Raw genomic sequence first — 57671 nt, forward strand, 5'->3', positions numbered from 1 at the left:
CCACGGCGAGCGGCGGCCGGACCAGCGCCGCGACCAGGCGGCGGTCGGGCAGGCCCAGCTCGTGGCGCGCGGCCTCCAGCGGCATGCCGGGCTCCAGGGGATCGCGGGCGGCGTGCCGCCGGACCACCTCGGGCAGGCGCGCCTCCAGCTCGGCCCAGTATCCGGGGTCGGCGTGCCAGTCACCCAGGACCGGCCGTCCCGAAGGGGGACAGCCCATCGCGACGAGGTCGGCCGTCCGCAGCAGCCGGTGGGCGCGCAGCAGGGACGCGGCGTCCGGGGCCGCCTGCGACAACGCCTCCGCCCGGTCCCGCGCCGCGCCGCGCCTGGCCAGCCCCGGCGGCCGTACGTCGAGGACGGCGGCGCCCGCGAGCACCCGCAGCACGGAGCGGTCGCGCCCGGGATCCCTCCCCGGGTCGCGCAGCAGCAGCACGTCGCCCAGGTGCAGGGGCAGCGGCCGGGCCAGCCGGAGCCGGGCGGCGTCCGGGCCGAGCGGGCGCACCTCGCACGGCACGGCGGCCGAGCCGATGTGGACCGTCAGCCGGGGCGGCAGCGCCCCCGCGGCCCCTCCGGCCCCCTCGGGTCCCCCGGCGCCCTCGGCCGGGGTCAGCCGGACGTCGACCAGGTCCGTGCGCGTCCAGGCACCCGGCGTCACAAGGGCGTGGCCGCGCTCGGCCGCGACCCGGCCGCGGAGGTTGACGGCCACCCGGGCGACGCCGGTGACCGCCTCGACGTGCTCCTTCAGGGACTCCAGGCCGCGCACCCGCACCGGCTCGCCGTCCAGCTCCAGCTCGTCGCCGGTCCGGATCCGTCCGGCGGGCAGCGTGCCGGTGACGACCGTCCCGCTGCCCCGGACGCTGAACGCCCGATCGATCCACAGCCGCACCGGCGCGCCTGGGTCCGGCGCGGGCAGCGCCGCCACCAGCCGGTCGAGCGCCGCGCGCAGCCGGTCGAGCCCCATGCCGGTGCGCCCGCTCACCGCCACGGCCTCGGCGTCGCCCAGCCCGGCCTTGGCCAGCCGGGCCTGGGCCTCGGCCATCGCCGGGCCCGGGTCGGCCAGGTCGGCCCGGGTCACGGCGAGCAGGCCCAGCCGTACGCCGAGGGTCCGCAGCGCGACCAGGTGCTCCTCCGACTGCGGCATCCAGCCCTCGTCGGCCGCGACGACGAACATCACCGCCGGGACCGGCCCGACTCCGGCGAGCATGGTGCCGAGGAACCGCTCGTGCCCCGGGACGTCCACGAACGCCACCCGCTCCCCGGAGGGGAGGGCCGTCCAGGCGTACCCGAGCTCGATCGTCAGCCCGCGGCGCCGCTCCTCCTCGAGCCGGTCGGGCTCCATCCCGGTCAGCGCCCGCACCAGCGTGGACTTGCCGTGGTCCACGTGCCCGGCCGTCGCGACGACGTGCATCAGCCGCTCACCGCGATCACGGTCTTGACCACCTCGCCGTCCCGATCGGGGGGAAGGGTGCGCAGGTCGAGCAGCAGGCGCCCGCCCTCCACCCGCCCCACGACCGGGAGGTCCCCGGTGCGCAGCGGCGCGGCGAGGCCCTCCGGCAGGCTCACCGCCGCGCTGGGCAGCGTCACGCCCGGCGCTCCCCCGCCGCCCACGGTCGCCTCGGACGGCACCGCCTTCGCCTCGATCCCGGCGGCCGTCATCGCCTCGGCCATGGCCCGCGCCCGCCGGTGGAGCACGGCGGGGTCGGCGTGCAGCGCCCTGTGGACGGGCGTGGCGGGTCCGCGCAGCGTCGCCTCCAACGCCGCCAGCGTCAGCTTGTCCACCCGCAGCGCCCGGGCGAGCGGATGCCTCCGGCACCGTTCGACGAGGTCGCGGCGGCCGAGGAGCAGGCCCGCCTGCGGCCCGCCCAGCAGCTTGTCGCCGCTCGCGGTGACCAGGTCGGCGCCGGCCCTGAGCGCGCTCGCCGCGTCGGGCTCGTCCGGGAGCAACGGCTCACGCTCCAGCAGGCCCGAGCCGATGTCGGACACCACCGGGACGCCGAGCCCGGTCAGCTCCCCCACCTCCGCAGAGCCGGTGAACCCCTCGACACGGAAGTTCGAGGGGTGGACCTTGAGCACGAACCCGGTGTCCGGGCCCACGGCGTCGCGGTAGTCGGCGAGCGAGGTGCGGTTCGTCGTGCCCACCTCGCGGAGGCGGGCCCCCGTGGAGACGAGCAGGTCCGGGATGCGGAAGCCGTCCCCGATCTCGACGAGCTCGCCGCGGCTGATCACGATCTCCCGCCCGGCCGCCAGGGCGGTGGCCACCAGCACGAGGACGGCCGCGTTGTTGTTCACCACATGGACGGCCTCGGCCGCCGGCACCGCCCGCGCCAGCGCCTCCATGGCGCCGCGGCCGCGCCGCGCCCGTACACCGGTCTCCAGGTCGAACTCCACGTCGGTGGCGCCGGCCGCGGCGACGGCCGCATCGACGGCGGCCGCGGACAGCGGCGCGCGGCCCAGGTTGGTGTGGAGCAGCACGCCCGTCATGTTGATCACCGGGCGGATGGTCGCCGCGTGCGCGGGGAGCGCCGCGAGGGCGGCGTCCGCCACGTCCTCCGGCTCGATCTCGCCGCGCCGTACGCGCTCCTGGGCCCGCCCGACCGCGTCCTTCACCACCCCGCGCCCGAGCCGCTCCGCCATCCCCTCCAGCCGGGGATCGGCCAGCACGGCGTCCGTGCGCGGCACGCGCCTTCGTCGGTCCACACTTCAACTTATAGTGCCGCCCCGCCCGCCCACCGTCCGGCGCGGGCCGAACCCCCTCCAGCGGCACCACCCAGGGCACGGCAGATCCACCACGAGACCTTCGGCAGATCCACCACGATCCCTCCGGCAGATCCACCACGAACCCTTCGGCAGATCCGCCACTGATCGTCCCGGGAGAGCACTGAATCAGCAGCCGGCCGGGCCTAGGATCTATGCGTGGACGTGGACGATCTGGCGCTGATTCCCCGACGCGCTTTGAACATGACAAGAGAGGCGCTCGCCGACACGCGCGTGGTCGTGATCAATGGGGCCCGTCAGGTCGGCAAGAGCACTCTGGCGCAGTCCATCGCCCGGGAGCGGGCCGACTCGTCGGAGCTGTACCTCGACCAGGCGGCCGTGCGCGCGGCGGCGCGGCAGGACCCGGACGGCCTCGTCCACCGAGAGGGGCTGCTGCTCATCGACGAGATCCAGCGCGTGCCCGAGTTGCTCCTGTCCATCAAACGGGAGGTGGACGCCGACCCCCGCCCGGGACGCTTCCTCCTGACCGGCTCCGCTCGTCTGCTGGGTCTCCGCGATCTGCCCGACGCCCTTCCCGGACGGACCGAGACGATCGAGCTGTGGCCGCTGTCCCAGGGCGAGATCGAGCGGAGCCCGGACGCGTTCGTCGACGCCGTCTTCGCGCACGGTGCCGACGCCGTGTTCCCGACGTCCGATCTCCGTAGGTCCGACTACCTCGACCGGGCTCTGCGGGGCGGCTACCCGGAGGCGGTCCACCGTGCCACCCATCGGAGAAGAGCGCGCTTCTTCGAGTCCTACATCTCCGACCTCATCAACCGGGACGTGAAGCAGGTCTCCGACATCGAGTATCCCTCGGACATGCGCCGCCTGCTGAACGTCCTGGCCGGCCGCATGGGAGGTCTGGCGGTGCTCGACAACGTCAGCGCCGATCTGGGCCTGCCCCGGACGACGGTCAAGAGGTATGTGGACCTGCTCGACCTCGTCTACGTCATCAGGCGCATCCCGGCCTGGTCGTCCAACGCCACCACGCGCGCGATCGCGACGCCGAAGCTGATCCTGGTCGACTCCGGTCTTGGGGCCCACCTCGCGGGTCTGACCCCGAGCCGGATGACCGACGTCACGGCACCCGTCGGGCCCCTGCTGGAGAACTTCGCTCTCGGAGAGCTCGCCCGTCAGCTCACGTGGTCGGAGGAACCGGTCCGGCTCTATCACTATCGAGACCGGGACAGGATCGAGGTGGACGCGGTTCTCGAGCGAGCCTCGGGCGAGGTCGTCGGCATCGAGGTCAAGGCGTCCGAGACCGTCCGCGCCGAGGACTTCAGAGGCCTGCGCCACCTTCGGCGGAGGCTGGGTGATCGCCTGATCGCGGGGTTCGTCCTCTACACGGGCCGGCAGGCGCTGCCCTTCGGCGACGGGATGCGGGCCGTGCCGCTGTCGGCGCTCTGGGAGGCGTCGCCGGGCTGACGGGGAAGCGGAGGCGGACGGGAATCGAACCCGCCAGGCCGAGGACCTCGGCCTCGTCGGTTTTGAAGACCGCGGGGGCCACCAGGCGCCCACACGCCTCCGGGAGAAACCTAGCCTGTACGGAGTAATGCTGAGACGCCGGGCCCCATGGGCGGCGCGGCGTGCCCGGGACGGCGGAGAGGCGAGGCGCGATGACCGAGACGAGCGAGCGGACCGCGATACGGCTGACGCAGTACGCCCACGGGGGCGGCTGCGCCTGCAAGATCCCACCGGGCGAGCTGGAGGGCATCGTGGCCGGGCTGATCATGCCGGACACCGCCCGGGACGACCTGGTCATCGGCCTCGACGACGGCGACGACGCGGCCGTGGTGCGGATCGAGGGCGGCCGGGCGGTCGTCGCGACGGCCGACTTCTTCACCCCCGTCGTCGACGACCCGTACGACTGGGGGCGCATCGCGGCCACGAACGCCCTGTCCGACGTCTACGCCGTCGGCGGCGAGCCGGTCGTGGCGGTCAACCTGCTCGGCTGGCCCCGGGACACGCTGCCGATGGACCTGGTCACGGAGGTGCTCCGGGGCGGCCTGGACGTCGCGCGGGCCGCGGCCTGCCACCTCGCCGGAGGGCACAGCGTGGACGACCCCGAGCCCAAGTACGGCATGGCCGTCACCGGGCTGGCCGACCCCGAGCGGCTGCTGCGCATCGACGGCGGCCGGGCCGGGACGCCGATCTCCCTCACCAAGCCGCTGGGCGTGGGCGTGCTCAACACCCGGCATAAGGCGACCGGCGAGGTGTTCCCCCAGGCCGTCGCGGCGATGACGACGCTCAACCGGGACGCCTCCCGGGCCGCCCTGGCCGCCGGGATCTCCTGCGCCACCGACGTCACCGGCTTCGGTCTGCTCGGCCACCTGTACAAGCTCGCCCGCGCGAGCGGCGTCACCGCGGTGGTCGACGTCGCGGCCGTGCCGTACCTGGACGGGGCCCGGGAGGCGGTCAGGGACGGCTACGTGAGCGGCGGCAGCCGGCGCAACCTCGCCTGGGTGGAGGCCCACCTGGACCCGGGCCGGTTCGGCGAGGAGGACCTGCTCCTGCTGGCCGACGCCCAGACGTCGGGCGGCCTGCTGGTCGCGGGCGAGGTCCCCGGCGCACCGGTCGTCGGCGAGCTCGTCCCGCGCGAGGCGGCGGCCCTCCGCCTCGCCTGAGGCCTCGGTACCGGCCGCCGCGAGGTGGTAGACCCGGGACATGCGACCTGAGCCCGGCGAGGTGCTGCATTTCTCCGAGGACCCCGGCATCACCCGATTCGTTCCGCATGTGGCGGCCACCGCGCGGCAGCCGGAGGCGTATGTCTGGGCGGTGACGGCCGAGCGCTGCCCCGACTACTGGTTCCCCCGTCAGTGTCCGCGCGCCATGGCGTGGACGACTCCGGCGACCACGAACGGCGACCGGGAACGGATCATCGGATCGGGCTGCGGCGAGCGGGTCCACGCCATCGAGTACCGCTGGCTGGAGGCCTTCCTGACCGTCCGCCTGTACGCCTACCGCTTCCCGGCGGAGAAGTTCGTCCCGTTCGGAGAGCCGGTGCCGAACGCGGTGGTCGCGACCGAGTCGGTCGAACCCCTCGGGCCGCCCACCCCTGTCGGCGACCTGCTGCGACTGCACGAGGAGGCCGGCATCCAGCTCAGGCTGCTGGACGACCTCTGGCCGTTCTGGGACGCGGTGACCGCGAGTTCCCTGGGCTGGAGCGGCATCCGCCTCCGCAACGCCCGCCCCCGGCCGACTTGAAGGAGCACGTCAGGGGCCTCAGCGGCCGGGGACGGAGGCGGGGCGGCCGGCGTCGAGACGCTCGCGCTGGGGGACGACCGTGTACTTGGGGTCGGCGGCCGAGACCCGGCCGGCCTCCAGGACGGCGAACCGGGTGCACAGGGCGCCGGCCGTGACCGCCAGCCCGGACAGGGCGGTGAGCGCGCGGCTGCGGCCCGCGACCGCGGCGAGCAGGCCGCCGCCCGCCGTGAGGACGCGCGAGGCCCGCATCAGCCGGCCCGCCTTCCCGGAGTGGTACGGCTCGCTCAGCATGCCGAGCCGCCGTTCCATGATCGCGCCGGCCGCCGTCTCCACGGCCGCGCCGAGCACGGTGGCGGCCCGCGCGGGGCCGGCCTGGGCGCGCGGCGTGGTGAGCATGGCCATCCCGCCCGCCGACGCCATCGCGCTGCCGGCGAACAGGAACGGCAGCTCGCGCCGCCCCTCGTGCCAGACGGGCACGGCGGTGTCGGCGAGCAGGACGGCCGTGTAGGTGGCCATGAGCGTGCCGGTCACGCCGCTCGCCAGGGACGCGGCGTCGCCCACGAGGGGCAGCACCCCGGTGACGGCCGAGGCGGCGCCGACCGCGGTCAGCCCGCCCTGCGCGGCCAGCGTCCACGAGCCGACGCTCATCGGGGAGCTGGTCTTGAACACCCGCAGCATGTTGAGGAACCGCTCGGGCCGGCCGAGCTCGGCGACGAGGAACGCGGCCCCGGCCGTCCCCCCGGCGAACGCGATCAGCCGCGAGGAGAACTCCAGCCGGCGGTCGCCGCTCAGCCGGGCGACGGCGGCCATCGTGGACGCCGCGCCCGACAGGCCGCCGAGGTAGAGGTACGTCGGCATGTGCGGCTCGTGCCAGATGGGCGGCTTGATGACGGGCTGGCCGTAGTACGACCGGAACTCGGCGTCCGGCACCATCTCGTCCCGGCGCCTCGGCATCAGGACCTCCTCAGGAAGCAGGCGGCCAGCGCGCCGGCCATGCCGAACGCGGCGACGCCGGCCCAGCGCCACATCTCGCCCAGGTCCCGGGTCGTCACGACCGGGTCCGGGGGCAGGCCGTACGTCTCGGGCTCGTCGAGCAGCAGGAAGAACGCGCCCGTGCCGCCGACCCCGTTGCCCGGGTCCTCGCCGTACAGGCGGGCCTCGGTCATGCCCTCGGCGTGCAGCCGCTCGACCCGCTCCTCGGCCCGGACGCGCAGCTCCTCCAGCGGGCCGAACTGGATCGACTTCGTCGGGCACGCCTTGGCGCAGGCCGGCTCCAGCCCGCCGCGCAGCCGGTCGTAGCACATCGTGCACTTCCAGGCGCGGCCGTCCCGCTCCCGGCGGTCGATCACGCCGTACGGGCAGGCGGGCACGCAGTAGCCGCAGCCGTTGCACACGTCGGACTGCACGACGACGGTGTCGAACTCGGTGCGGAACAGCGCGCCGGTCGGGCAGACGTCGAGGCAGGCGGCGTGGGTGCAGTGCTTGCACACGTCGGACGACATGAGCCAGCGGCCGTCCTGCTCGATGAACGCGACGTGCCGCCAGGTGTCGGCCCCGAGCGCGCCGGTGTTGTCGTAGGAGGTGGCCCGGAAGACGAACCCGTCGTCGGGCACGTCGTTCCACTCCTTGCAGGCGACCTCGCAGGCCTTGCACCCGATGCAGAGCGTGGTGTCGGTGAAGAAGCCCATCCGCTCAGCCATGGCGGTACCTCTCGATCAGCGCGAGCAGCGCCTGCCCCTTCGGGCGGCGGCCCGGCAGGATGTCGCACGTGCCGGCCTTGCTCTCCTGGATGTAGACGTTCGGGTCGAGCACGATCGGCGACAGGTCGTTCACCACGTCGCCGGTGACCAGCCCGCCGCCACCGTAGCCCCAGTGGTACGGCATGACGATCTGGTGGACGGTGGTGCCGCCGAGGCGCAGCGGCCTGACCCTGCCGGTCACCAGCACCCGCATCTCGATGGCCGTGCGCTCGGTCACGACCGTCGCCCAGCCGCCGTTCTCCAGGCCGACGTCGGCGGCGAGCTCCGGTGAGACCTCGCAGAAGAGCGCGGGCTGCAGCTCCGCCAGGTACGGCAGGGGCCTGCTCATGCCGCCCGCCGTGTGGTGCTCGGTGAGCCGGCTCGTGGTGAACACGTACGGGAAGCGCGACGACAGCGGCGGGTTGTACGGGTTCTCCGGCCGGTCGATCGTCCTGCGCGCCGGGTTCGACTGCCGGCCGTACAGGGTGTTGCGGATGGGCGACTCGTGCGGCTCGTAGTGGGCGGGCAGCGGGCCGTCGGCCAGGCCGCTCGGCACGTACAGCCAGCCCTTGCCGTCCGACTGCATGATGAACGGGTCGGTGCCGGCCAGCGCGTCCTGCGCCTTGGCCCCCTCGGGCGGCCGGTACGACGGGGGCTTGTCCTCCTCGAAGTCGGGCACGTCGGGGCCGGTCCACCGGCCCTTCTCCTCGTCCCAGTAGACGTACTTCTTCCGCTCGCTCCAGGGCCGGCCCTCGGGGTCGGCGGAGGCGCGGTTGTAGAGGATGCGCCGGTTGGCGGGCCACGCCCAGCCCCACTCCGGCGCCACCGGCCCCTGCTCGCCGCGGGGCTTGCGCCGCGCCGCCTGGTTGACGCCGTCGGCGTAGACGCCGCAGTAGATCCAGCAGCCGCAGCTCGTCGAGCCGTCCGGCTTCAGCTCGCGCAGCGACGCCAGCGGGCGGCCGTCGGCGTCCACGCCGCCGATCTCCCGCAGGACGGCCTCGGCCGACGGGTCCCGGTGCCTGCCCTCCTCGGGATAGTCCCAGGTCAGCTCCATCACGGGACGGTCGATGCCGTCGCCGCCCAGGCGCTGCCTGATCCGCTTGCCGAGGTGATAGTAGAACCACAGGTCGCTGCGGCAGTCGTCCGGCGGGTCGAGGGCCTTCTCCCGCCACTGCAGCAGCCGCTGCGTGTTGGTGAACGTGCCGTCCTTCTCCACGTGGCTCGCGGCCGGCATGAAGAACACCTCGGTGGCGATGTCCTCGGTGCGGAGCTCTCCGGTCTCGAGCTCGGGGGCGTCCTTCCAGAACGACGCCGTCTCGATCACCATCAGGTCGCGGACGACGAGCCAGTCGAGGTTCGCCAGGCCGAGCCGCTGCGCCTTGCCGTTGGCGGAGCCGACGGCCGGGTTCTCCCCGACGACGAAGTAGCCCTTGACCTTCCCGTCGATCTGCCCCATCACCGTGGAGTAGTGGCCGTGGTCGCCGGTCAGCCGAGGGAGGTAGTCGAACCGGTAGTCGTTCTCCTCGGTCGCGCCGTCGCCCCACCACGCCTTGAGGAGGCTGACCACGTAGGCCCTGCGGTTGCCCCACCAGCCGGTGTCGCCGCCCTCGCGCTCCAGGTAATGGTCGAGCCCGTCGTGCCGGTGGGCGTGCGGCATCGCGATGTAGCCGGGCAGCAGGTTGAACAGCGTCGGGATGTCCGTGGAGCCCTGGATGCTCGCGTGGCCGCGCAGCGCCATGATGCCGCCGCCCGGCCGGCCCATGTTGCCGAGCAGGAGCTGGAGGATCGCGGCCGACCGGATGTACTGCACGCCGACCGAGTGCTGCGTCCAGCCCACCGAGTAGACCCAGGCCGTCGTCCGCTCGCGCCCCGAGTTGGCCGTGACCGCCTCGGCCAGCTCGGCGAACTGCTCCGGGGAGATCCCGCACAGCTCGGCCACCCGTTCCGGCGTGTACCGCGAGAAGTGCCGCTTGAGGATCTGGTAGACGCAGCGGGGATGGCTGAGCGTCGGGTCGGTCGGCGGCGTGGCCGTGCTCCCCGCGCCCCGGGCGCCGTACGAGTCGGACCCGGCCGCCTCGGCGTGGCGGGGGTCGCCCTCGCTCATCTCGTCGGTCTTGCCCGTGTCCCCCTCGTACGCCCAGCTCGTGGTGTCGTACCGGCCGCTCTCCGGGTCGTACCCCGAGAACAGGCCGTCGAGGTCCTCGGTGTCGCGGAACTCCTCCGACACGATCGTGGCCGCGTTCGTGTACGCCAGGACGTACTCGCGGAAGTCGAGCCCGTTGGTCAGCACGTGGTTGATCAGCGCGCCGATCAGGACGATGTCCGTACCCGCGCGGATCTGCAGGTAGCGGTCGACGGTCGCACTGGTGCGGCTGAAGCGCGGGTCGATGTGGAAGACCTTCGCGCCGCGCTCGCGCGCCTCCATCACCCACTGGTACCCCACCGGGTGGCACTCGGCCATGTTGGAGCCCTGGATGACGATGCAGTCAGCGTTGGCGAGATCCTGCTGGTACTGCGTCGCACCGCCGCGACCGAAGCTGGTCCCCAGACCGGGGACGGTGGAGGAGTGTCATATGCGCGCCTGGTTCTCGACCTGGATCGCGCCGAGGGCGGTGTACAGCTTCTTCATCAGGTAGTTCTCTTCGTTGTCGAGCGTCGCCCCGCCCAGGCTGGCGATGCCCAACGTGCGCCTGACCTCCTTGCCCTCGTGCGTCTGCTCCCAGGTCTCCCTGCGCGTGCGCACGACGCGGTCGGCGATCATGTCCATGGCGGTCTCGAGGTCGAGCCGCTCCCACTCGGTGCCGTACGGCCGCCGGTAGAGGACGTGCGTCTGGCGGCCGGGATGGGTGACCAGCTGCTTGCTCGCCGAGCCCTTGGGGCACAGACGCCCGCGGGAGATCGGGGAGTCGGGGTCGCCCTCGATCTGGCTGACCTTGCCGTCCTTGACGTAGACGAGCTGGCCGCAGCCGACCGCGCAGTAGGGGCAGACGGACCGGGCGACCGTGTCGGCCTCCTCGACGCGCGGCCGCAGGGCGTCGGTGCGCCGCGAGCGCGCCGCCTCCCGCCTGCCGTCCTCCCCCTGGAGCTGGCGCACCACCGGCCAGCGGGAGATCCATCCACCTGCCACGACGGCGTTCCTGCCCCCATATCCGCGCGGTAACCACCCGTTTCGGACCATTGTTACCGCGCCTTCGGGCCGCGCCGCAAGGAGGGCGGGCTCCCGGGGCCGCCCTCCGTGCCGTGGAATCGGCCGCCGAAACGAGACCCGCGGCAGGTGTAGGCCGCTCACGGCGGGCACTAACCCCGGATCGGACACACGTCGTACGGGGACGTGCACACCATCCACCACCACCGCGATCGGGGCCGCCGGGAGCGCGCCCGAACGCGCACGCAGAGGAATGCCATGAGCGACGAGCAGACCGATTGGGCGAAGAACCTGGAGAGGGCGGCGGAACTGGCGGCGCGGGAGTTCGGCGCGGCCGTTGAGAAGGCGGGCCGCGCCCTCGGGAAGGCGGTGCAGCAGGCCGGCCGCACGGCCAAGGCGCAGGCGGCGATGGGGGCGGCCTTCCAGGCGGATCTTGAGGGGCTGGAGCGGGTGCTGCGGGGCCTGCCGGCCGAGCATCTGCGGGAGATCTCGGCAGCCGCGGCCGTGGTCACCGCGACGGCCGACCGCATCCTCGCCCAGACCCCGACGACGGACGACGACCTGTGAGACGGTGACCGGCCCCGGCTCGTGACGACGGCGTGCCCGGCGCGACGATCGCGCCGGGCACGCCGTCGTGCCGGTCAGGGCTCGGAGACGGCGCCCGCCGGGAGCACCAGCCCGGCACGGCGCCGGGCGAGCCGGACGTACACGAGCGCGGCGACGGTCACCAGCAGCGGCCAGACGAGGTAGACCCCCGAGGCCGCCACCAGCAGGACGACCGCCGCGAGCGCCAGCAGGGCGGCCGTCCTGGCCCGCCCGCGCGGCAGCAGGCGGATGGCCGCCGCCACGCCGACCGCGTAGACCGCGACGAACGAGCCGTTCGTCATCAGCACGAGCGGGCGGATGCCGGTCCCGACGACGTAGACGACGGCCAGGGCGAGGAACGACAGGACCGCGACCACCGCGAGGCTGCGCCGCGGGACCTCGCCCGCGACGCTGCCCCGGGTGAGCCACGCGGGGAGCGCGCCGTCCCGGCCGAGGGCGGCGCCGAGCTTGGCCGCCCCCGCCCAGTAGGCGTTCATCGCGCCGAGCGTGAGCAGCAGCGCGGCCACGGCGGCGAGCAGCCGCGCGCTGCCGCCGATCCCCAGGGCGAGCAGGTCGCCGAGGGGCGCCCGGGCGTCCGCGGCGGCCGGGCCGAGGACCGCGACCGTCGCGAACGCGACCGACAGGTAGAGCACGCCGACCAGGACGACCGCGGCCGCGGTGGCCCGGGGAAGATCCCTGGCCGGCCGGCGGAACTCGCCGGCGAGGTGGGTGATGGCCTCCCATCCCGCGAAGCTCCACACGAGCAGCGCCGCCGCCGACCCGACCGCCCCCAGCCCGTGGGGGGCGAACGGGCGGAGGTTGTCGAGCCGCGCGTGCGGGAGCGACAGGGCGACCGCGACGACCAGTAGCGCGACCAGCAGACCGGCCAGGGCGAGCTGCACCCGCCCGGTGACCCGCAGCCCCGACGCGTTCGAGACGGTCACGATCACCATGAGCCCGGCCGCCGTCAGCGTGGCGACGCCGGTGCCCCCGCCGAGGGCCGAGGCCGCGTACTCGCCCCCGAACAGCGCCGCCGCGGCGGCGCTGGGCGGGACGGCGAAGTAGAAGCACCAGCCGACGACGGTCGCGGCCCGGTCCCCGAACGCGAGGCGGGCGTAGGTGGAGACGCCGCCCGCGTCCGGGTGGCGGGCGCCGAGCGCCGCGAACGCGGCGGCCAGCGGGGCGGACAGGACCACCAGGCCCAGCCAGGCCAGCAGCGACGCCGGCCCGGCGGCCTGGGCGGCGAGTGCCGGCAGGGCGATGACGCCCGTGCCGAGCACCGCACCGACGTACATGGCGGTGCCCTGGGCCACCGTGAGGCGACCGGCGGGGGTGACGTGCGTCCGTGCCATGTGCGTTCACCTTCCGGAAGGTGTGGGGGGAACGTGCCTGACAGAGGTCGACCGCGCCGCCCGGTCAGCCGGAGACGCTGAACTCCAGCCCGGCGGGCAGATCGGAACGGCGGGTGACGTTGAGCTTGCGGTAGATCCGGGTCAGGTGCTGCTCGACCGTGCTGACGGTGATGTACAGCTTGTCGGCGATCTCGCGGTTGGTGTAGCCGACGGCCGCCAGCGCCGCGACCCGGCGCTCCGCCTCGCTGAGCGCGGCGCCGGCCTCTGCCGTCGTCCGCGCCGGCTGGGCGGGCTCGGCCTGCTCGTCCGGGGACAGCGCCCGGACCAGCGGGACGGCCTCGCACTCCTCGGCGATCCGCTGGGCCTGGCGGGCCACCGTACGGGCCCGGCGCAGCTCGCCGACCGCCTGGTAGGCGTCGGCCAGGTCGACCAGCGCACGGGCCAGCTCGTACTGGTCGCCGCTCGCCTGCAGCATGTCCGCGGCGCGGCGCAGCAGCGGGGGACGCTGCCGGGGTTCGCTCGCCGCCGCCATCAGACGGGTGCCGATGCCACGGCTCCGGGACGGCCCGGGGGTCGCCTTGGCCAGGTGCTCCTCCAGCAGCGGCCGGGCGCGCTCGGGACGGCCCAGCGCGACGAGGGCCTCGGCCGCGCCCGTCCGCCAGGACACGAGCCCGGGGCTGTCGAGGCTCCAGGAGCCCATGAGCTCGCCGCAGGTCTGGAAGTCCCGCAGCGCCATGACGTGGTCGCCGGTCGCCAGGTGGTACCGCCCCCGGGCGTTGAGGTAGTGGAGGCCGTACCGGGTCTGGAGCATCGACTCGGGCACCGGGTGGCCCACCACCTGGACCGCCTCGTCGAGCCGGCCCATCGCGACGACGGCGGACAGCAGCACCGACAGCGGGCCGCCGACGGCCACCCCCCAGCTCGACGCGGGGATCAGCCGCAGGGCCATCTGGGCCAGGCTCTCGGCGCCCTCGAGGTCGCCCTGCCGCAGGCTGATCTCCGCGCGCAGCGCGGCGAGGCGGGCCTGCCGGCTGGGGGCGCGGCGGGTGCCGGCCTCCTCGATGAACAGGTCGCACCAGGGCGCCGCCTTGTCCGGGCGCTCGGCGTAGATCAGGGCGAGCAGCGCGCACTCGACCGCGTCCATCGACATGTCGTCCAGCCGCGAGGAGCGCAGGATCCGCTCCACGTCGGCCAGCGTCTCCGGGCGCGGGCCCTTGGTGAGCACCCCGGCGAGCGCGGTGGCGGCCTCCAGCCGGCCGATCACGGCCGACGACGGAGGGGACTGGATGCTCACGTCGGTCACCCGGGGGATGTGCGCGAGGAACGGCGTGTAGGAGCAGCGCAGCCACGGACGGGCGGCCCGGATCTCGGCCACGGTCTCGGCGTCCATGATCGAGCCGATCCTGCCGATGTGGTCGAGCACGTCGCGGGCGTCGTCGAAGCGGCCGTGCCAGAGCAGCGCCTTGGCCAGCACCACGGCGTCGGAGCCGCGCAGGTGTCCCTTGTGCATGGCGTCGGTCAGCGCGTCGAGGTGCGCCGCCGGGGCGCTCGGGTTGAGCCGCCACTCGGCCCGCACGAGAGTGGTCTTGATCGTGGCCCGCCGCTGGTCGTCGGTGCAGGCCCGGTCGGCCAGCCGCAGGTAGTCGACGGCCGGCTCCACCCGGCCCTCGCTGAGCGCCTGGCGGGCGGCCTCCTCCAGCACCGACACGGCCCAGGGGCCGCCGTTGTGGGAGGCGGTCAGCAGGTGCTCGGCGACGACGGAGGCCGCCGCCCCCTGGCCGTACGCGATCTCGGCGGCCCTGCGGTGCAGGTCCACCCGGTCGGGGACGTCGAGGTCGGCGAGGACGGCCGCCCGGGCCTCCTCGTGCCGGAACCGCAGGTCGGTCCCGACCAGCCCGGCCACCTGGAGCGAGTGGAGGGCCTGGACGACGAAGCCGGCCTCGAGGTCGAGCAGCCGGTCGAGGAAGTCGGGCTCCCCCAGCACGGCGAGCCCGCGGGCGACCCGCGACAGCCGGGGGTGCGCCCGGCGCAGGCACGACAGCACGGCCTGGCGGTAGCCGTCGCCGACCGCGATCTCGTCGGGCTCCTGATCGGGCCTCGCGGCGGCGGTGTGGTCCTCCAGCAGGGCGTTCACCAGCAGCGGGTTGCCGCCGCTGGCCGCGTGCCAGTCGGAGGCCAGCCGGCGGGCCAGGCCGTCGCCCACGACGTCGGAGGTCATGATCTCGACGCCCTCGCGGGACAGCGGCGACAGCTGGAACCGGCGGCAGTGCGGCTGGCGCAGCAGCTCGGTCTGGAACAGCGTCGGGGCGTTCCAGGTCTCCTCCGACTGGCTGAAGATCGCCAGGATGTGGGCGAAGCGCAGCCGGCGGGCGAGGTAGGCCAGGCAGAGCAGCGAGGCGCGGTCGGCGTGCTGGACGTCGTCCACCACGATCATCAGCGGGTGCCGCTCGGCGAGTTCGAGCAGGACCATGCACAGGGCGTGGACGATGTGGGCGTCCACCTGGTCCACGTGGTCGGCCAGCGGGTCGGCCGACATGGCGCAGCGGGCGCCCTCGTGGAGCAGGTTGCGGGTGCGCTCCTCCTCGTCCGGGGTGAGCGGCGCGTTGTGCAGGATCTGGGAGAGCACGGCCAGGGCCAGGCCCGTCTCCGACTGGGAGCACGACGCGGTCAGCGCCAGCGCCCCGTGTTCGAGTGCGTCCTCGACCAGAGTGTTCAGCAGGGCCGTCTTGCCGCTCGCGACCGCGCCGCTGACGATCGCGATCTTCCCTCTGCCTGTCACGGCGTCGGCCAGCAGGTCCTCCAGGGAGGCCAACACCTCTTCTCGCTCGACCAGGGCCATAATGAGCCTCCCGTGAATTCGATGGGGCATTCCGACCGGCGGTGGCGGGATTCGGCCCGGCCGCCCGTCCGGTCCTGTCTCACAATTGCGCTTGACTTGCAGTAAGTAAGTCGGATAAGTCAGAGGGTCAGCCCGCGAGCGCCATTTCCCGAACGGAGCTCTGGCCGGCGCGGGCCAGGGCCGACCGCACGGCGGCGAAGGACGCGGCCACCACGTCGGCGTCGAGCCCGGCGCCCCAGACGGTCCGCCCCTCGATGGAGCACTCGGCGTAGACGGCCACCTCGGCGCCCGCGGGCTCCTCGGCCCCCGTCTCGACACCGGTGCGGTGGACCACCTGGACGTCGACGTTCCAGACCGCGAGCCGCGCGCCGAGCGTGCGGATCGCGTCGGCCCGGGAGCCGGTGACGCGGAAGCGCGCCCCGTCGACGTACAGGGTGGTGGCGATGGGACGGCCGCCGATGCCGAGGGGGACGGTCGGCTCGGTCCTGGACAGGTACTCGTCGTCGAACATCGCGCGGACCTCGGAGGGGGTGATCTCCCCGCCGGAGCCGTCGGCCCGGCCCTGCACCACCTGCGCGAAGTCGGCCTGCAGGCCCTTCGGCAGGTTGAGCCCGTGCCAGGCGCTCAGGATGTACGCGACGCCCCCCTTGCCCGACTGGCTGTTGATGCGGACGACGGCCTCATACGTGCGGCCCACGTCCTTGGGGTCGATCGGCAGGTACGGCATGCGCCAGGGCATGTCGTCGATGTCGACGCCCGCCTCGGCCGCCTCGACGGCCAGGGCGTCGAAGCCCTTCTTGATGGCGTCCTGGTGGGAGCCGGAGAAGGCCGTGTAGACGAGGTCGCCGCCGTACGGGTGGCGGGGGGCGACCTGCATCTCGTTGCAGTACTCGACGGTCCGCCGGATCTCGGTGATGTCGGAGAAGTCGATCTTCGGGTCCACGCCGTGGGTGAGCATGTTCAGCCCGAGCGTGACGAGGCAGACGTTGCCGGCCCGCTCGCCGTTGCCGAACAGGCAGCCCTCGATGCGCTGGGCGCCGGCCAGCAGCGCGAGCTCCGAGGCCGCCACGCCGGTCCCGCGGTCGTTGTGGGGGTGGATGGACAGGCACACGTTCTCGCGGTGGGACAGGTTCCGGTCGAGCCACTCGATCTGGTCGGCGAAGACGTGCGGAAGCGAGCGCTCGACGGTGGTCGGGAAGTTGAGGATGATCTCCCTGCCGGGCTCGGGCTGCCAGACGTCCATGACGGCCTCGCAGACCTCGAGCGCGAACTCGGGCTCGGTCTCGTTGAACAGCTCCGGTGAGTACTGGAAGCCGAGGTCGCAGCCGGCCAGCGTCGCCTCGGCGTACTTCATCATCAGCCGGGTGCCCTCGACGGCGAGGTCCTTGCACTCCTCGCGGGTCATGCCGAACACCACGCGGCGGAACAGCGGGGCGGTCGCGTTGTAGAGGTGGATCGTGGCCCGCGGCGCGCCGGCGAGGCTCTCGACCGTGCGCCGGATCAGCTCGTCCCTGGCCTGCACGAGGACGGAGATCCGGACGTCGTCGGGGATGCGGTCCTCCTCGATGAGCATCCGGACGAAGTCGTGGTCGTCCTGGCTGGCCACCGGGAAGCCGACCTCGATCTCCTTGTAGCCCATGCGGACCAGCAGCTCGAACATGGCGAGCTTGCGGGCGGGGCTCATCGGGTTGACCAGGGACTGGTTCCCGTCGCGCAGATCCGTGGACAGCCAGCGCGGGGCGGCCTCGATGGTGCGGTCCGGCCAGGTGCGGTCAGGCAGCCGGACGGGGGTGAAGGCCGAGTAACGCTGAACGGAAGGAGTGGCACCCATGATGACGAATTCCTTTCTCGGCGGTGACGCGGCATGGCCCGTCCGGATTTGCAACCGGCCATTTTCGGAGCCGCCCCACGATCCCCGCCAATTCCTGAGAACCGCCCCTCACTGGCTGTTCCAAAAACTGGTGATTCGTTGACCGGCACGTCGCTGAAGCTACAACTGTGCTGGTCAGGGGGCAAGGAAGAAGCAACTAGAGTGCTGCCCGGATGACCCGGACGATCGGTAGGGGTATCGAAAGTTGTATTACCGCTACAACCTCCCGTTGGGCCCCCTTACCGACCCCTGAAAACCGGCACATACTCCGGATCATGATGAGAAGCCGAGCCACCGCGGGACGAATTTCCATTGGGCCCCTCCGAATCCTCGGAATGTGCGTGACCGAGGCCCGGCCGAGCGTTCTGGCCATCTTTTTCCTGCGTTTCGTCGCGGGCGCCGCCCTCGACGCCGGGCCCGACCCCGCCGACCCGCTCCGGCTGGCCTTCGGGGCCCTGGTCTGGCAGTGCGCGATCTTCTTCGTCTACCTGTTCAACGGCGTCATGGACGTGCGCGAGGACCGCGTGAACGGGTCACGCCGGCCGATCGCGCGGGGAGACCTCGACCCCGACGTGGCGCTGATCGTCTCCGTCATCGCGGCCGCCCTCGCCCTGCTCGGCGCCCTGCTCCTCGGGGGGCCGATGATCTGGCTGGTCACAGCCGTGCTCGTGCTCGGCTACCTGTATTCGGGGCCGCCGCTGTACCTCAAGCGGTGGTCGAGCGCGACGGTCGTCGTAGGAGGCGTCGCGGGACTGCTCACCTACTACGCCGGCTTCGCCGTCCACGGAGACGGCCTGCCGCCGCGCGGCAGCGTCGCCCTGCCCGCGTTCGCCGTCGCCGCCGCGCTGTGGATGGGTCTCGTCGGCACACTGACCAAGGATCTGCCGGACATCGCGGGCGACACGGCCGCCGGGCGCGCCACTCTGGCCGTCAGCCATGGGGAATTCGCCGTACGGGTGATGATGTCGGGCGTCGCCGCGACTCTGGCACTCACGTTCGCCGTGCTCACGTGGATATTCGAGCTGCCTGTGGGCGGGGCGCCGCTCGCCATGCTGGCAGGTGCCGTCATCGTGGTCGTTCTCACCCATACGTCGCTTTCGCGGGGGACCCGGGCCCGCCGGCGCCGTCCCTACAGAGCGTTCATGGTCACGCAATACGCCCTACATTTAGCTGTGCTTCTTCCGGTAGTATCACAATTCTTATTGTCTGGGCGTGCACCTTAGTCCAGGATGGAGGCACTCGTCCGCTTCCTCCCGGAGGGTCCATTGGCGGGAGATGTAGAACAGGGGTGGACAGCCCCGGTGGACTTCGAGGGTTTCCTCGAAGCACATCGCACCGAGATTTTGGAAGCGTACGCGACGAACCTCACGGCTCTGGACAGCCCGATCACGCACGACCCCGAAGCCCTCCGTCAAGCGATGGACAACGCGGGTCAGATTCTCGACGACGTGGCCGAGACGCTCCGGGCAGGGAACATTCGAGTGGGGGAGTCGCACAAGCTGATCGCCTGGGAGGTGGGCGCCTCCCGGGCCGCGAGCGGGGTCCACCCGGACGAGTCGCTCCGCGCGGCCTCCGTGTGGTTCCAGGCCGTGGTGACCTGCCTGATGGAACGGATGCCGGGAGACCCCGAGTCGGTCCGCCTGCTCACGCTCGTCGTGCTGGGCCTGGAGCGCAGCATCACGGCGCGGATCCGGGAGTCGGCCGCCAGCTACTCGAGCTTCCTGCTCAACAAGGTCCACGAGGCCCAGATCGAGGAGCGCCGGCGCATCGCCCGCGAGCTGCACGACCGGATCGGGCACGGCCTCAGCGTCGCCCACCGCCAGCTCGAGCTGTACGACCTGCACCGCACCGGCAAGCCCGCCACCGCGACCGCCAAGGTCGAGACGGCCCACCAGGCCATCCAGGAGACGATGCTCAACCTCCGGGCGGTGACCTCGGAGCTGCACCCGCACGAGCCGCTCAACAGCCTGGAGAAGGCGCTCGTCTACTACCTGGAGACCGTCGACATGGACCACGTCGACATCCGGCTCCGGGTGAGCGGCGACGAGACGTGGGCGGCGCCCGCGGTGCGCGACGAGTCGTTCCTGATCCTGCGGGAGGCGACGCGGAACGCGCTCAGCCACGGCCTGCCGAGCAAGGTGCTGATCCGGGTCGACTTCGCGCCGCACGAGCTGCGGGCGTCCGTGGACGACGACGGCCGCGGCTTCGACCAGACGACGGGCGGCGGAAGCCGGCCCAGGTCCGACGGCGTGGGGTTGCTGTCGATGCGCGAGCGGGCGGCGATCATCGGCGGCACGACGACGATCACGAGCAGGCCCGGCCACGGCACCCGGGTGGACTTGTACGTGCCGTTCGGGCGCATCACATGAGTCGTCGGGACGGCGGCGAGGGCCGTTCCGGTGGACGGACGAGGGGCTGAGCGATGACGAGAGGCGAGGCATGAGCGCGGCGGGCGGGGGAATCAGCATCGCCATCGTCGACGATCACGCGCTCTTCCGCGAGGGGCTGCGCGAGATCCTGGAGGCCCAGGACGACTTCCAGGTGGTGGGCGAAGCCGGCGACTCCGAGGGGGCGGTGTCCCTGGTCGAGCGGGAGCGCCCCGACGTGGTGCTGCTCGACGTCGAGATCCCCGGCGACGACGCCACCCAGACCGTGACGAGGATGCGGGCCATCTCGCCCGAGTCGCAGATCATCATCCTGAGCATGTACGACGGACCCCAGCTGCTGAGCCGCCTGCTGTCGGCGGGCATCCGCGGCTACCTGCTGAAGAGCGTCCACCGGCAGGAGCTGGTCTCGGCCGTGCGGAGCGTCCGCACCGAGCCCGACCGGCTCGTGCTGGCCGTCTCACGCGACTCGTTCGCGCAGGTGCAGGGCGGGTCGTCGGTCGTGCTGAGCGACCGCGAGCGGGAGATCCTGGAGCTGGCCGCGCAGGCGCTCAGCAACTACCAGATCGCCACCCGGCTCACGCTCACCGAGGCGACGATCAAGCGGCACCTGCACAACATCTTCACCAAGCTCGGGGCGGTCTCCCGGATCGACGCGGTCAACAAGGCGCTGGCGGCCTCGCTGATCACGCCCCGGCGCGACCATCCGACGCCCCGCTCCCGTCCGGGCGGGTCAGTCGCCAAGGGCCAGCGGACCCTCCCCTAGCGGGAACGTCTCGGCCAGGCGGGCCCTGACCCCCTCGGAAAGGACGATGCCGGCCGCGGCCAGGTTCATCTCCAGGTGGACCAGGTCGCGCGTGCTGGGCACCGGCACCACGTCGTCGCCCTGCGTGAGCAGCCAGGCGATGGCCAGCCGGCCCACGCCGACGTCGAGGTCCGCCGCCGCGCGCTGGGCCTCGCGCAGCCGGCCCAGCTCGAGCGCCAGGCTCTCCGGGGCGAACCGGGGGTCCCGCAGCCGCACGTCGCCGGGCGCGAGCTGGGCGGAGGTGGTGATCCTGCCGGTCAGGAAGCCCCGCCCGAGGGGGCGGCAGGCCACCACGCCGACGCCCAGCTCCCGGGCGGCCGGCAGGTGCTCGCGTTCCGCCTCCCTGCGCCACAGCGAGTACTCGACAGCGAGAGCGGTCACGGGCACGGCCTCGTGAGCGCGGCGGAGCTGGCCCGCCGTCACGCCGCGGACCCCGACGTGGCGGATCTTCCCGGCGGCCAGGAGCTCGCCGGCGACCCCCATCGTCTCCTCGACGGAGGCGCAGCCGGCCGCCGGGTTGACGTAGAACAGGTCGATCCGGTCGACGCCGAGCCGCGACAGCGCGGTGTCGCAGCACCTCACGAGGTCGCCGGGGCGCGAGCCCGGCCGCTGACGCGCCGAGGTCGCGATCACCGCCTCCTCCCGCCGGTGCGCGACCGCCTTCCCCACCAGGCGCTCGACCTCACCGTCCCCGTGGATGTCGGTCGCGTCGATGAGCGACACCCCCGCGTCCAGGGCCCTGCGCACCACCCGCAGCGACTCGTCGGGGTCGGCGTCGCCGTACACCCCGGCGACCGACAGGCAGCCGAACCCGAGGCCCGCGATCTCGGGCCCCCGGGAGCCCAGTGTCACGCGCCGCATGTCGTCGCCCCCGCGGCGGAGGGGCGCCCGGGCGGCAGACCGGTGATTACGTGTTCCTCAATCACTTCACAACACCAGGGAGGGGAATGGGTGTACGGGAATCGCGGCCGGTCCACGAGGTGGTCGCAGCGGTTCGCCCCAATACCAGTCGCATATTGGGCCAGTCGTATTTTTCTACCCCTATATTCCCCTATCTCTAGGACCGTTCGCGCTGCAAATCCGGCAAACCGGGAGAGATATAAGGGCTGATTCTCGACGGCGAGCGGGAGAAGGGCGGGCGTCCTCCGGGCCGCCGGACGGCCAGGTCGGCCGGACGCTCCGCGGGCGGGAAGACGCCGTCGGGCGGCCCGAAGGTCTCCATCCCGGCGTCCCATATCACCTGGCCGCGGCGCAGCGTCAGCACGGGACGCCCGCTGACCGGCCGGTCGTCCCCGGCCGTCGGGCGGCACCTGCCGTACGCCTCGGCAGAACCGGATGTCCATTGTTCCTCCGTGTCGAAGACGACCAGGTCGGCGTCCATGCCGGGGGCGATCCGCCCCTTGCGGCCGGCCAGCCCGAACAGCCGGGCGGGATTGTCCGCGCACAGCCGGGCGATCAGCCGGAGCAGCTCCCCCGGGCCGGCGTCCGGCCGCCGGGCGCGCATGCCGGCGTAGACGGCCGGCAGCAGCTCACGCACGCCGGGCGGACCGCAAGGCACGCCGGCGGGGGCGCCCGACTCCCCCGGGACGTGCGGGGCGTCGCCGCCCCCGATGGTCGCGGCCTCCCCCCGCCACACGGCCTCCCACAGCCGCTCCCGGTCCCGTTCCGACCGGACGGCCCGGCACGGTCGCGCCCGCGAGCCGGGCCGGCCGGCGTCGGCCTCCGTGGACGACAGGTGGTGCGGCGTGACCTCGAAGGTCACCGGGAGTCCCTGGCCGGCGGCCGCCGCGAGCAGGCCCGCCTCCCCGGCCGTGGCGACGTGGACGACGTGGACGGCCGTGCCGTGCCGGCGGACCAGCTCGACGATCCGCCCCACCGCGTCGACGTCGCCGTGCCGCCGGTCGCGCACGTCCGGACGTGACGACGGGGGCGCGCCGCGCCGGCCGGCCGGGTCGTCCTCCAGGTGAAGCAGCAGCCGCAGCCCGGCCCTCGCGGCGGCGGCGAAGACCTCCGCGGCGCGGGTGGCGTCCGAGCCGCCGGCGGCGGGCAACGCGGTGACGCTCACAGCGGCGGCCGGGACCACGTCCGCGAGCAGGTCCACCCGGTCCGGCCGCACCCCGAGGTGGAAGCGGAAGTCGACGAGCGACTCCCCGCGGACCAGCTCGGCCCGGGCCGCCACGCCCGGCGGGTCGAGCAGCGGGGGCACGGTGTCCGGCATGTCGATCACCGTGGTCACGCCCCCGGCGGCGGCGGCGCGGCCGGCGCGCCGCCAGTCCTCGTGGCCGGCCTCGGAGCCGCCGATGTGCACGTGGGAGTCGACCAGGCCGGGCAGCACGTACCGGCCGCGGGCGTGGAGCACCGACCGCGTGGGCGGCAGCGAGCCGTCCCGCAGCGCCTCCGGCGGCACGAGGCGGGCGATCCGGCCGTCGCGCACGAGGACGCCGCCCGGCGTCACACCGTCCGGCGTGACGATCAGGGCGTCCCTGATCAGCAGGTCCGCCAGGTGCGGGGTGGCGAGGCAGGTCAGCCGGCCCACTGCGCGCCCACGAGATCGCGGCACAGGTCGTTCGACGGCCCCATGAGGGCGACGGCCCTGGCGTCCCGCTGGAGCCGGTTGACCGGGTGCGACCGGAGGAAGGCGCCGCCGCCGAGCAGCCGCGCGGCCTCCGCCAGCACGCTCTCGGACACCTCCGAGGCGAACAGCTTGCTGTGCAGGGCGGCCGTCCCCGGGTCGGGGGCGTCCCGCCGGCCGGCCCGCTCGACGATCGCCAAGACCGCCTCGACGCGGGTGGCCAGGTCGGCCAGCCGCCGGCGGACGGCCGGGTCGCCGAGCCCGCCGGACGCGCGCAGCCCGGCAACGAGATGGGCGTAGCCGGCCTCGGCGATCCCCGCGCTGACCGCGCCGAGCGTGGCGCCGCATTCCCGGACCGCCGCGATGACGCCGCCGGCCCTCCCGACCTCGCCGAGCCGGTCCCGGTCGTCCACCCGGCAGCGCCGCAGCGCGATGCCGCCGGTCGCCGAGCTGCGCACGCCGACCAGGTCCATCGGCGGGGTGCTCGCCAGCCCCGGGTTACCGGCCTCGACCAGGAAGAACGTCGGGCCGGCCTCCGGCTCGCCGTCCGCGCCGCCGGCCTGGGCGAGGACCAGGTAGAGGTCGGCCAGGCCGGCCCCCGTCACGTACGCCTGCAGGCCGTCGAGCTCCCACACGCCGCCGTCCCCGAGGACGGCCCACATGGACGGGTCGTCCTCGTCGGCGCAGTCCTCGCTCCACGCGGACGCGGCGAGCCAGCGGCCCGTCCCCAGGGCGGGCAGGAGGCGCTCCCGCTGCTCCCGGGTCCCGTGCTCGGCCAGCCGGGCGGTGACCGCGAAGTGCTGGAACAGCACGACGGCCATCGAGGCGTCCGCCCGGGCCACCCGCGTCACCAGCCGGTTGGTGTCCACGGCGTCGCCGCCGAACCCGCCGTACCGGACGGGGACGGCCGCGGCGAGGACACCGGAGGCCCGCAGCGCCTCCAGCGCGTCCCCGGCCGGCCTGCCGTACTCGTCGGCGGCGGAGGCGGTGGCCTCCAGGACGGACAACAGGTCCGACAGCGAACCCTGTCTCAAGGCGGTCAGACCAGTAGAGACGGGCATCTCACACTCTCCTTGCGATGAAGTGCAAAAAGCGCGACGCGCGTCACCGCACCTCGGCGGAGACGCCGGCGACGCCGTACAGCTCGGGGTCGAACGGGGCCGGGCCGCCGAACGCCACGAACCGGTCGGCGCGGTGGCCGGAATACGGGTTGCGGGCGCCGTGCGGGACGTCCGGCGGGGCGAAGACGCCGTCGCCGGGGCCGAGGTCCACCCAGCGGTCGTCCAGGTAGAACTGGCCGCTGCCCTCGAAGACGAAGTACGCCTCGTCGCTTCCGGGGTGGGTGTGGACGGCGAGGGTCTCCTCCGGCATCATGATCACGCAGTGCAGGCAGAGCCGGGCGCTGCCCGCCCCCGGCCAGAACAGGACGTTCGTGGCGGCCGTGCGCCGGGGCGCGCGGCCGATCCCGGGGAGGCCGGCCAGCCGCGTCTCGCTGTTCCACAGCGAGCGGAACCTGGCGGGCCTGGTCCCCCGGCGCGCGCCCTCCGGCAGGACGCTGGTCCAGACGTAGACCGTCATCTCCCGGTCGCCCGCCGAGACCGAGTAGGTGCTCCCGGTGGGCGAGTACAGCGCGGACGCCCCGCGCATCGGGGAGATTTCGAAGTCGACCGTCCCGACGCCGGAACCGGACAGCACCACGGCGACCTGCTCGGCCCCCTGGGCGTCCGGAGGCGCCCACTGGCGGCCGGGCGGGATCTTGACGGCGTCGACGCTCGCGAACGTCGCGCCGATCTCCGGGCCGACCATCCGGCTCACCCAGCAGTCGCCGCACTGCCGGTACCCCAGCTCGGCGGCGCGCAGCACGGCGCCGGAGGCGTGCCTTGTCAGGTTCATCGGACTCTCCCTTGCTGTGGCGGCGTCGCGGACGGGGGCGGGGACGGGGTGGGCGGTCCGGCAGCCCCTCAGGCCCGCGCGAGCGCGGGGCGGGCGGCGGACGGGGCGAGGATCGCGCGGTACTGCGAGATGATCACCAGGCCGAACAGGCCGTAGAGGGCGGCCATGCCCCACGGCGGGACGACCGACCCGACCGTGATGCACGCCGAGGCGACGACGAGCGCGATCCGGATGTTGAGGTTGTACACGGCCATGTAGCGGGTGCGGGCGCCGTCTGGCACCATGTCGGCGAGCAGCGTCTGCCGGACCGGCACGTCCATGAGCTCGCCGATCGTGAGGACGAGCGCGGCCAGCAGCAGCACCCAGCCCGTGTCGCTGACGGCCAGCACCATGTAGCCGGCGGTGAACAGCCCGGCCCCCGCGTAGAGCCGCACGCGGTCGGGCACGCGCCGCAGCACGACGTGGGCCACGAGCGCGAGCACCACGACGAGCACGGTGTTCTCCGCCCGCAGGATGCCGAGCATCTCGACGCCGTCGACTCGTACGGTCCACGGGAGAGCCGGTATCAGGTCCTGCCGTGGCAGGTCCCTGGCCAGCCGTACGCCGATGTAGTTGATGAGCTGCAGCTCGATCGACATGAACAGCGTGGCGGCGACGAGCAGCCGACCGAAGGCCCGGTCCTGGAGGACCAGCCGGTAGCCGGAGGCGAAGTCCCGCAGGATCGACTGCCGGGTCTCCTGGACGGGGGTGTCGGGGCGGGTCTCGGCGATCAGGACGAACGTCGCGGCCGCGATGCCCACCGTGCCCGCCGTGGCGAGGCCCAGCAGCAGTGTGAAGTGCCCGTTGTAGAGGAAGCCGCCGACCAGGGCGCCGAAGGCCAGGGCCAGGTTGATGGACCAGTAGTTGATCGTGTAGACGAGCTTGCGGCTCTCCGGGCCGGTGACGTCGAGGATCATCGCGTCGTTCGCCGGCATGGCGAAGCTCGCGGCGAACTTGTTGACGACGTAGCCGGCGTAGACGGCCATCGGGGCGTGCCACGCGTCGGCCGCAGCCATGACCCCGAACGTCAGGCAGACGCCCAGCTCGCCGAGCAGCAACGTCCGCCGCCTGCCGTGCGCGTCGGACATGTGGCCGCCGGCCAGGGTCCCGACGACGCCCAGCGCCATGACGGCCACGACCAGGACGCCCGCGACCGCCACGCCGTACTGGAAGGCGAGGTAGACGGCCATGAACGACATGACCATGCTGTCGAGCAGCCGCTGGACGAAGCCGACGGCGATCCGGACGCGCAGGTTGGGGTGGAGCGCGGCGAGCCTCATGACGGCGCGCCCGCCCCGGCGGGCACCCGCGCCGCGATCTCGTCCGGCTCGACCTCGACGCGGACGAGCGACTGGACGTGCCGGGCCCGCGCCAGCGCCTGCTCCTCGGTGTCGCCGCTGACGACGACGAAGCCGTGCCTGGTGCGCCAGTCGACGGTCACCGGCACCCGGCCGCCCGGCTGGAAGGGCATCTCCAGCATGTCGACGAAGCCGAGGGCCCGCGCCTCCTCCACGCCCTGCACCGACCTGACCAGCCCCGGGGTGAAGGAGAAGTACGCGATGTGGGCGACGCGCCGCCGCTCGCGGGGGCCGGGGGCGCGGCCGCCGAGGATGCGGAAGACCGCCCGCTCGATGTCGATCCCGGTGCTGAGCTGCACCAGCCGGGGGATCTGGTCGCCGCCGAGCCGGGCCTGCGACTCGACGATCCGGGGGCCGGACGAGGTCCAGATGACCTCGGTGTGGGCCGGCCCGGTCCGGTAGCCGGCGGCCGTGAGCAGGCGCACGGCCAGCTCTCCGATGGCCCGGGTGTCCGGCCCGTCCGGCGCCGGGTGGACGTGGCCCGCCTCGACGAACAGCGGCGGCGGCCCGAGGACCTTGCGCGTCACGCCCACCACCTGGTGCCGTCCGCCGTCGCTGAGCGTCTCGACGCTGAACTCGGGCCCGCGCAGGTACTCCTCCACGAGGACCGGGCCGCGGTAGTCGCAGGAGTCGAGCAGCCGCCCCCACTCCTCGACCTGGCCGGCGTGGTGGAGCAGGTACACGCCGCGGCTGCCGGCCAGCTCGGTCGGCTTGACGACGACCGGGAGCTCGAAGCCGCCGAGCAGCGCCGGCACGTCCTGCCACCGGTCGGCGGTGGCGAAGCGCACCGGCGACATGCCGTGCTCGGCCAGCAGCCGGCGCATGGCGAGCTTGTCGTTGAGCAGCTCGATCGAGCGGCTCGGGTTGACGGCCTTGCCCAGCTCCTCGGCGATCCGGTAGGTCGCGAGCATGCTGTCCTCGGCCCCGATGTGGTAGATCGCGTCGGCGTCGAAGTCCTGCGCGGCCCGCCGCACGGCCCGGTCGAAGACGACGGGGTCGGAGAAGTCCGTGAGCACGAACGCGTCGGCGAGCTCGGCGATGCCGTGCAGATAGTCGGCCGTCTGCAGGGTGGGGTCCCAGATCGCGCAGATCCGGTGCCCCTCCTCCCGGGCCTTGATGACGAAGGCCCGGTACGGCATGACCATGACCAGGTTGCTCACCGGGATCCCTCCCTTCCGCTGGTGGTGTGGTGCGTCCCGGGGCCGTTGTCCGGCATCAGTAAGGAAGCCGGCGGCCGGACGGAGTGCGTAGGTCAAGCGAATTCGGCTTCGGCTTCCTGGGCTTTTCCACCCTTATTTGTTGAGCCATTTCACTGTCCTTCCCATTACCGTCCGGCCGCTGGGACTGGCCCTCTGACCAGCAGATTAGGCACGAACGAGATGCCACACAATGACGGGTAACCCTTGTGACCGGCCCGGATAACGAAGGAACATCCGGCCTACAACTTTCGTTATGCGAAAGCGCTACGAATTGTTCGCGCGCTCCCATTCCTCGGGCGGCCCGCTGTCGGTGAGGACCGTCACGACGAGCGCGTCGGGCGGCAGCGTCGCCGCCAGGCGCCAGGCGGCCAGCCAGCCGGCGGCCGAGGCGCCGCCGACCCGGATGGCGGTCAGGCGCAGGAAGCGCCGCATCGCCGCGAACGCGTCCTGAGCCGTGACCGAGACGTGGACCGCGTCCGGGACGAACGCCTCCACGAACGGGTGCGGGAGGCCGTCCCCCGCCCCGTCGCCCGCCGAGGGCGCCGGCCCCTCCTCCGTCCCGTACGGCATGTCGGCGGGGGTGACCGCGACGACGCCCAGGTCGGGGAAGCGGCTCCGCAGGGCCAGCGCCACCCCGGCGAGCGCGCCGGCCGAGCCGAGCCCGCCGACCCAGTGGGTGGGCCGGCGCCCGCCGAGCTCGCGGAGGATCTCCTCCCCCGTCCCGTACCGGTGGACCGCCACGACGGGGAGGTCGTGGATGTCGATGGACGTCCATCCGGGCTCCGTCGCGGCGATCTCCAGTGCGCGGCCGGCGAGACCCGCCTCACCGGCCGCGTCGTCCACGAGGTCGACCCGGACGCCGTACGCCTGGATGGCGCGCAGCCAGCTCGGCGGGACGGACGCCGGGAGCGCGAACCGCATCGGGATTCCGGTGAACGCCCGCAGGTACCCGAACGCCCGGGCCAGGCTGCCGGACGACCAGCCGAGGATCCGCAGCGGCGGCCCGTCCTCGTCGTGGTCGCGGATCGCCTGGCACAGCAGGCCGTACGCGATCCTGTCCTTGATCGACCCGGCCGGGTTCTCGAACTCGCACTTGGCGACGATCCGGGCGCCGCCCTCGGGGGAGGGCACGTCCAGCAGGGTGGTGCCGCCGATGAGGTCCCGGCAGGTGACGAGGCCGGGGTACCGGCGCAGGGCCGGGCCGTCGTCGACGGGCTCCACACGCAGGGCCGGCAGGCTCTCGCCGAGCCGGGAGAACGTCCCGCTGGTCATCGCAGTCCCTCCTTTGAGCGGGTCAGACCTCGGCGTACGCGAGGCTCGGCGCGCGCCGGACCAGCAGGGCGCGGCGCAGGTAGACCCACCAGGTGACGCCGGCGAGCAGCACGTACGCCCCGGCGAACACCCACAGAGCGGGCAGCGACCAGCTCGCGTGCTCCTGGGCGACGCGGGCCGCCACCGGGCCGGCCTTGCCCTTCATGGCCGCCGCGACGTCGAGGCTGGCCAGGCGGAACGCCTGCTGGATGAGGAAGCCGCCGAACGCCCCGATGGCCCCGGCGATGCCGATGACCGCCGCGGCCCGCCGCTTGAAGGCCGTCACGGTCTCGGCCGGGTCGAGCCCCCGGGCGGCCGCCTCCTTGCGGCCGAGCTCGCCGAAGATGACCGGGATCATCCGGTAGGTCGAGCCGTTCCCGATGCCCGAGCAGGCGAAGACCACCATGTACGCCCCGAAGAACAGGGCGAACTGGTGCCGCTGCACCCCCGCGGCCGCCGCCATCGTGGCCAGCACCATCCCGGCGAACACGGCGAGCGTCACCCGAGCGCCCCCGAAGCGGTCGGACAGCCAGCCGCCGAACGGCCGGGCGGCCGAGCCGACCAGCGCCCCGGCGAAGCCGAGCCCCGCGAGGTAGTCGCGGATGAACGCGTGCTGCGCCAGGAACTCGGGGAACGTCGTCTTGATCACCAGCGGCAGCGCGAACGAGAACCCGATGAACGAGCCGAACGTGCCGATGTACAGCGCCGACACGATCCACGTCTGCCCGTGCCGCAGCGCCGACGCGTACGCCCGGGTGTCGGCCTTCGCCTCCGTCAGGCTGTCCATGAACAGCCACGCGCACACCCCGGCGACCACGATGAACGGCATCCACATCAGACCGGCGTAGGCCAGGTGGACCTGCTTGCCGACCAGCGCCCTCGGCACGCCGACGATGACGACCAGCGGGACGAGCAGCTGCACCACGGCGACGCCGAGGTTGCCCCCGGCGGCGTTCAGGCCGAGCGCGAAGCCCTTGCGGCGCTCGGGATAGAAGAACGAGATGTTCGCCATCGACGAGGAGAAGTTGCCGCCGCCGACGCCGGCCACCCCCGCGCAGGCGAGCAGCACGGCGAACTGGGTGCCGTGCGGCTGCGCGGCCAGCCAGCCGCTCGGCACGACGAACGCCAGCAGCGAGGTCGGGATCAGCAGCATCGCCGCCGAGACCGTCGTCCAGGCCCGGCCGCCGAAGCGCGGCACGGCGAACGTGTAGGGGATCCGGATGGCCGCGCCGATCAGGTTCGGCAGCGAGACCAGCCAGAACGACTCCGACACGCTCATCGGCAGCCCGGCCGCCGGCAGGCTGAGCACCACCACCGACCACAGCACCCAGATGGCGAAGCCGATGTGCTCGGTGAAGACCGAGAAGGCCAGGTTGCGCCGGGCCACCCGCCGCCCCGTGGTCTCCCAGAACTCCTCGTCCTCCGGATCCCAGCGCTCGATCCACCTCCGGCCGCGCGGGGCGGCCGCCGTCGTCGTGTCCATGCCGATCTCCTCGTCGGTCGGGTCCGTCAGTCCTTCATGGGTCGTTCATCGGGCCGTGGCGGGCTGGGCGGCGAGCCATCGGGCGACGCCCGCCACCGTGTCGCGGCAGGTGCCGCAGCCGGTCGTCGCCCGGGTGGCCGTGGCCAGCGCCGGGACGTCCGCCGCCCCCGCGCGCCAGGCCGCGACCAGCCGCTCCTTGCTGACGGAGTTGCAGCGGCAGACCACGCTCGACGCCGGCAGCGCCGCCGGGTCCGCGCCGCCGCCTCCGGCCGCGCCGTCGGGGAGGGCCCGGCCGAGCAGCAGCGCGAGCCGGTCGGCGGGCACCGGGATGCCGCCGTCGTAGAAGCGGGTGATCGCGGCGGCGGCGTCGGGCAGCCCGAGCGCGATGGCGCCCGCCACCCGCTCGTCGCGGACCACGAGCTTGGCGTAGCGCCCCCTCGCGGCGTCGGTGAGGCAGAGCACCTCGGTGTCCGGGTCGTCCGGCGCGGTGTGCACGTCGCCGAGCGCGGCCAGGTCGACCCCGCTCGCCTTGAGCCGGGTCACCACCGACGTCCCCCGGTACGGCGTGGCCTCGCCGAGCAGCAGCCCCGCGAGCGCCGCCGCCTGCTCCCAGGCCGGCTGGACGAGCCCGGAGACGGTGCCCGGGTGCCGGGCGCAGTCGCCGATGGCGCGGATGGCCGGGTCGCTCGTCCGCAGGTCGTCGTCCACGACGACGCCCCGGTCGACCTCCAGCCCGGCGGCCTCCGCCAGGCCGGTCTCCGGCCGCACCCCGGCCGACACGACGACCAGGTCGGCGGGCACCAGGCCGTCGTCGAGCTTGAGCCCGTCGCCGGGGAGGTAGCGGACCGCGCGGGCGTTCAGCCGCACCCGCACGCCGAGCCCGCGCAGCGTGCGCGCGAGCACGTCACCGGCTCCCGGGTCGAGCTGGCGTTCCATGAGGTGGCCCACCGGGTGGACCACGGTGACGGGGACGCCCCGGCCGGCCAGCCCGCGGGCCGCCTCCAGGCCGAGCAGCCCGCCGCCGAGCACAGCCACCTCGGCGCCGCCGCGCGCCGCCGCCTCGATCCGCGCGCAGTCGTCCAGCGTGCGGAACGTCTCGACGCCCGGCGCGGGCGCGCCGTCGTCGGCGAGCAGCCCCTCCACCGGCGGCACCCACGCGCGGGCCCCGGTGGCCAGGACGAGCACGTCGTAGGCGACCGTCGTCCCGTCGTCCAGCAGCGCCTCCCGGCGGTCGCGGTCGACCGCGACCACGTCGCGGCCCCTCCGCAGGTCGACGCCGTGCCCGGCCGCCCACGCCTCGTCCTGCAGCCGGACCGACGCGGGCGACATCGCGCCCGCCAGGACGGCGGACAGCAGCACCCGGTTGTACGGCAGGTGGGGCTCCCGGCCGGCCGCGACGACGGCCAGCCGGTCCCCCCGCGGGTCGCGGCGGCGGATCTCCTCGGCCAGCCGGGCGCCGGCCATGCCGTACCCCGCGATCAGCACCGTTCGCCGTCTCATGACCGGGCCTCCCTCGCGGGCGAGAGCCGTACGGCGCAGACCTTGAACTCGGGCATCCGGCTGACCGGGTCGAGCGCCGGGTTGGTCAGCAGGTTGGCCCGCTGGTCGCCCGGGAAGTGGAACGGCAGGAACACCACGTCGGCCGGCAGCGAGTCGACGCACCGGACCCGGACGACGACCTTCCCGCGCCGCGAGGTGACCGCGGCCAGGGCGCCGTCACCGAGCCCGGCCCGGCGTGCCGTGTCGGGGTGCGCCTCGACGTACCCCTCGGGGACGGCGGCCCGCAGTTCCTCCACCCGCCGGGTCTGCGCGCCGGACTGGTAGTGCTGGAGCACCCGGCCGGTGACGGCGTGCAGGGGGAACTCGGCGTCCGGCGGCTCGGCCGGACCCGTGTGGTCGACGGCCGCGAAGCGGGCCCGGCCGTCGGGGTGGGCGAACCGGTCGAGGAACAGCCGGGGCGTCCCGGGATGGTCCTCGGCGGGGACCGGCCAGTGCAGGGCCTCCCCCGCGCGCAGCCGGTCGTAGGTCACGCCCGAGTAGTCCGCGGGCCCGCCGGCCGAGGCCGCCCGCAGCTCCGCGAACACCGCCTCGGGATCGGCGGGGAACCGCTCCGGCGGCTGCCCAAGCCGTACGGCGAGGCCGTGGAGCACCTCCAGGTCGGTCCGCGCCCCGGCGGGGGGCGGCAGCGCCCGGCGGCGCAGCAGGACGCGCCCCTCCAGGTTGGTGAGCGTGCCGTCCTCCTCGGCCCACTGGGTCACCGGCAGCACCACGTCGGCGGCGAGCGCCGTCTCCGACAGCACGATGTCGGCCACGACCAGCAGGTCGAGCGCCGCCAGCCGGCCGGCCACGCGACGCGCGTGCGGGGCCGACACGACGGGGTTGCTGCCGAAGACGAGCAGCGCGGACGGCCCGCCGGGCGTGCCGAGCGCGTCGAGCAGCTCGTAGGCCGAGCGGCCCGGCCCCGGCAGCGCGTCCGGATGGACGCCCCAGACGCGGGCGACGTGCGCGCGGGCCGCCGGGTCGTCGATCCGCCGGTAGCCGGGCAGCTGGTCGGCCTTCTGCCCGTGCTCGCGGCCGCCCTGGCCGTTGCCCTGCCCGGTGAGACAGCCCCAGCCGGAGCCGGGACGGCCGGGCAGGCCGAGGGCGAGGGCCAGGTTGATCCAGGCGCCGGCCGTGTCGACGCCGGTGGCGTGCTGCTCGACGCCCCGGCCGGTGAGCACGTACGCGCCGGACGCCCCGGCCAGCAGGGCGGCCGCCCGCCGCTGGTCGGCCGCCGCCACACCGGTCACCCGCTCGGCGCGCTCGGGCCACCAGGCCGCGGCGAGCCGCCACGCGTCGTCGAACCCGGCCGTGCGGTCCCGGACGTAGTCGCGGTCGAGGTGCCCGTCCGCGACGGCGGCGTGCAGGATGCCGAGGGCGAGCGCGAGGTCGGTGCCGGGGGCGGGCGCCAGGTGCAGGGCGGCCCGCTCGGCGGTCGGGGTGCGCCGGGGGTCGACGACGATCAGGCCGCCGGCCTCGGTCGCCCTGCGCAGGTGGGACAGGAACGGCGGCATGGTCTCGGCCGGGTTGGCCCCGGCGAGCAGCACGACGTCGGCGCCGTCCAGGTCGGTGACCGGGAACGGCAGCCCGCGGTCGAGCCCGAAGGCCCGGTTGGCCGCGGCGGCGGCCGACGACATGCAGAACCTGCCGTTGTAGTCCACCTGCGAGGTGCCCACGGCCACCCGGGCGAACTTGCCGAGCAGGTAGGCCTTCTCGTTCGTGAGCCCGCCGCCTCCGAAGAGCGCGACGGCGTCCGGTCCCCGCTCGGCGACGATCTCCCGGAGCCGTCCGGCGACGAGACCGAGCGCCTCGTCCCAGCTCGCGGGCCGCAGGACGCCGCCCGAGCGGACGAGCGGGGTGGTGAGCCGGGCGGGCGAGCCCAGCAGGGCGGCCGAGGTCCAGCCCTTCTGGCACAGGCCGCCGCCGTTCGTCGGGAAGTCCCGGGGACGTACCCGGACCGAGGTGCGCCCGGCCGGGGACAGGGACATGCCGCACTGCAGCGCGCAGTACGGGCAGTGCGAGTCGGTGGGGACGTCGATGGACCTGTCGGGGCGGGGGTCGCGGGCGGCGGACGCGGCGACCACGGGGAGCGGGGCCGTGCGCATCGGACTCACCTCCGGTCCGGCGAAATCGGGCGGGGGCCGGGCGAACAGGGCGAACCGGCCTCCGGCGCGGCGGGGAGGCCGAGCCGGAGGCGGGGTCCGGTGGGGTGCCGCGGCGGTCAGACGACGTCGCCGGTCAGCACGTCGTGGATCTGCGAGTAGTCGGCGGCCGGGCCGATGCCGAGGCGGCGGCCGAGGCCGAGCGCGAGCGAGTCCAGCCGCCCCATGATCCGGCCGAAGTCGGCCGGGAGCAGCGCCTGCTTGCCGTCGCAGAGGGCCTGCTGCGGCTGCACGTGCACGTCGATGAGGAGGGCGTCCGCGCCCGCGGCCACGGCGGCCAGCGTGAGCGGCTCGATCAGCTCGGGCACGCCGAGGGAGTGGCTGGGGTCGACCATCACGGGCACGTGGGTGCGCCGCTTGAGCAGCGCCACCGCCGACAGGTCGAGGGTGAACCGGGTGGACCCCTCGAAGGTCCGGATGCCGCGCTCGCACAGCACGAGCTGGTCGTTGCCCTCGGCCAGGATGTACTCCCCGGCCGTCAGCAGCTCCTCGACCGAGCAGCCGAAGCCGCGCTTGAGCACGACCGGCATCCCGGTGCGGCCCACCTCGCTGAGCAGCGAGAAGTTCTGCATGTTGCGGGTGCCGATCTGGAACGCGTCGGTCACCTCGGCCATGCGGTCCACGTGCCGGGGGTCGACCACCTCGGTGAGGATCGGCAGCCCGGTCTCCTCCCTGGCCTCGGCCAGCAGCTCCAGCCCGGCCCACTTGAGGCCCTGGAAGGAGTACGGCGTGGTCCGGGGCTTGAACGCGCCGCCGCGCAGGCCGACCGCGCCGTGGCCGGCGACGGCGTTGGCCGTGGACAGCATCTGCTCCCGGTTCTCCACCGCGCACGGGCCGGCGAAGACGGCGATGTCCCCGTCCCCGATGACGGCCGAGCCGATGGACACCTTGGTCCCCGATGGGACCAGCTCGCGCCTGCCCAGCCGGAACCCGCCGCTCGCGCGGACCGTATGCGCCGGCCGCGGCAGGTCCTCCGGCGCCGGGAGCCGGGTGGCGGGGCCCTGGGCCACCATCACGTCCACGGCTCCCAGCCGGTAGGTCGTGGCCGTCGTACCGGTGGAGTCGAAGTGCTGTGTCCACCCGTCGATGCCGGACCGGTCGACCTTCGAATCGAACACGAGCAGCAGCTCGGCGTCACTCATGGGAATCCTCTCCGCATCGGTGTGAGGGCATCGGGTCGTTGTCGGGGCGGGACCCGGGCCCGGCGTCGCCGCCGGGCCCGGGCGGGCGATCACACGAACACGTCGTTGAGGATCGTGCCGAGGGACTTGCCGCCGCCCTCGCGGATGTAGGTCGACAGCGAGCTGTACTTCTCGCGGAGACGGCGCTTGAGGACCTTGCCGGTGACGCCGACCGGGAAGTCCTCCTCGCTCCTGGCGACCTCGAGCATGGTGAGCTCGGGGTGCCCGGCGGCCCGCAGGGCCTCGTTCGCCTCGTTGAGCAGCTTCTGCGCGTCCGGCCTGGCGGCGCTGGAGGTGACGACCGCCACCGGGACCGTGCGGCCGCGGTGGATGCCGGCCACGACGGCGACGTCGAGGACCTCGGGCAGCTCGTTGAGCATGAGCTCCTCCATGAAGACCGAGTAGCCGGTGCCCGTCGGGGTCTCGATGGCGTCCACGGCGCGGTCGACCTGGAAGTAGTTGCCGGCCTCGTCGCGGTAGGCCATGTCGCCGGTGAGCCAGAAGCCCGACAGCTTGCTGCGGTAGGTCGTGTCGGAGTCGCTCCAGTAGCCCGCGGTGATGGCCGGGCCCTTGGCGCCGAGCAGGCCGACCTCGTTGACGTCGGCCTCCGTGCCGTCCCTGCGCAGCACGGCCACCTCGGCGACGCCGACGGGCTTGCCCACGCAGCGGTCGTTGCGCTCGTCGGCCAGCGTGCGCACCTTCAGCAGGACGCCCCAGCCGAGCTCGGTGGTGCCGAGCCGGTCGAAGAACGAGGCGGGCGCCCGGTCGGGGCTGCGCATGCCGAGGATCGTCTTGATGTGCTTCTCGTGGACGGCGTCGCCGATCGAGATCCACACGTTGACCGAGTCGATCGCCCCGGCGGGCAGGTCGGCCGCCGCCAGCTCGGCGTACGCGTGGCCGAAGGCCATGACCGTCGTGGGACGGTACTTCTCCACGGCCTTGGCGAGCTCCGGGCCGCTCGTGTCGTACCAGGGGACGAGCGGGGTGCCGCCCAGCACGGCGTACGTGGAGTAGGCGATGCAGCCGAGGTGCGACTGCGGCAGCGCGGTCATCATGATGGCGCCGGGCTGCTCGTGGTGGTCCACGAGGCGGAAGCGCGGCCCGGCCACGCACGACCGGTGGGTCTGGATGACCGGCTTCGGCCGCCCGGTGGTGCCGGACGAGTGCAGGATCGAGACCGGGTCCTCGTCCACGTGGCGGAACCGGGCCTCCTGGGGGAGCTTCGCGGGCGGGGGCGCCGGCAGCTCCTCGGCCACCTGCGTCCACCGCAGGCCCGGCAGCAGGTGGAACTCCTCGCCGAGGATCTCCAGGTGGTCGAGGTCGGTGTAGACGCCGACCGGGTTCGTCTGCCGGCACAGCTCGGTCGCGATGTACCGGGAGGCCTTGCTGTTGACCAGCACCGCCACCGCGCCGATCTGCGCCAGCGCGTAGAAGTGCACCGAGTACGCGAACGAGTCGTGCAGGTAGATGGCCACCCGGTCGCGGGGCCGCACGCCCTGCTTGAGGTACCACACCGACCAGCTCTGCACGAGCTCGTCGAGGTCGAGCAGGCTCAGCTCGGTCCGCTGCTCACCGCTGGGAACGGTCAGCGGGCGGCCCAGGTGGATGAACGGCAGCTCGGGGTGCGGGTTGGCCTCGATCGCCTTGGTCAGCAGGTTGCCGCCGCCGAGGTCCGGGTCGGCGGCCAGCCTGGCGCGCTGCTCCGGAGTGAGGACGGTCTCGTGGGACAGGGTCATCGTTCTCACCTTTCGGTCATTACTGACGGTTCAGAAACGTTCGTGGACAGGGCGTCGGGGTGGTAGGAGGACATGCCGCCGAACATCCGGGCGCACATGTCGCGGTAGAAGCCGAGGTCGGGGCCGAGCAGCTCGCGCAGCGACCCGAGGGCGGCGGCGAACCGCTCCTCCCCCTCCCGCTCGACGAGGGCGGACAGGTCGCGGACGCCCGCCGCGAGCGCCTCGCGGGCCGCCGGCGCCTGCGGGTTCGCGGCCTGGACGTCCCAGTAGACCTCGGGCGTCCCGGACGCGATGCGGGCCAGCAGCGCGAGCAGGGTGGCGTGCGGCGGAGGGGCGACGGCGGCCAGCTCCGCCACCCCGACCCCGAGCCGGTCCAGCGCCAGCCCGAAGGCCAGCACGGCCGCGTGGGTGAGGGCCTGGGTGGCCGCCGCGAGCCGGTCGTGCTCGTCCTCCTCCACGAGGACGACCCGTCCGCCCCACGACCCGACCAGGTCCAGCAGCGTGCGGGCGCGGGGGCCGTCGTGGACCACGACCGCCGCGACCGGACGGCCCTCGAACCCGAGCGAGGGGGCGAACATCGGGTTCAGCGCGACCGCCTCGACGGCCGCGGCCCGGGCCCGGACCTCCCGGACGATCGGGCCCTTCACCGACAGCGTGTCGGCGAGCAGCGCCCCCGGCCGCATGGCCGCCGCCACCCCGGCGGCCGCCGTCAGCGCCACCGGCTCGGGGACGGCCAGCAGGACGAGGTCGGCGCGGCCGAACTCGGCCGCGAGCCCGCCGTCCGGGGCGGTGACGTCCCCCTTGAGGAACCGCGCCCCCGGGAGGCGCCCGGGGAGCGGCGCGGCGGCGTCGACGACGAGCACGTCGGCGCCCGACCGGAGCAGCCGGTCGGCGAACAGCCCGCCGACCGCGCCGGCTCCGCCCACCACCACGCAGCGCCTCAGGGCTCCGGGCGCGTCCATCGTCAGGCCCCCACGACCTGTGCGGCGGTCGCGACCACCGCGGTGACCATGGCGCGGGACTTGACGACCGTCTCCTCGAACTCCTCCTCGGCGTCCGAGAGGGCCACGATCGCTCCTCCGACGCCGAAGCTGACCCGGTCGCGGGTGGCGACCAGCGTGCGGATGACGATGCTGAGGTCGGTCGCCCCACTGAGGGAGAACCAGCCGAGCGCGCCGGAGTAGACGCCGCGCGGCCCCTCCTCCAGCCGGTCGATGATCTCCATCGTGCGGATCTTCGGGGCGCCGGTCATCGAGCCGCCGGGGAAGGCGGCCCGCACGCAGGTGACCACCGACTCCTCGGGGCGCAGCGTCCCGCGGATCGTGGAGACGAGCTGGTGCACCGGCGCGTACGTCTCGACGTGGAACAGCCGCGGGACGTGCACCGAGCCGACCTCGCAGACCGTGTTGAGGTCGTTGCGGATCAGGTCGACGATCATCAGGTTCTCGGCGCGGTCCTTCTCCCGGCTCAGCAGGTCGTGGCGGAGCGCCTCGTCCTCATCCGGGGTGGCGCCGCGCGGGCGGGTGCCCTTGATGGGCTTGGACTCGGCGACCCGGTCGGGACCGATCGTCATGAACCGCTCGGGCGAGGCGCTGAGCACGGCCACGTCGGGGAAGTCCAGCAGCGCGCCGTACGGCACGGGGCTGATCCGCCGCAGGTGGGAGTAGGTGCGCAGCGGGTCGATCACGGCCCGGAGGGTCACGGAGTTGGTCAGGCAGATCTCGTACGACTCGCCGTGGTAGATCTCCTCCAGGCACTCCCCGATCCGCTGGACGTAGCCGTCCTTGTCGTGCCGCAGCTCCACCGTGCCGGCCACCGACGGGTCGTTCATGCCGACGCCGGAGAACGGCGCGGGCTCCGACGGCTCGCTCGGCGGGAGGGACAGCAGCCGGGCCGCGGTGTCGTCGAGCCAGGCCACGGCCTCGCCGCCGGCGTCCGGGCCCTCCGTCAGCGCCAGCAGGTAGGAGACGCCCTCGACGTCGTCGAGGACGAGCATCCGGTCGGCGAACAGCATGGCCGCGTCGGGCTCCTCGGCCGTGTGCGCGTCCGACCCGCCGGCCTCGGCCTTGAGCTCGTAGCCCAGGTAGCCGACGTACCCGAGGTTGAAGTCGAACGGCAGGCCGTCGGGCGCCGGGACGTTCCGCCGCCTGAGCTGCTCGTCGAGGTACTCGAAGAACGGCCGCTCGACCCGCTCCTCGGTGCCGTCGGAGCGCCGGACCCGGACCGCCCCCTCGGCCACCCGGTACGTGATGTACTCGGCGAGGGGGCCGGTGCCGTCGCCCATGAAGGAGAAGCGGGACAGCCCGTCGACGACCGCGCTGCTGTCGAGCCAGAAGCCGTGCTCGCCGTCGGCGAACAGCTCCCGGTAGGCCCGCTCGGCGTCCGGCAGGACCGGCAGCGTGCGCACGTGCACCTGGTACGGCGCGGCGGCCTGCGCGGCCGCCGTGTTCGCGGACCGGGACGCGCGGTGGGCGGACGCGAGGTCGCGGAAGTTGGCCAGCAGCTCCCGGCCGTGCTCGCTGCTGATCGACTCGGGGTGGAACTGCACGCCCCAGATCGGCTCGGTGCGGTGCCGCACGCCCATGATCACGCCGTCCTGGGTCCAGGCGATCGCCTCCAGCTCCTCGGGCAGCTCGGTCGCGGCCAGCGAGTGGTAGCGCACCACGGAGAACGGCGAGGGCAGGCCGGCGAAGATGTCGTCACCCGTGTGGATCACCTGGGAGATCCGGCCGTGCATCGGCTGCGGGGCGTGCGTGACGGTTCCCCCGAACAGGTGGCAGATGCCCTGGTGGCCGAGGCAGACGCCGAGCACCGGGAGCCCGCTCTCGCGGATCGCGCGGGCGCTCACCCCGAAGTCGCGGGCCCGGTCGGGCCGGCCCGGTCCCGGGGAGATCACGACGCTGTCGAACTCCTCGATCGGCACCTGCGACCAGTCGGTGTCGTTGCGGACCACGACCGGCGGCCGGCCGTTCACCTCCCCCAGAAGCTGGTAGAGGTTGTAGGTGAACGAGTCGTAATTGTCGATCAGGATCGTTCTCATTCCTGGCTGCCCTCCATGCCGTGGGTGGATAGCTGGGTGCGCGCCGCTACACGGCGGTGACATCGCCGATCACCAGGTCCTCGACGCGGCAGGTCTCGGCGATGATGAGGTCGTAGAGCCGGCGCAGGAATCCGGGATCGATCCCGTGCTCGCCGGCGTACCGCGCCGCCCGCTGCTGGACCACGCCGATCCGGTGCGGCTGCATCATCGGCACGCCGTGCTCGCGCTTCACGTGCGCGATGTCGACGCAGCACTCGATGCGCCTGCGCAGCAGGTCGAGCAGCGACTCGTCGATCCCGTCGAGCGTCGCCCGGAGCGCCTCCAGGCCGCCGTCTCCGGCGCCGTTGCCAGCCATCTGACCAACCCTCCAATGAACGGAGTCGAATGGATCGCCGTCACGTTCCGGCGATTCAAGAATTCGCAGCGGGGAGGTGGTGTCACAACCCCTAACGACCCCACATGAATAGCCGCGGAAATCCGTCCGGAAAGGGCGCCGTCCGCCGGCCCGCCGATTCACCGGACCACCCCTCCGCACCCCCAGTCGACCCCTGCGCCGCAGGTCGTAGGCCCTCGAAACGGCCCGTACGGCACCGGAATCCGTTGACCCGGCGCGGCGGGGAATCGTAGCCTCCAGTCGGTAAAACGGTGCGGCACGGGAACGCGAAAGGCGCTCGCCGAAATCGGAGCCGCGAATGCACGTGAAAGGTGGCGGTGTCGAAATGAAGCCCGACGCGTTCGTCCTCACCGGCTCGTTCCTGGTGATCTGCCGCGCTCCGCTCTACCTGCAGGAGCTGTCCCGCCGGGGGCTCACGATCCTCGTGGTCACCCCCTCCGTCTGGCGCGAGCAGGCGCTGGTCCAGACGGCCGACCCGGACCACCCCGCCTCGGCCATCACGGAGGTCGCGTTCGTCGACGGCGACGTCAACACGGAGAACTCGTTCACGGCCGGCGTGATCTCGAGCGTCCGCGACTGGCGGGAGCGCTACGCGATCAGGGGCGTCTACGCCGTGGGCGAGACGCTGGTGGAGCCGACGGGGCTGCTCGCCGACGCCCTGGGGCTGCCCTCACCCGGCCTGCGGGCGACCCGGGCCTGCCGCAGCAAGTACCTCCAGCGGTGGTACCTGCCCGAGTTCAGCCCGGCCTCCACGGTCGTCCCGCCGGCCCGCCGGCGGTCGTTCGACGCGGACGCCGTCCGGTACCCGGTCGTCGTGAAGCCCACCGGCCGGCACTCCAGCTCCGGGGTCGAGACCGTCGCCGACGCGGCGGAGCTGCGCGCCCAGTTCGGCTCGTACCTGCCGCACGAGACGGTGCTGGTCGAGGAGAAGGTGGCCGGCCAGGAGTTCTCCGTGGAGAGCCTGGTGCAGGACGGCCGGCTCTTCTTCGCCTCGGTGACCCGTAAGGAGACGACCGAGTCGGGCACCCGCTGCTTCGTCGAGCTGGCCCACTCGGTCCCCAACGACATCGAGGGCGTGGACGACGTGATCCTCGACGCCAACCGGCGGATGCTCGAGGCCCTGGCGTTCCGGAACGGCATCGCGCACGCCGAGTGGCGGGTGGACGCCTCCGGCCGGCCGTACCTGATGGAGGTGGCCGCCCGCACTCCCGGCGACGGGCTGTCGATCCTCTACCTGCTGGCCACCGGCGTCCCGCTCGAACCCGCGATCGTCCGGATCGCGCTCGGGGAGCCCGCCGACTACCCGGCGCCCCGGCGGTACGCCCGGCAGGTCTACCTGGAGCACGAGCCCGGCCTGCTCGCCGACGTCACCGTGGATTGGCCGGGCATCGTCCCCCAGTGGGTGGGCGAGGGCGGCCTGTGGCCGGAGATCGAGCCGGGCGCCCCCGGGGACCCGCCCGCCCTGCGCGCCGTCCTCGTCACCAAGGACCCCGGCGACCTGCTGGGACCGCTGCACAGCTCCGACGACCGGGCCGTGTCGTTCCTCATCGACGCGCCCACGGCGGCCGAGCTCGACGAGCTCGAACTGCGCGTACGGCAGGCCGTCCGGGTGCACACGCTCTCGCCCGCCGAGCCCGCCGGCGCGCGGATGTGAGACGGCGCCGTCAGCGGGAGGGGACGCCGGGCGTGCTCTCCCGCACGACGACCTCGCCCTGGATCCGCCGCGACCGCGGGCGTGCGGCGGGCTCGGACAGCACCATGCGCAGCGCGGCCTCCCCGATCTCGACCAGGGGCAGCCGGACCGTGGTCAGCGCGGGCGTGACGTCCCGCAGCGTGACGATGTCGTCGAAGCCCGCGACGGCCACGCCGCGGTCGAGCCCGCGCGACCGCAGCGCGGCGATGGCCCCCACCGCCATCACGTCGTTCACGGCGAACACGCACTCCACGCGCGGCCCGTGGTCGAGCAGGCGGAGCATCGCGGCGTGCCCGCCGTCGCGGTTGAAGTCCCCACGGGCGACCGCGTCCGGCGGCACGGACAGACCGGCCGCGGCCAGCCCCTCGGTGAACCCGGCCAGGCGGTCGGCCGCGGTGAGCAGCCCCGGCGGGCCGGCCAGCACGCCGAACCGGCGGTAGCCGAGCCCGGCCAGCCGGGCCGCCAGGTCGCGGGCGCCCGCCCGGTTGGCGACGACGACCGTGTCCACCGGCAGCCGCCGCTGGCTGATCAGGGCGACCCGGCCGCCCGACCGCTCGAACGCGGCGAGCTCCTCGCCCAGCCGTCCGAGCGCCTCCCTGTCGTCGGTGCGCGACCCGGCGATGACGATCGCGGCGGCCCGCAGCCCGCGCAGCGACGCGACGTACTCGATCTCCTTGTCCGGCCGGCGCTGGGTGCTGGCGATGCTGACGATGAGCCGGTTGGCCTCGGCCACCCGCATGGCGCCGGCCGCGATCGAGGAGAAGTAGGGGTCCTCGATGTCCTGCACGACGAGCCCGACCACGTTGGTCCGGCCCCGCGCCATGGCCTGGGCCTGCGCGTTCGCCGTGTAGTTGAGCGCGCGGGCCGCCCGCTCGACCCGCTCGCGGATCTCCGGCCCGACGTTGCGCGTGCTGCCGTTGACCGCCCGGGAGGCCGTGGCGAGGGACACGCCCGCCTCTCGCGCCACGTCCTCGAGCGTGACCACGCCGCGCCGCTCCGCCGTCATCGCCCGGCCCTCGAACCCGCACCCATGGTCCTCATCATGGCCTGCCCGGCCGCCTTGGCGGGAGTGCGCCCCCGCGACCGCCGGTTGACGCGGCGGCGCCCCCGGTCGTACGGTCCATGGGCGGAAAGCGCTTTCCGAACTGAGAGGGGATCCGATGCACACCCTCGGCGTCGCCATGAACGGCGTGACCGGGCGCATGGGCTACCGGCAGCACCTGGTCCGATCGGTGCTGGCGATCAACGAGCAGGGCGGGGTCACGCTGTCGGACGGCGGACGCGTCCTGCTGCGGCCCGTGCTCGTCGGGCGGAACGCGGCGAAACTCGAGGACATCGCGGCACGGCACGGCATCCCCGACTGGACCACCGACCTCGACGCCGCGCTCGCCGACGACGGCGTCCACGTCTACTTCGACGCCCAGACCACCCAGGCGAGGGTGGCCGCCGTCACCCGGGCCGTCGAGGCGGGCAAGCACGTCTACACCGAGAAGCCGACGGCCGAGACGCTGGAGGACGCGATCGCCCTGGCCCGCGTCGCGCGCGACGCCGGCGTGAAGAACGGCGTCGTGCAGGACAAGCTTTTCCTGCCCGGGCTGCTCAAGCTCCGGCGGCTGGTCGAGGGCGGCTTCTTCGGGCGGATCCTCTCGGTCCGGGGCGAGTTCGGCTACTGGGTGTTCGAGGGCGACTGGCAGCCGGCCCAGCGGCCCTCGTGGAACTACCGCGCCGAGGACGGCGGCGGGATCGTGCTCGACATGTTCCCCCACTGGGCGTACGTGCTGGAGACCCTGTTCGGGCGGGTGGAGGCGGTGACGGCACGGGCGGTCACCCACATCGCGGAGCGCGTGGACGAGCAGGGCCGGCCGTACAAGGTCACGGCCGACGACGCGGCCTACGCGATCTTCGAGCTGGCGGGCGGCGTCATCGCGCAGGTCAACTCCTCCTGGGCCGTCCGGGTGAACCGGGACGAGCTGGTGGAGTTCCAGGTGGACGGCACGCACGGCAGCGCCGTGGCCGGGCTGCGCCGGTGCCGGGTGCAGCACCGGGCCGCCACACCCAAGCCCGTCTGGAACCCCGACCTTCCGGCCACCGAGCCGTTCCGGGAGCAGTGGCAGGAGGTCCCGGACAACGCGGACTTCGACAACGGCTTCAAGACCCAGTGGGAGATGTTCGTCCGCCACGTCGTCGAGGACGCGCCCTTCCCGTACGACCTCGCCTCCGGCGCGCGGGGCGTGCAGCTGGCCGAGCTCGGCCTGCGCTCCTCGGCCCGGGGCGTGCGCGTCGAGGTGCCGGAGATCCACCCGTGACCGCGATCACCCTCCCTCTCCCGGACGGCCGGCTGGAGCGCCACCAGCTCGGCGAGCCGGTCGCCTGGACGCCGCCGCCCGCCGTGCCGTCGAGCCGCGTCGCCTACGCCGCCGCCCACGTCGTGGCCGACCCGCTCGCGGACAACACCCCGGGCGCCCCGGCCGTCCTCGACTGGGACGCGACCCTCCGCTTCCGCCGCCACCTCTGGTCGTACGGGCTCCGGGTGGCGGACGCGATGGACACGGCGCAGCGCAACATGGGGCTCGACTGGCCGGCGACCCGCGAGCTGATCCGGCGCAGCGCCGACGCGGCGCGGGAGTTCGGCGATCCCGCCGACCTCGTGGCCTGCGGGGCCGGCACCGACCACCTGCCGCCCTCGGCCACTCTGGAGGAGGTGGTCGCGGGCTACCTGGAGCAGATCGAGGCCGTCCAGGAGGCCGGCGCGGGGGTCGTCATCATGGCTAGCCGTCAGCTCGCCCGGGCCGCCGGCGGGCCGGAGGACTACCGCAAGGTGTACGACCGGCTCCTGACCCAGACCGGGCGGCCGGTGATCCTCCACTGGCTGGGCGAGATGTTCGACCCCCAGCTCGCGGGCTACTGGGGGTCGCGCGACCTCGACGCGGCGACCGAGACGTTCCTCGGGCTTGTGCACGAGCACGCGGGCTCCGTCGACGGTGTCAAGGTGTCGCTGCTCGACGCGGCGCACGAGGTGCGGCTGCGGGAGCGGCTGCCGGAGGGCGTCCGCCTCTACACGGGCGACGACTTCAACTACCCCGAGCTGATCGGCGGCGGCAGCCATGCGCTGCTCGGGGTCTTCGACCCGATCGCGCCCGCCGCGGCCGCCGCGTTCCAGGCCCTCGACGCCGGGGACCGGGCGCGCTTCGACGCCGTGCTCGCCCCCACCGTGCCGCTGGCCCGGAAGATCTTCGAGACGCCGACGTACCACTACAAGACCGGGATCGTGTTCCTCGCGTGGCTCGCCGGGCACCAGGACGCGTTCGCGATGGTGAACGGCGCGCAGAGCGGCCGGTCGATCACCCATCTGGCCGAGGTGTTCCGCCTGGCCGACCGGGCCGGGCTGCTGCCCGACCCCGACCTCGCCGCCGCCCGCATGCGCGCGCTGCTCGCCACGGCGGGGGTGACCGGGTGAGCGACACTCTGGCAGGCGCCCGCCCGGCCGGCGTGGAGACGCCCGCTCCCGGAGACCCCCGGCTGGACCGGTTGTCGCTCAACCAGTGGACGACCAGGGGCTGGACGCTGGAGCAGGCCGTCGACGGCTGCGTCCGGCACGGGATCCGGTCGATCGGGCTGTGGCGGGAGAAGGTGGCCGAGCACGGACCGGCCGCGGCCGCCCGGCTCGTCGCGGACGCCGGCCTGCGGGTCTCGTCGCTGTGCCGGGGCGGCTTCCTCACGGGCGACGACGGCAACCTCGACGACAACCGGGCGGCGGTGGACGAGGCCGCCGCCCTCGGCGCCGCCTGCCTCGTGCTGGTCGTCGGCGGCCTGCCGGGGGTCGTGCCCGGCGGCTCCCCGAGCGGCGGTCTCAGCCGCGACCTCGCCCTCGCCCGCGAGCGGGTGGCCCGGGCGCTGGACGTGCTCGCCCCGTACGCGGGAGAGCGCGGCGTCCGGCTCGCGCTGGAGCCCCTGCACCCGATGTACTGCGCGGACCGGGCCGTGCTGTCCACCCTGGCCCAGGCCCTCGACCTGGCGGACGGGCACCCCGTGGAGCAGGTGGGCGTGGTCGTCGACACCTTCCACGTCTGGTGGGACCCGGACGTGCTCGCGCAGATCGCCAGGGCCGGCGACCGGATCGCGAGCTACCAGGTGAGCGACTTCCTCGTGCCGCTGCCCGCGGACGTCCTGCTCGCCCGCGGCATGATGGGGGACGGCGTGATCGACTTCGGGCCGCTCACGGCGGCCGTCCGGGCCGCGGGCTACCGCGGGGACGTGGAGGTCGAGATCTTCAACGCCGACGTGTGGGCGGCCGACCCCGACGAGGTGGTCGCCACGATGAAGCGCCGTTTCGTCACCGAGGTGCCCCCCATGTGAACAGCCGGACGGTGTCCGGGGCGGGCAGGTCCGGGATGATCAGGCGCGGGCGGGCAGGTCCGGGGCGGGCGCGGCCACGCCGGGCCGGGGCCACGGACGGCCCTCCCGGCTCTCGACGGCCCTGTTGAACCGGGTGAGCACGCGGGCCAGCTCGGCCAGTTCGGCCGGGCTCCAGTCGTCCAGCACGACGCCGAGCCCCTCGGTCGCCCACGTGCGGTCGGCGTGCAGGCGCCGCAGGCCCTCCGGAGTGATGCGCAGCTTGCGCGCCATGCCGCCGTCCGGGTCGGGGATGCGCTCGGCCGTCCCGGCCCGCAGCAGGGCGGCCGTCTGGCGGTTGACGGTCGAGGTGTCGAGCCCGAACGCCTCGGCGAGCTGCCCGATCGACATAGGGCCCTCGATCTCGATCCTGCTGAGCAGCAGGTAGGCGCTGCGCTCCAGGTGCGGGCCCCGGTCGCACGTCTCCGAGAAGGCGCCCATGGCCACATGCCGCCCGATGAGCCTCAGCTCACGCTCGATCTCCGCGATCTCCTGCTCCATGCCCGCGTCCTTCCCGGCCTCGATGTCCCGCCCCCCGAAATATGCATGATGCACAGCATATGTATGCTGCACACCGCGTGCACGGGCACGTCACCCCGAGCAGGCACTCCGAGTGCCGACTGGAGACATCATGAGCACTTCTCCCCCGGCGCACCGCACCGGTGCGGTCGTGGGCGTGCTGGCCGGAGCGGGCATCACGGTCTCCGTGATGCAGACGCTGGTCGTCCCGTTGATCCCCGACCTCCCCCAGTTGCTGCACACGTCGGCCGCGAACGCCTCGTGGGCCATCACCGCGACCCTGCTCGCCGCCGCCGTGGCCACGCCGGTGATCGGACGGCTCGGCGACCTGTACGGCAAGCGGCGCCTGCTCGTGGTGAGCGCGGCGATGCTGGTCATCGGCTCGCTGGTGTGCGCGCCCGCGAACTCGCTGGCGCCGATGGTCGTCGGCCGGGCGCTGCAGGGCTTCGGCATGGGCGTGATCCCCCTGGGGATCAGCATCATGCGCGACGTGGTGCCGCCCGCCCGCCTGGGCTCCGCCATGGCCATCATGAGCTCGTCATTGGGCGTCGGCGGCGCGCTCGGCCTGCCCGCGTCGGCGGCCGTCGCGGAGAAGGCCGACTGGCACGCGCTGTTCTGGGGCTCCGGCGCCCTCGGGCTCATCGCCGCCGCGCTGATCGTCTGGCTGGTGCCCGAGTCGTCCGTACGGGCGGGCGGGCGCTTCGACGTCGTCGGCGCGCTCGGCCTGTCCGCCGGACTGATCTGCCTGCTGCTGCCGATCTCGAAGGGCGGCGACTGGGGATGGGGCAGCGGGGGGACGCTCGGCCTGTTCGCCGCGTCCCTCGTCGTCCTGCTGCTGTGGGGCGCGTGGGAGCTGCGCCACCCGGCCCCGCTCGTGGACCTGCGCACCAGCGCGCGCCGTCCGATCCTGATGACGAACCTGGCCTCCGTCGTCATCGGCTTCGCCATGTACGCGATGTCGCTCGTGACCCCGCAGCTGCTGCAGCTCCCCGTGGTGACCGGCTACGGCCTGGGCCAGTCGATGCTCCAGGCGGGGCTCTGGATGGCCCCCGCAGGCCTGATGATGATGGCCGTGTCCCCGTTCGCCGCCCGGCTCTCCGGTGCGCGCGGGCCGAAGGTCTCGCTGTTCGTCGGCGCGCTGGTGATCGCCTGCGGCTACGCCCTGGGCCTGGCGCTGATGGGCGGCGTCTGGGGCGTGCTGATCTTCTCGAGCGTGATCAGCGCGGGCGTGGGCCTCGCGTACGCCGCCATGCCGGCGCTCATCATGTCGGCCGCGCCGATCTCGGAGGGCGCCGCGGCCAACGGCCTGAACAGCCTGATGCGCTCGATCGGCACCTCGACCGCGAGCGCCGTGATGGGCGTGGTCCTGGCCCACATGACCACCCGGCTCGGGCCGGTCACGATCCCCTCGGAGAGCGGCTTCCGCGTCGGCCTCGTCATCGGCGCGGGCGTCGCCGTGCTGGCCGCGCTCGTCGTCCTCGCCATCCCCGGCCGCGCGCGGCCGGTCCCCGGCGCGGCCCTCGACCTGGCCGAGGAGGCGCCGGCCGGGCTGGCCGCGGACCCCGCGGTCCGCTGAGCGGAGGTCCGGGAGACGCGCCGGCGCGCGGCGGGAGTGTGTCTCCGCCGCGCGCCGGGGTTCCGGTTCCCGGCCGGGTCAGGGGTAGCTGACGACGTTGACCGGGGTGGTGGCGGTGCCCTGGGCCGCGCCACCCGTGGTGTTGATGACGTGGGCGATCGTGCCCTTGCCGCCGAGGGACACGGTGAGCAGGTCGTGGAACTTCACGCCCGACGCCGTCGGGCTCTCGAAGGCGTGGTCGGCCACGATCGAGGGGTCGGCGGTGAAGTTGCAGTAGCTGCCCAGGCCCCAGGCCTCATGGCTGGTGACGTTGCTCCCCACCTTGTAGGCCGCGTAGCCGCGGGTGGAGCCGTTCATCCACGACGACTGGTTGGGCGGGTCGTACGGCATCTCGTTCTGCAGGAAGACGGTCTTGCCGCCCTGGCCGTTCCAGACCACCTCGTACTTCTTGTAGTGCTCGACGAACAGGCCGTACGCCGTGACGTTGTTGCCGTTCACGATGAGGCCGGTGTCGGCGGGGTTGGTGTTCCATCCGACGCCCGTGCCGTGGTCGGCCCGCCACGCCCAGATGTGGTCGATGAGCGTGTTGTTGCTGTTCACGACCAGGCTGGTGGTCGCCTGACCAGCCGCGGCGCCGCCGATCCGGAAGAACACGTCCTGGATGGAGGGCGGGTTGGACGCGTGGCTCGCCGTCGCGCCGTCGGGACCGACCCTCAGCAGCACCGGCGAGTTCACCGGGCCGGCGTCGAACAGCAGGCTCGCGATCTTGACGCCGTCGACGTCGGCGACGCTCATCGGGACGACGCCGTTGTCCGGGATCAGCGTGGCGTAGCCGAGGCCGAGGACCACGGTGTCGGCCCGCGTCACGTTGATCGTCTGGTTGATGTGGTAGATGCCCGGGGTGAACAGCAGGTTCAGGCCCTGGCTCAGCGCCTGGTTCAGCGTCGCCGCGCTGTCGCTCGGCTTGGCCACGTAGAACTGGCTCAGCGGGATCGACGAGCCGGGGGTGGCCCCGTTGGCCCAGGTCACGCCGCTGGAATTGGTGCGCAGCGACGGGACGAAGACGCGGTAGGCGCCGCCGGAGTCCACGTACAGGTACGGCTTCTCCCGGGTCACCGGGCTGGTCGGGAGCGTGGTGTACGGCGGGTTGGGGAAGCTCTGCGCGGGAGCGCCCACGACTCCGGAGAACACCATGTTCCACACGCCGTTGGTCCAGCCGCCGATCTGGCTGTCGCGGGTGAACCACTGCTGCTGGGAGTACGGGCCGACGGTGCCGTCGATCTTGCTGTCGGCGATGTAGCCGCCGCTGGCCCAGCCGTACCCGTTCGGGGCGAGGTTGAGCCCGCCGCGGACGTGGATCCGGCGGAACGGCGCGGCCTGGGCGACGGCCCAGCGGTCGGTGCCGTTCACGGGGACGACGGCCAGGTTCTCGGCGGAGCGCCAGAAGTTCTGGGTGGCGTTGCCGCCGAACCAGCCGGCGTCGACGGTGATGTCACCGTTGATCGTGACGTTGTCGGGCGACTGGCCGAGGCCGGCGATCGAGGTGTAGAAGCCGATCTGGGCGTTGAGGCCGCTGTAGGTGCCCGGCTTGAACAGCAGCTCGTACCGCTGGCTGCCGAACTGGTTCGACTCCTGCTGGTGGAAGATCGTGTCGAGCGTGCTCTGGATGCTCGCGCTCGACATCGACGGGTCGAAGACCTTCACGTTCGACCCGAGGTCGCCGCCGCCGGGGAGGGTCCCCCCGCCGGTGTCGGTCACGACGTTGACCCCGAACTCCCAGAGCGAGTAGCCGTACTGGGTGGCGCGGGTCAGGCCGTACATGCGGACGTAGCGGCCGGTCGCCGTCAGGTCCAGCGACTGCGTCCCGGCGACGCCGGTGAGCGTCGCGGTCGCGTCCGACCAGGACGAGCCGTCGGGCGAGACCTGGATCTTGAACGTCTGCGCGCGGGCGGTCTCCCAGTTCAGGACCACCTTGCAGATCTGCTGGGAGCTGCCGAGGTCGACCTGCACCCACTGGGGGTCGCTGAACGCGCTCGACCACCGGGTCGAGGTGCTGCCGTCGAACGCGGCCGAGGCCGGGGTGCCGCCGTTCTCGGTCGAGGACGCCGAGGAGGGACGGCCCTGCGCGACGTTCGTCGTGCCGCACGTCGCGGCGGACGCGCTGTAGGCGGATCCGGACACGCCGGCGACGGCCACGAACGTGGAGGCCGCGGCGAGGCCGGTGACGATCAGGCCCAGGCGTTTGCGCCGTGGGCGTGGAGAGTGACGCATGACTCCTCCTGAGTACGGAGCCCGTCGTGGGGGGTGACGGTGGGCTGGAAGAGGCCCAGCGGGAAGAGAGTGCGTCTGGCTCAAGGCTTATGTCAATACTTGTTTCACAATTAGAAATATGCGGCGACACACGCGACATCCCCGTCCGGCACGGGGATCCCGCCTCCGGCAGGGGTCGTCGTCGGTGTGAGCTGGGCCGTCCCGTCCGCCCGGCCTGACACGGGAGCGCGCCGGGGAAGTCAACCCGCCGTCACGCGCGCCGGCCCGCCCTGAGACGGCCGGCGCGCGGAGGCGGCGTCAGCCGGCCGCGGTGATGCGGGCGACCTGGGGGGCGTTGAGGAACTCCTCCAGGACCAGCGTGGCCGCGCCCAGCGCGACGACGTCCGGCCCGAGGCGGCCCAGCACGATCGAGGTCGCGGCGTACGGCTCGGCCAGCGCGTTCTCCGCGGTGGCCCGGCGGATGTCGAGCAGCAGGGTCTGGCCGAGCATCGTGCCGACCCAGCCGCCGATCACGATGCGCTGCGGGTTGAGCAGGTTCACCAGGGTGGCCAGGCCGACGCCCAGGTAGACGACGGTCTCGTCGATCACGGGGGAACGCTCCGCGAGCAGGCGGCCCAGCTCCTCCTGCCAGTCCGACTGGATCGGCGCCCCGGCCCGCTCCAGGATGGCCTCGGCCCCGATGTACGCCTCCAGGCAGCCACGGGCACCGCAGCGGCAGGGCCGCCCACCGGCCACGACGGTCGTGTGGCCCCACTCGCCGGCGCTGCTGCTCGTCCCGCGGAACGCGGTGCCGTCGGCCACGATCGTGGCCCCCACGCCCGTGCCGAGCAGCACGATCACCGCGTCGGAGGCGCCCCGGCCCGACCCGAACCACAGCTCGGCCTGGCCCATCGCCTTGGCGCCGTTGTCCACGAACAGCGGCAGCGAGGTGCCCTCGCGCAGGAGCGCTCCAAGGGGCACGCCGTCCCAGCCGAACGTCTTGGCGTGGATGAGGCCGTCCGGACCGGGCTCGACGATCCCGGGGACGCCCACCCCCACGCCGAGCACCTGCTCGGGGGCGACGCCGGCGTCGGAGAGCACGACGTCGATCCCGGCGAGCACGTGCCGGGCGACCAGCTCGGGGTCGTGGCGGACGGGGCGCAGCGCGTAGTCGACCTTGGCCAGCTCGGTCATCCCCAGGTCGAACAGCCCCACGCGGACGTGCGTCTCGGCCACGTCGACGCCGATCGCGAAGCCGTACTCGGGGTTGACCCGCAGCAGCACGCGCGGGCGGCCGCCGTCGGACTCGACCTGGCCGGCCTCGACGACGATGCCGTCGCCCAGCAGGTCGCCGGTCATCGTGCTGACCGTGGCCGCGCTCAGCCCGGTGAGGCGGGTCAGGTCGTTGCGGCTGGCGGGCCCCGAGAAGTAGAGCTCGCGCAGCAGCATGGCCCTGTTGCCCCTCCGGACGTCGCGTACCGTCCTGCGTTCGGGCCTCGCCATGACCTACCTCCCCGTGTGTCGACGGCCGCGTTAGTTCAGGGCCGGAAACAAGTTCCTGATCGGGCCGTCCCCCACTTGAGAGAGTGCCACACCCGGGTTACCGATGCGTTTCACATCCCACTGCACTTTTTTCGACTCTTGGATTATTGTCGTCTCGCACTGCGTCCGGGGCCCCCGAGCGGCGGGAGAGCGACCGCATGGACAGGCCGGGGGCGACCCCGCCGCACGACCGGGACGGCATGCGCGCCCTGGTCCGCGCGCTGGTCGACCCGCTGGCCCCCCACGTGCGGGCCGGCGGCGCCCGCCCCCGGATCGGCGGCAACGCCGCCCACTACGGGGACGCGGCGGCCGCGCTGGAGACGTTCGCCCGCCCGCTGTGGGGGCTCGCGCCGCTCGCCGCCGGGGGCGGGGCGTTCGAGCACTGGGAGGTGTGGCGCCGCGGCCTGGCCGCCGGGACGGACCCGGACCACGACGGCCACTGGGGTCCCGTCACGGACGTGGACCAGCGCCTGGTGGAGTCGGCCGCGATCGGGCTGGCCCTCGCCGTCGCCCCCGAGCACGTGTGGGACCCGCTCACCGGCCGCGAGCGGGACGCGGTCGCCGCGTGGCTGCGGACCGCCCTCGACGCGGAGCCGGTGGACAACAACTGGCAGTTCTTCCCGGTCATGGTCTCGCTCGGCCTGGGCCGGGTCGGCGTGGCCCACGACCGCGTCCCGATCGAGGCCAGGCTCGACCGGCTGGAGTCGTTCTCCCTCGGGCGCGGCTGGTACGGCGACGGCCCGGACGCCCAGCGGGACTACTACGTCCCGTTCGCGATGCACTACTACGGCCTCATCCACGCGGCCCTCGGCCCCGGCGGCGCCCGGGCCGAGCGCCTGCGGGAACGGGCGGCGGCCTTCGCGCTCGACTTCCGGCACTGGTTCGCCGCCGACGGCGCGGCCGTGCCGTTCGGGCGGAGCATGACGTACCGCTTCGCGCAGGGGGCGTTCTGGGGCGCGCTCGCCTTCGCCGGCGTCGAGGCGCTGCCGTGGGGGGTGGTCAAGGGCCACCTGATGCGCCATCTCCGGTGGTGGCTGCGGCGGCCGATCACCGGTCCGTCCGGGCTCCTCACGATCGGGTACGGCTACGAGCAGCCGCTGCTCGCGGAGCAGTACAACGCGCCCGGGTCGCCGTACTGGGCGCTCAAGTCGTTCCTGCCGCTGGCGCTGCCGCCCGGCCATCCGTTCTGGACCGCCCCCGAGCGGGAGGCGCCCCCACTCGGCGAGGTCTCCACGCAGCCCGAGGCCGGGGTCGCGCTCATGCGCTGCGAGGAGGGCCGGCACGTCGTCATGCTCAGCGCCGGGCAGCACCACACGTGGGTACGGCACGGCGCGGCCAAGTACGCCAAGTTCGCGTACTCGACGGCGTTCGGGTTCAGCGTGCCGAGCGGCTCGTGGGGCCTGGAGCAGGCGGCGGCGGACGGGACGCTCGCGCTGAGCGAGGACGGCGTCCACTGGCTGCCGTGCGAGGTGCCGGCCGACGCCGGCGCGCGGGACGGCCTGCTGCGGTGCCGCTGGACCCCCTGGCCGGACGTCGAGGTCGAGACGTGGCTCCTCGCCCTCCCGCCGTGGCACGTCCGGGTGCACCGGCTCGTCACCGGGCGGAGCCTCCGCTCCGCCGAGGGCGGTTTCGCGGTGGACCGCGACGCGCCCTTCCTCGGGGCCGAAGCCGGTGCGGGATGCGCCCGCGTCGCGGCGCCCGCGGGCGCCGTCCTGGTCGAGGACCTGACCGGCGCGAGGAACGGGCGGCTCGTCGAGGCCCTGCCCGGCACCAACGTCGTCGCGCCGCGCACGGTGATCCCCACCCTCGAGGGCGCGCATCCGCCGGGCGAGCACCTGCTGGCCTGCGCCGTCCTCGGGCTCGCCGACCCCACGGGGGCCGACCCCTGGCCCGCCCCTCCCTCGTGGGAGTCCGTACGGGAGACTCTGACCGGTCATCCGGCCGCGGCCCGCCTGCTCGCGGTCCTCGACGAGGCGAGGCGGGAGACGCCCGCGGCGCCCGGACCGGCGGTCTAGCGGCGGGCGGCCGCGATCTCCTCGACCAGGACCTCGACGAGGCGGGCGGCGGGCAACTCCCGGCCGCGCCGGTACCCGTCGCCGGCCCACAGCGCCATGGCCTCCGGGTCGCCCTGGGCGGCCGCCGCGCGGCGCAGCCCCTTCGTCAGGTGGTGGACCTGCGGATAGCACCGGGGCGCCCCGGCCTCGTGCTCGGCCATGAACCGGTTGGCCAGGCCCCGGGCCGTACGGCCGGAGAAGGCCGTGGTGAAGGCGGTCCCGGTGAAGTGCGGGTCGGCGAGGGCGGCCTTGTGCACCGGGTGCGCCCCGCTCTCGGGCGTGCGGAGGAAGGCCGTGCCGAGCTGCCCGGCGACCGCGCCCGCGTCGAGGACGGCCGCGATGTCCGCGCCGTCCATGAGCCCGCCGGCCGCGACGAGGGGGACGTCCACGACCCGCCGCACCTGCGCGACGAGGTCGGTCAGGGCGGCGGGCGGCGCCCAGGAGGGCGGGGGCGGGAGGAAGGCCGTCTGGTGGCCGCCGGCGCCCGGGCCCTGGACGCAGATCACGTCCGCGCCCGCCTCGGCGGCGGCCTCGGCCTCCCAGGGCGTGTTCACCATGACCAAGACCACGCTGCCCACCTCGCGCAGGCGGGCCGCGACCTCGGGAGGCGGGCAGCCGAAGGTGAATCCGGCGACCGGCACGCGCTCCGCGACCAGCAGCTCGACCTTGGCGTCCCACGCGTCGTCGTCCCACGCCGGGGACTCCGGGAGGGTCAGGCCGTAACGCTCGGCCTCCCCGGAGAGCTCCTTGCGGTAAAGCGCGACCGCCGCGTCATCGGCGGTCTCGGGGCCCGGGACGAAGACGCTGACGCCGAACGGCCGGTCCGTCCGCTCGCGCACCGCGGCGATCTCGTCCCGAACGTCGGCCGCCGTACGGTAGCCGGCGGCCAGGAACCCGAGGCCCCCCGCGGAGGACACGGCCGCGGCCAGGGCGGGGGTCGACCCGCCCCCGGCCATCGGCGCCTGGATGATCGGGTGCTCGACCCCGAGTGGTGCGACTGACATGGGACTCCCTCACTGTCCGTCCGCCTCGTACCAGCGTAGGACGCGGTCCACGAGGATCCCGGCGGCCCCCGTGTACGCGGCGGGGTCGAACAGACCGGCCAGTTCAGCGGGGGTGAGGCAGACCGACGCCTCGGGCTTCTCCGCCAGGACCTCGGCCACCGGCCGCCCCGTCGCGGCGGCGGCCGCCGACGCCCGCGCGAGCAGGCGCTTGGCGGCGACCTTGCCGAGCGCGGGCGCCAGCACGGCGGCCGCCCTCTCGGTGACCATGAGGCTGCCGGTCAGTTCGAGGTTGGCCCGCATGCGCTCGGGGAAGGCGGTGAGCCCCTCGGTCAGCTCGGCCGTCACGGCCGCGGCGCCGCCGACTAGGCGCAGGCACTCGCGCAGCGGCTGCCACTCGGCGTGCCAGGCGCCCGCGGGCCGCTCGTCCTCGGCCGCCATGCACTGGTGGAGCGTCGCGGCGAGCATCGGGACCTGCAGCGCCGCCGAGCGGACCAGCGTGGCGAGGACCGGGTTGCGTTTGTGCGGCATGGCCGACGAGACGCCCCGGCCGGGAGCCGCGGGCTCGGCCACCTCCGCCACCTCGGTCCGCGACAGCGACTGCACGTCCACCGCGATCTTCCCGAGGACCCCCGAGGTCACGGTCAGCGCCGCCGCCAGGTCGGCCAGCGGGACGCGCAGCACGTGCCACGGCACCACCGGCTCGGCCAGGCCGACCTCGGCCGCGAAGGCCGCCATCAGCCGTTCCGGGTACGACTCCGGGTCGGGCACCGCCGCGATCCGGGCGTACTCCACGTACCCGGCGAGCGTTCCGGCGGCGCCGCCCAGCTCGGCCGGCAGGCTCAGCCGCACCCGCCGCAGCCGCTCCTCCGCCTCCTGCAGGGCGTGCAGCCAGCCGGCCGCCTTGAGCCCGAACGTCGTGGGGACGGCCTGCTGGGTCAGCGTCCGGCCGGGCATCAGGGTGTCGCGGTGCCGCGCCGCGAGCCGGGCGACCGCGGCCGCCGCCCGGCCGAGGTCGGCCAGGATCAGCCCCACGGCCCGGTGGGCCACCAGCATCGCGGCCGTGTCCATGATGTCCTGGCTGGTGGAGCCGCGGTGGACGTACTCGGCCGCCTCGGCGTCCACCGCCGCGACCGCCGCGGTGAGGTCCTCCACGAGCGCCACCACCGGGTTGGCGGTCTCCCTCGACCGGCGGGCGAGGGAGACCAGGTCCAGGCCGTCCTCGCCGGCCACCTTGCCGATCATGCCGGCCGCCTCCATCGGAACCACGCCGAGCCGGGCCTGGGCCCGGACCAGGGCGGCCTCCGCGTCGAGCAGCGCCCGCAACCAGGCCGCGTCGTCGGTCGCCCGCTCGACGGCGCTCCCCGCGCGCACCGGGGACAGCAGGCCCGCGTCGAGCCCTGCGGTCTCCATCGCCGTCACCTCGCGCTCATGGTCAGGGCGCGGGCGGCGCGCGGGGCGGCCGGGGCGCGGTGGACGGCGGACGGGCGGACGGCGGGGCGGCTGACCTGCTGCGGGCCGGGGCCGTCCAGCAGGGCGAGGACGCTCTGGGCGATCGCGTCGGAGTCGCCGAGGATCACCGAGTTCACACCCGGCCGGACGCCCGCCGCCGTCACCCAGTGCACCGACTCGGTCGGCACCCCGTAGGCGAACCTGCGCGGGTGGGCGCGCCCGGCGGCGTCGACGAGGTGGTATGGCCGCGGGGTGACCGCGAGGCCGCCCGTCTCGTAGCCGCCGCCCCCGCCGATCCGGTACGTGCGGCACTGCCCGGTCGCGAGGAGGTGGCGCAGCAGCGGGTCGGCCGTGCGGCGCAGGTCGATCTCGGGCAGCCGGGCCTCGACCAGCACCCGGCTGCGGACCCGCGACCCCGGCACGGCGGCCGACTCCGCCTCGAAGGCGCCGTCCACGGCGCGCATCCTGACGTCGGGACCGAGCACGGTGAGCACCCCGGCCTCGATCAGCGCGATCATCTGCTCCACGCGGTGGGCCGGCGGGCCGATGGACAGGAACGCGTTAAGCGGCGTGTACCAGCGGTCGAGGTCGTCGCGATGGGACTCCCCGGT

General features: G+C 73.9%; 43 protein-coding genes and 1 tRNA gene (1 of these 44 only partly in view). 13 read left to right on the plus strand and 31 right to left on the minus strand.

The genetic code is table 11. The features are described from left to right. Together MPTA5024_RS13460 and selA are read right to left on the minus strand one after the other, a co-directional pair. Positions 1-1405, minus strand: a 1405-nt coding sequence (locus MPTA5024_RS13460) for a GTP-binding protein (protein WP_051458137.1), incomplete at its 3' end; no start/stop codon positions are given. Next, positions 1405-2694, minus strand: coding sequence for an L-seryl-tRNA(Sec) selenium transferase (selA, locus tag MPTA5024_RS13465; RefSeq protein ID WP_036324275.1), 1290 nt, complete (start codon positions 2692-2694; stop codon positions 1405-1407). The genes MPTA5024_RS13460 and selA, both read right to left, overlap by 1 nt. A 216-nt stretch (positions 2695-2910) precedes the next feature. Between selA and MPTA5024_RS13470 the strand changes: the two genes are divergently transcribed. Continuing rightward, on the plus strand, positions 2911-4176 hold the full coding sequence (locus MPTA5024_RS13470; protein WP_198167144.1) for an ATP-binding protein: 1266 nt from the start codon (positions 2911-2913) through the stop codon (positions 4174-4176). A gap of 7 nt (positions 4177-4183) precedes the next feature. On the opposite strand, the gene MPTA5024_RS13475 is transcribed toward MPTA5024_RS13470, so the two are convergent. Next, positions 4184-4277 (minus strand) — tRNA-Sec (locus MPTA5024_RS13475). A gap of 90 nt (positions 4278-4367) precedes the next feature. On the opposite strand from MPTA5024_RS13475, the gene selD reads away from it, so the two are divergent. Together selD and MPTA5024_RS13485 are read left to right on the plus strand one after the other, a co-directional pair. Then, a complete protein-coding gene (gene selD / locus MPTA5024_RS13480; RefSeq protein WP_036324276.1) occupies positions 4368-5375 on the plus strand; it encodes a selenide, water dikinase SelD in 1008 nt (335 codons plus the stop codon). Positions 5376-5415: 40 nt separating this feature from the next. After that, a complete protein-coding gene (locus tag MPTA5024_RS13485; RefSeq protein ID WP_036324277.1) occupies positions 5416-5955 on the plus strand; it encodes a DUF6886 family protein in 540 nt (179 codons plus the stop codon). 18 nt (positions 5956-5973) lie between these two features. Here the strand turns inward: MPTA5024_RS13485 and nrfD are convergent, their stop codons facing one another. Genes nrfD through fdh form a run of 3 tightly spaced genes read right to left on the minus strand, consistent with a single transcriptional unit; the run spans position 5974 to position 10872 of the window. Continuing rightward, positions 5974-6909 carry an NrfD/PsrC family molybdoenzyme membrane anchor subunit gene (gene nrfD, locus MPTA5024_RS13490; RefSeq protein ID WP_232326454.1) on the minus strand — a complete coding sequence of 312 codons (936 nt, stop codon included), beginning with the start codon at positions 6907-6909 and terminating at the stop codon, positions 5974-5976. Continuing rightward, a complete protein-coding gene (locus MPTA5024_RS13495; RefSeq protein WP_036324278.1) occupies positions 6909-7655 on the minus strand; it encodes a 4Fe-4S dicluster domain-containing protein in 747 nt (248 codons plus the stop codon). Before MPTA5024_RS13495 ends, nrfD begins: the two co-directional genes overlap by 1 nt. After that, entirely contained in the window at positions 7648-10872 is a 3225-nt protein-coding gene (gene fdh, locus MPTA5024_RS13500; RefSeq protein ID WP_084369686.1) for a formate dehydrogenase, read from the minus strand. Before fdh ends, MPTA5024_RS13495 begins: the two co-directional genes overlap by 8 nt. Before the next feature lie 225 nt (positions 10873-11097). Between fdh and MPTA5024_RS13510 the strand changes: the two genes are divergently transcribed. Continuing rightward, positions 11098-11406, plus strand: coding sequence for a hypothetical protein (locus MPTA5024_RS13510; RefSeq protein ID WP_036324283.1), 309 nt, complete (start codon positions 11098-11100; stop codon positions 11404-11406). Between the two features lie 74 nt (positions 11407-11480). Here MPTA5024_RS13510 and MPTA5024_RS13515 read toward each other — a convergent pair whose 3' ends face one another. From MPTA5024_RS13515 to leuA, 3 genes are all read right to left on the minus strand, one after another. Next, complete coding sequence (locus MPTA5024_RS13515) at positions 11481-12776, minus strand: APC family permease (RefSeq protein WP_051458139.1); 1296 nt, start codon at positions 12774-12776, stop codon at positions 11481-11483. 64 nt (positions 12777-12840) lie between these two features. Continuing rightward, positions 12841-15615, minus strand: coding sequence for a helix-turn-helix transcriptional regulator (locus tag MPTA5024_RS44250; RefSeq protein ID WP_036324284.1), 2775 nt, complete (start codon positions 15613-15615; stop codon positions 12841-12843). Positions 15616-15742: 127 nt separating this feature from the next. Beyond that, the gene (gene leuA / locus MPTA5024_RS13525) at positions 15743-17446 is read right to left on the minus strand and encodes a 2-isopropylmalate synthase (RefSeq protein ID WP_036324285.1); all 1704 of its coding nucleotides are present in this window, start codon (positions 17444-17446) and stop codon (positions 15743-15745) included. A gap of 380 nt (positions 17447-17826) precedes the next feature. On the opposite strand from leuA, the gene MPTA5024_RS13530 reads away from it, so the two are divergent. From MPTA5024_RS13530 to MPTA5024_RS13540, 3 genes are all read left to right on the plus strand, one after another. Next, entirely contained in the window at positions 17827-18708 is an 882-nt protein-coding gene (locus MPTA5024_RS13530) for a UbiA family prenyltransferase (protein WP_232326455.1), read from the plus strand. Between the two features lie 78 nt (positions 18709-18786). After that, the gene (locus tag MPTA5024_RS13535) at positions 18787-19854 is read left to right on the plus strand and encodes a sensor histidine kinase (RefSeq protein WP_157099461.1); all 1068 of its coding nucleotides are present in this window, start codon (positions 18787-18789) and stop codon (positions 19852-19854) included. A 70-nt stretch (positions 19855-19924) separates the two neighbouring features. After that, positions 19925-20635: a response regulator transcription factor gene (locus MPTA5024_RS13540; protein WP_084369688.1), complete on the plus strand. Its 711-nt coding sequence runs from the start codon at positions 19925-19927 to the stop codon at positions 20633-20635. Here the strand turns inward: MPTA5024_RS13540 and MPTA5024_RS13545 are convergent. From MPTA5024_RS13545 to MPTA5024_RS13615, 15 genes are all read right to left on the minus strand, one after another. Then, positions 20603-21535 carry an aldo/keto reductase gene (locus MPTA5024_RS13545; RefSeq protein ID WP_036324290.1) on the minus strand — a complete coding sequence of 311 codons (933 nt, stop codon included), beginning with the start codon at positions 21533-21535 and terminating at the stop codon, positions 20603-20605. The genes MPTA5024_RS13540 and MPTA5024_RS13545 overlap by 33 nt on opposite strands. A 196-nt stretch (positions 21536-21731) precedes the next feature. Beyond that, positions 21732-23210: a dihydroorotase gene (locus MPTA5024_RS13550; protein ID WP_051458141.1), complete on the minus strand. Its 1479-nt coding sequence runs from the start codon at positions 23208-23210 to the stop codon at positions 21732-21734. Then, a complete protein-coding gene (locus tag MPTA5024_RS13555; protein WP_036324292.1) occupies positions 23198-24280 on the minus strand; it encodes an acyl-CoA dehydrogenase family protein in 1083 nt (360 codons plus the stop codon). Before MPTA5024_RS13555 ends, MPTA5024_RS13550 begins: the two co-directional genes overlap by 13 nt. A 70-nt stretch (positions 24281-24350) precedes the next feature. After that, positions 24351-25139, minus strand: a complete 789-nt coding sequence (locus tag MPTA5024_RS13560; RefSeq protein ID WP_036324293.1) for a cupin domain-containing protein — start codon at positions 25137-25139, stop codon at positions 24351-24353. Between the two features lie 68 nt (positions 25140-25207). After that, positions 25208-26458, minus strand: a complete 1251-nt coding sequence (locus MPTA5024_RS13565) for an MFS transporter (protein WP_036324295.1) — start codon at positions 26456-26458, stop codon at positions 25208-25210. Next, entirely contained in the window at positions 26455-27696 is a 1242-nt protein-coding gene (locus MPTA5024_RS13570; protein WP_051458143.1) for an ATP-grasp domain-containing protein, read from the minus strand. The genes MPTA5024_RS13565 and MPTA5024_RS13570 overlap by 4 nt, the downstream gene beginning before the upstream one ends. 303 nt (positions 27697-27999) lie before the next feature. Beyond that, positions 28000-29007 (minus strand): pyridoxal-phosphate dependent enzyme, encoded by a 1008-nt coding sequence (locus MPTA5024_RS13575; protein ID WP_036324298.1) that lies wholly within the window; start codon positions 29005-29007, stop codon positions 28000-28002. Between the two features lie 22 nt (positions 29008-29029). Beyond that, positions 29030-30529, minus strand: a complete 1500-nt coding sequence (locus MPTA5024_RS13580) for an MFS transporter (RefSeq protein WP_036324299.1) — start codon at positions 30527-30529, stop codon at positions 29030-29032. Positions 30530-30574: 45 nt separating this feature from the next. After that, positions 30575-32029: an FAD-dependent oxidoreductase gene (locus MPTA5024_RS13585; protein ID WP_036324301.1), complete on the minus strand. Its 1455-nt coding sequence runs from the start codon at positions 32027-32029 to the stop codon at positions 30575-30577. After that, complete coding sequence (locus MPTA5024_RS13590; RefSeq protein WP_051458413.1) at positions 32026-34056, minus strand: molybdopterin oxidoreductase family protein; 2031 nt, start codon at positions 34054-34056, stop codon at positions 32026-32028. The genes MPTA5024_RS13585 and MPTA5024_RS13590 overlap by 4 nt, the downstream gene beginning before the upstream one ends. A 233-nt stretch (positions 34057-34289) precedes the next feature. Then, on the minus strand, positions 34290-35372 hold the full coding sequence (gene aroF, locus MPTA5024_RS13595) for a 3-deoxy-7-phosphoheptulonate synthase (protein WP_063794688.1): 1083 nt from the start codon (positions 35370-35372) through the stop codon (positions 34290-34292). A gap of 89 nt (positions 35373-35461) precedes the next feature. Next, on the minus strand, positions 35462-37147 hold the full coding sequence (locus MPTA5024_RS13600; RefSeq protein WP_036324303.1) for a class I adenylate-forming enzyme family protein: 1686 nt from the start codon (positions 37145-37147) through the stop codon (positions 35462-35464). A gap of 5 nt (positions 37148-37152) precedes the next feature. Continuing rightward, positions 37153-38109 (minus strand): prephenate dehydrogenase/arogenate dehydrogenase family protein, encoded by a 957-nt coding sequence (locus MPTA5024_RS13605; RefSeq protein WP_051458144.1) that lies wholly within the window; start codon positions 38107-38109, stop codon positions 37153-37155. A gap of 2 nt (positions 38110-38111) precedes the next feature. Next, positions 38112-40187, minus strand: a complete 2076-nt coding sequence (gene pabB / locus MPTA5024_RS13610; protein ID WP_036324305.1) for an aminodeoxychorismate synthase component I — start codon at positions 40185-40187, stop codon at positions 38112-38114. A 46-nt stretch (positions 40188-40233) separates the two neighbouring features. Then, the gene (locus MPTA5024_RS13615) at positions 40234-40542 is read right to left on the minus strand and encodes a chorismate mutase family protein (protein WP_051458145.1); all 309 of its coding nucleotides are present in this window, start codon (positions 40540-40542) and stop codon (positions 40234-40236) included. Between the two features lie 364 nt (positions 40543-40906). On the opposite strand from MPTA5024_RS13615, the gene MPTA5024_RS13620 reads away from it, so the two are divergent. Further along, the gene (locus tag MPTA5024_RS13620) at positions 40907-42235 is read left to right on the plus strand and encodes an ATP-grasp domain-containing protein (protein WP_157099462.1); all 1329 of its coding nucleotides are present in this window, start codon (positions 40907-40909) and stop codon (positions 42233-42235) included. A gap of 10 nt (positions 42236-42245) precedes the next feature. On the opposite strand, the gene MPTA5024_RS13625 is transcribed toward MPTA5024_RS13620, so the two are convergent. Further along, entirely contained in the window at positions 42246-43280 is a 1035-nt protein-coding gene (locus MPTA5024_RS13625) for a LacI family DNA-binding transcriptional regulator (RefSeq protein ID WP_036324308.1), read from the minus strand. A 154-nt stretch (positions 43281-43434) separates the two neighbouring features. On the opposite strand from MPTA5024_RS13625, the gene MPTA5024_RS13630 reads away from it, so the two are divergent. Genes MPTA5024_RS13630 through MPTA5024_RS13640 form a run of 3 tightly spaced genes read left to right on the plus strand, consistent with a single transcriptional unit; the run spans position 43435 to position 46630 of the window. Then, entirely contained in the window at positions 43435-44580 is a 1146-nt protein-coding gene (locus MPTA5024_RS13630) for a Gfo/Idh/MocA family protein (RefSeq protein WP_036324309.1), read from the plus strand. Continuing rightward, positions 44577-45731 carry a dihydrodipicolinate synthase family protein gene (locus tag MPTA5024_RS13635; protein ID WP_036324312.1) on the plus strand — a complete coding sequence of 385 codons (1155 nt, stop codon included), beginning with the start codon at positions 44577-44579 and terminating at the stop codon, positions 45729-45731. The genes MPTA5024_RS13630 and MPTA5024_RS13635 overlap by 4 nt, the downstream gene beginning before the upstream one ends. Beyond that, positions 45728-46630, plus strand: coding sequence for a sugar phosphate isomerase/epimerase family protein (locus MPTA5024_RS13640; protein WP_036324314.1), 903 nt, complete (start codon positions 45728-45730; stop codon positions 46628-46630). Before MPTA5024_RS13635 ends, MPTA5024_RS13640 begins: the two co-directional genes overlap by 4 nt. Positions 46631-46669: 39 nt before the next feature. Here MPTA5024_RS13640 and MPTA5024_RS13645 read toward each other — a convergent pair whose 3' ends face one another. Beyond that, positions 46670-47167, minus strand: a complete 498-nt coding sequence (locus MPTA5024_RS13645) for a MarR family winged helix-turn-helix transcriptional regulator (RefSeq protein WP_036324315.1) — start codon at positions 47165-47167, stop codon at positions 46670-46672. Between the two features lie 130 nt (positions 47168-47297). Here MPTA5024_RS13645 and MPTA5024_RS13650 point away from each other — a divergent pair, with 130 nt between their 5' ends. Next, entirely contained in the window at positions 47298-48761 is a 1464-nt protein-coding gene (locus MPTA5024_RS13650) for an MFS transporter (RefSeq protein ID WP_036324316.1), read from the plus strand. A 78-nt stretch (positions 48762-48839) separates the two neighbouring features. Here MPTA5024_RS13650 and MPTA5024_RS13655 read toward each other — a convergent pair whose 3' ends face one another. Both MPTA5024_RS13655 and MPTA5024_RS13660 read right to left on the minus strand, forming a co-directional pair. Next, positions 48840-51032, minus strand: a complete 2193-nt coding sequence (locus MPTA5024_RS13655) for a discoidin domain-containing protein (protein ID WP_036324318.1) — start codon at positions 51030-51032, stop codon at positions 48840-48842. 297 nt (positions 51033-51329) lie between these two features. Continuing rightward, complete coding sequence (locus MPTA5024_RS13660; RefSeq protein ID WP_036324320.1) at positions 51330-52514, minus strand: ROK family transcriptional regulator; 1185 nt, start codon at positions 52512-52514, stop codon at positions 51330-51332. A gap of 197 nt (positions 52515-52711) precedes the next feature. Here MPTA5024_RS13660 and MPTA5024_RS13665 point away from each other — a divergent pair, with 197 nt between their 5' ends. Then, entirely contained in the window at positions 52712-54568 is a 1857-nt protein-coding gene (locus MPTA5024_RS13665; protein ID WP_232326456.1) for a DUF2264 domain-containing protein, read from the plus strand. Here the strand turns inward: MPTA5024_RS13665 and MPTA5024_RS13670 are convergent. The 3 genes in view from MPTA5024_RS13670 to MPTA5024_RS13680 are tightly spaced (at most 9 nt apart) and all read right to left on the minus strand, a layout consistent with a single transcriptional unit that may run on beyond the window. Further along, complete coding sequence (locus tag MPTA5024_RS13670; protein ID WP_036324321.1) at positions 54565-55611, minus strand: nitronate monooxygenase; 1047 nt, start codon at positions 55609-55611, stop codon at positions 54565-54567. The genes MPTA5024_RS13665 and MPTA5024_RS13670 overlap by 4 nt on opposite strands. Positions 55612-55620: 9 nt before the next feature. Next, positions 55621-57021 (minus strand): 3-carboxy-cis,cis-muconate cycloisomerase, encoded by a 1401-nt coding sequence (gene pcaB, locus MPTA5024_RS13675; protein ID WP_051458414.1) that lies wholly within the window; start codon positions 57019-57021, stop codon positions 55621-55623. Positions 57022-57026: 5 nt separating this feature from the next. Next, positions 57027-57671 carry the 3' portion of an FAD/NAD(P)-binding protein gene (locus MPTA5024_RS13680; protein WP_063794690.1) on the minus strand. It continues 1374 nt past the right edge of the window, so the window shows 645 of its 2019 coding nt (coding positions 1375-2019); the start codon falls outside the window, past its right edge; the stop codon is at positions 57027-57029.

The organism is Microbispora sp. ATCC PTA-5024 (assembly GCF_000511135.2).
Classification (GTDB): Bacteria; Actinomycetota; Actinomycetes; order Streptosporangiales; family Streptosporangiaceae; genus Microbispora; species Microbispora corallina.

Excerpts from the sequence above, each read along its gene's own strand:
- selD (WP_036324276.1), top strand. The coding sequence starts at position 4,368 with ATGACCGAGACGAGCGAGCGGACCGCGATACGGCTGACGCAGTACGCC.
- MPTA5024_RS13485 (WP_036324277.1), top strand. The coding sequence starts at position 5,416 with ATGCGACCTGAGCCCGGCGAGGTGCTGCATTTCTCCGAGGACCCCGGC.
- nrfD (WP_232326454.1), bottom strand. The coding sequence starts at position 6,909 with ATGCCGAGGCGCCGGGACGAGATGGTGCCGGACGCCGAGTTCCGGTCG.
- MPTA5024_RS13495 (WP_036324278.1), bottom strand. The coding sequence starts at position 7,655 with ATGGCTGAGCGGATGGGCTTCTTCACCGACACCACGCTCTGCATCGGG.
- MPTA5024_RS13510 (WP_036324283.1), top strand. The coding sequence starts at position 11,098 with ATGAGCGACGAGCAGACCGATTGGGCGAAGAACCTGGAGAGGGCGGCG.
- MPTA5024_RS13515 (WP_051458139.1), bottom strand. The coding sequence starts at position 12,776 with ATGGCACGGACGCACGTCACCCCCGCCGGTCGCCTCACGGTGGCCCAG.
- MPTA5024_RS44250 (WP_036324284.1), bottom strand. The coding sequence starts at position 15,615 with ATGGCCCTGGTCGAGCGAGAAGAGGTGTTGGCCTCCCTGGAGGACCTG.
- leuA (WP_036324285.1), bottom strand. The coding sequence starts at position 17,446 with ATGGGTGCCACTCCTTCCGTTCAGCGTTACTCGGCCTTCACCCCCGTC.
- MPTA5024_RS13540 (WP_084369688.1), top strand. The coding sequence starts at position 19,925 with ATGAGCGCGGCGGGCGGGGGAATCAGCATCGCCATCGTCGACGATCAC.
- MPTA5024_RS13545 (WP_036324290.1), bottom strand. The coding sequence starts at position 21,535 with ATGCGGCGCGTGACACTGGGCTCCCGGGGGCCCGAGATCGCGGGCCTC.
- MPTA5024_RS13560 (WP_036324293.1), bottom strand. The coding sequence starts at position 25,139 with ATGAACCTGACAAGGCACGCCTCCGGCGCCGTGCTGCGCGCCGCCGAG.
- MPTA5024_RS13565 (WP_036324295.1), bottom strand. The coding sequence starts at position 26,458 with ATGAGGCTCGCCGCGCTCCACCCCAACCTGCGCGTCCGGATCGCCGTC.
- MPTA5024_RS13575 (WP_036324298.1), bottom strand. The coding sequence starts at position 29,007 with ATGACCAGCGGGACGTTCTCCCGGCTCGGCGAGAGCCTGCCGGCCCTG.
- MPTA5024_RS13580 (WP_036324299.1), bottom strand. The coding sequence starts at position 30,529 with ATGGACACGACGACGGCGGCCGCCCCGCGCGGCCGGAGGTGGATCGAG.
- MPTA5024_RS13585 (WP_036324301.1), bottom strand. The coding sequence starts at position 32,029 with ATGAGACGGCGAACGGTGCTGATCGCGGGGTACGGCATGGCCGGCGCC.
- MPTA5024_RS13590 (WP_051458413.1), bottom strand. The coding sequence starts at position 34,056 with ATGTCCCTGTCCCCGGCCGGGCGCACCTCGGTCCGGGTACGTCCCCGG.
- aroF (WP_063794688.1), bottom strand. The coding sequence starts at position 35,372 with ATGAGTGACGCCGAGCTGCTGCTCGTGTTCGATTCGAAGGTCGACCGG.
- MPTA5024_RS13600 (WP_036324303.1), bottom strand. The coding sequence starts at position 37,147 with ATGACCCTGTCCCACGAGACCGTCCTCACTCCGGAGCAGCGCGCCAGG.
- MPTA5024_RS13605 (WP_051458144.1), bottom strand. The coding sequence starts at position 38,109 with ATGGACGCGCCCGGAGCCCTGAGGCGCTGCGTGGTGGTGGGCGGAGCC.
- pabB (WP_036324305.1), bottom strand. The coding sequence starts at position 40,187 with ATGAGAACGATCCTGATCGACAATTACGACTCGTTCACCTACAACCTC.
- MPTA5024_RS13615 (WP_051458145.1), bottom strand. The coding sequence starts at position 40,542 with ATGGCTGGCAACGGCGCCGGAGACGGCGGCCTGGAGGCGCTCCGGGCG.
- MPTA5024_RS13620 (WP_157099462.1), top strand. The coding sequence starts at position 40,907 with ATGAAGCCCGACGCGTTCGTCCTCACCGGCTCGTTCCTGGTGATCTGC.
- MPTA5024_RS13625 (WP_036324308.1), bottom strand. The coding sequence starts at position 43,280 with ATGACGGCGGAGCGGCGCGGCGTGGTCACGCTCGAGGACGTGGCGCGA.
- MPTA5024_RS13630 (WP_036324309.1), top strand. The coding sequence starts at position 43,435 with ATGCACACCCTCGGCGTCGCCATGAACGGCGTGACCGGGCGCATGGGC.
- MPTA5024_RS13645 (WP_036324315.1), bottom strand. The coding sequence starts at position 47,167 with ATGGAGCAGGAGATCGCGGAGATCGAGCGTGAGCTGAGGCTCATCGGG.
- MPTA5024_RS13650 (WP_036324316.1), top strand. The coding sequence starts at position 47,298 with ATGAGCACTTCTCCCCCGGCGCACCGCACCGGTGCGGTCGTGGGCGTG.
- MPTA5024_RS13655 (WP_036324318.1), bottom strand. The coding sequence starts at position 51,032 with ATGCGTCACTCTCCACGCCCACGGCGCAAACGCCTGGGCCTGATCGTC.
- MPTA5024_RS13660 (WP_036324320.1), bottom strand. The coding sequence starts at position 52,514 with ATGGCGAGGCCCGAACGCAGGACGGTACGCGACGTCCGGAGGGGCAAC.
- MPTA5024_RS13665 (WP_232326456.1), top strand. The coding sequence starts at position 52,712 with ATGGACAGGCCGGGGGCGACCCCGCCGCACGACCGGGACGGCATGCGC.
- MPTA5024_RS13670 (WP_036324321.1), bottom strand. The coding sequence starts at position 55,611 with ATGTCAGTCGCACCACTCGGGGTCGAGCACCCGATCATCCAGGCGCCG.
- pcaB (WP_051458414.1), bottom strand. The coding sequence starts at position 57,021 with ATGGAGACCGCAGGGCTCGACGCGGGCCTGCTGTCCCCGGTGCGCGCG.